The organism is Erysipelothrix sp. strain 2 (EsS2-6-Brazil) (assembly GCF_016617625.1).
GTDB classification, from domain to species: Bacteria; Bacillota_I; Bacilli_A; order Erysipelotrichales; family Erysipelotrichaceae; genus Erysipelothrix; species Erysipelothrix piscisicarius.
In genome coordinates this window covers 1-57,671 of sequence record NZ_SBAR01000001.1, presented here as the reverse complement: position 1 = coordinate 57,671, position 57,671 = coordinate 1, and the positions used below count along the sequence as shown (strand labels likewise).

44 protein-coding genes and 1 other annotated feature (1 of these 45 running past the window's edge) are annotated in these 57,671 nt (G+C 38.3%); of the genes, 34 read left to right on the top strand and 10 right to left on the bottom strand.

Annotation, left to right across the window (positions count from 1 at the left end; all coding sequences use genetic code 11):
* Together EPJ89_RS00220 and EPJ89_RS00215 are read left to right on the top strand one after the other, a co-directional pair.
* Positions 1 to 985, top strand: partial view of a Y-family DNA polymerase gene (locus tag EPJ89_RS00220; RefSeq protein WP_200548698.1) — the 3' portion only. Its footprint begins 404 nt before the window's first position; only the last 985 of its 1,389 coding nucleotides appear in the window; the start codon falls outside the window, past its left edge; the stop codon is at positions 983 to 985.
* On the top strand, positions 942 to 1,331 hold the full coding sequence (locus tag EPJ89_RS00215; protein ID WP_237558260.1) for a hypothetical protein: 390 nt from the start codon (positions 942 to 944) through the stop codon (positions 1,329 to 1,331). Before EPJ89_RS00220 ends, EPJ89_RS00215 begins: the two co-directional genes overlap by 44 nt.
* A 190-nt stretch (positions 1,332 to 1,521) precedes the next feature.
* Here EPJ89_RS00215 and EPJ89_RS00210 read toward each other — a convergent pair whose 3' ends face one another.
* Positions 1,522 to 3,279, bottom strand: a complete 1,758-nt coding sequence (locus tag EPJ89_RS00210; protein WP_200548695.1) for a family 20 glycosylhydrolase — start codon at positions 3,277 to 3,279, stop codon at positions 1,522 to 1,524.
* Positions 3,280 to 3,677: 398 nt separating this feature from the next.
* Between EPJ89_RS00210 and EPJ89_RS08815 the strand changes: the two genes are divergently transcribed.
* The 8 genes from EPJ89_RS08815 to EPJ89_RS00170 all read left to right on the top strand — a co-directional run bounded on the left by EPJ89_RS08815 (position 3,678) and on the right by EPJ89_RS00170 (position 17,573).
* Positions 3,678 to 5,510, top strand: coding sequence for an N-acetylmuramoyl-L-alanine amidase family protein (locus tag EPJ89_RS08815; RefSeq protein WP_200548693.1), 1,833 nt, complete (start codon positions 3,678 to 3,680; stop codon positions 5,508 to 5,510).
* A gap of 221 nt (positions 5,511 to 5,731) precedes the next feature.
* Entirely contained in the window at positions 5,732 to 10,423 is a 4,692-nt protein-coding gene (locus EPJ89_RS00200) for a DUF11 domain-containing protein (RefSeq protein ID WP_200548691.1), read from the top strand.
* Positions 10,424 to 10,556: 133 nt separating this feature from the next.
* On the top strand, positions 10,557 to 11,558 hold the full coding sequence (locus EPJ89_RS00195) for a tRNA dihydrouridine synthase (protein ID WP_237558259.1): 1,002 nt from the start codon (positions 10,557 to 10,559) through the stop codon (positions 11,556 to 11,558).
* A 17-nt stretch (positions 11,559 to 11,575) separates the two neighbouring features.
* Positions 11,576 to 13,378 (top strand): DNA helicase RecQ, encoded by a 1,803-nt coding sequence (gene recQ / locus EPJ89_RS00190; protein WP_200548689.1) that lies wholly within the window; start codon positions 11,576 to 11,578, stop codon positions 13,376 to 13,378.
* Between the two features lie 331 nt (positions 13,379 to 13,709).
* A complete protein-coding gene (locus EPJ89_RS00185; protein ID WP_161636540.1) occupies positions 13,710 to 14,756 on the top strand; it encodes a PTS transporter subunit IIC in 1,047 nt (348 codons plus the stop codon).
* A gap of 21 nt (positions 14,757 to 14,777) precedes the next feature.
* The gene (locus EPJ89_RS00180) at positions 14,778 to 15,773 is read left to right on the top strand and encodes a D-2-hydroxyacid dehydrogenase (protein ID WP_161636539.1); all 996 of its coding nucleotides are present in this window, start codon (positions 14,778 to 14,780) and stop codon (positions 15,771 to 15,773) included.
* 296 nt (positions 15,774 to 16,069) lie between these two features.
* Positions 16,070 to 16,774: a GntR family transcriptional regulator gene (locus tag EPJ89_RS00175; RefSeq protein WP_161636538.1), complete on the top strand. Its 705-nt coding sequence runs from the start codon at positions 16,070 to 16,072 to the stop codon at positions 16,772 to 16,774.
* Entirely contained in the window at positions 16,761 to 17,573 is an 813-nt protein-coding gene (locus tag EPJ89_RS00170; protein ID WP_161636537.1) for a triphosphoribosyl-dephospho-CoA synthase, read from the top strand. Before EPJ89_RS00175 ends, EPJ89_RS00170 begins: the two co-directional genes overlap by 14 nt.
* Here EPJ89_RS00170 and EPJ89_RS00165 read toward each other — a convergent pair.
* The 4 genes from EPJ89_RS00165 to citC all read right to left on the bottom strand — a co-directional run bounded on the left by EPJ89_RS00165 (position 17,570) and on the right by citC (position 20,693).
* The gene (locus EPJ89_RS00165) at positions 17,570 to 18,112 is read right to left on the bottom strand and encodes a biotin transporter BioY (RefSeq protein WP_161636536.1); all 543 of its coding nucleotides are present in this window, start codon (positions 18,110 to 18,112) and stop codon (positions 17,570 to 17,572) included. The genes EPJ89_RS00170 and EPJ89_RS00165 overlap by 4 nt on opposite strands.
* A complete protein-coding gene (locus tag EPJ89_RS00160; RefSeq protein WP_161636535.1) occupies positions 18,102 to 19,088 on the bottom strand; it encodes a biotin--[acetyl-CoA-carboxylase] ligase in 987 nt (328 codons plus the stop codon). The genes EPJ89_RS00165 and EPJ89_RS00160 overlap by 11 nt, the downstream gene beginning before the upstream one ends.
* Before the next feature lie 93 nt (positions 19,089 to 19,181).
* On the bottom strand, positions 19,182 to 19,670 hold the full coding sequence (gene citX, locus EPJ89_RS00155) for a citrate lyase holo-[acyl-carrier protein] synthase (RefSeq protein WP_161636534.1): 489 nt from the start codon (positions 19,668 to 19,670) through the stop codon (positions 19,182 to 19,184).
* Entirely contained in the window at positions 19,671 to 20,693 is a 1,023-nt protein-coding gene (citC, locus tag EPJ89_RS00150) for a [citrate (pro-3S)-lyase] ligase (protein WP_161636533.1), read from the bottom strand.
* Positions 20,694 to 20,873: 180 nt separating this feature from the next.
* Here citC and citD point away from each other — a divergent pair, with 180 nt between their 5' ends.
* The 8 genes from citD to EPJ89_RS00110 all read left to right on the top strand — a co-directional run bounded on the left by citD (position 20,874) and on the right by EPJ89_RS00110 (position 28,101).
* A complete protein-coding gene (citD, locus tag EPJ89_RS00145) occupies positions 20,874 to 21,170 on the top strand; it encodes a citrate lyase acyl carrier protein (protein ID WP_125164586.1) in 297 nt (98 codons plus the stop codon).
* The gene (locus tag EPJ89_RS00140) at positions 21,167 to 22,060 is read left to right on the top strand and encodes an aldolase/citrate lyase family protein (protein WP_161636532.1); all 894 of its coding nucleotides are present in this window, start codon (positions 21,167 to 21,169) and stop codon (positions 22,058 to 22,060) included. Before citD ends, EPJ89_RS00140 begins: the two co-directional genes overlap by 4 nt.
* Positions 22,057 to 23,604, top strand: a complete 1,548-nt coding sequence (citF, locus tag EPJ89_RS00135; protein ID WP_161636531.1) for a citrate lyase subunit alpha — start codon at positions 22,057 to 22,059, stop codon at positions 23,602 to 23,604. The genes EPJ89_RS00140 and citF overlap by 4 nt, the downstream gene beginning before the upstream one ends.
* A 9-nt stretch (positions 23,605 to 23,613) precedes the next feature.
* Positions 23,614 to 24,912, top strand: a complete 1,299-nt coding sequence (locus EPJ89_RS00130; RefSeq protein WP_161636530.1) for a 2-hydroxycarboxylate transporter family protein — start codon at positions 23,614 to 23,616, stop codon at positions 24,910 to 24,912.
* A gap of 72 nt (positions 24,913 to 24,984) precedes the next feature.
* Complete coding sequence (locus EPJ89_RS00125; protein ID WP_200542383.1) at positions 24,985 to 26,382, top strand: pyruvate carboxylase subunit B; 1,398 nt, start codon at positions 24,985 to 24,987, stop codon at positions 26,380 to 26,382.
* Positions 26,379 to 26,648, top strand: coding sequence for an OadG family transporter subunit (locus EPJ89_RS00120; RefSeq protein WP_200548687.1), 270 nt, complete (start codon positions 26,379 to 26,381; stop codon positions 26,646 to 26,648). The genes EPJ89_RS00125 and EPJ89_RS00120 overlap by 4 nt, the downstream gene beginning before the upstream one ends.
* 13 nt (positions 26,649 to 26,661) lie before the next feature.
* Positions 26,662 to 26,985, top strand: coding sequence for a biotin/lipoyl-containing protein (locus EPJ89_RS00115; protein ID WP_125164580.1), 324 nt, complete (start codon positions 26,662 to 26,664; stop codon positions 26,983 to 26,985).
* Positions 26,986 to 26,988: 3 nt separating this feature from the next.
* Positions 26,989 to 28,101, top strand: a complete 1,113-nt coding sequence (locus EPJ89_RS00110; RefSeq protein ID WP_161636529.1) for a sodium ion-translocating decarboxylase subunit beta — start codon at positions 26,989 to 26,991, stop codon at positions 28,099 to 28,101.
* A 43-nt stretch (positions 28,102 to 28,144) separates the two neighbouring features.
* Here EPJ89_RS00110 and EPJ89_RS00105 read toward each other — a convergent pair whose 3' ends face one another.
* A complete protein-coding gene (locus EPJ89_RS00105) occupies positions 28,145 to 29,362 on the bottom strand; it encodes a WD40/YVTN/BNR-like repeat-containing protein (protein WP_200548685.1) in 1,218 nt (405 codons plus the stop codon).
* Positions 29,363 to 29,481: 119 nt separating this feature from the next.
* Between EPJ89_RS00105 and EPJ89_RS00100 the strand changes: the two genes are divergently transcribed.
* The 5 genes from EPJ89_RS00100 to brnQ all read left to right on the top strand — a co-directional run bounded on the left by EPJ89_RS00100 (position 29,482) and on the right by brnQ (position 37,575).
* Entirely contained in the window at positions 29,482 to 30,159 is a 678-nt protein-coding gene (locus tag EPJ89_RS00100) for a DNA alkylation repair protein (RefSeq protein WP_200548682.1), read from the top strand.
* Positions 30,160 to 30,224: 65 nt separating this feature from the next.
* On the top strand, positions 30,225 to 30,680 hold the full coding sequence (locus EPJ89_RS00095) for a CBS domain-containing protein (RefSeq protein ID WP_161636526.1): 456 nt from the start codon (positions 30,225 to 30,227) through the stop codon (positions 30,678 to 30,680).
* 12 nt (positions 30,681 to 30,692) lie between these two features.
* The gene (locus EPJ89_RS00090) at positions 30,693 to 31,226 is read left to right on the top strand and encodes a DUF4256 domain-containing protein (RefSeq protein WP_161636525.1); all 534 of its coding nucleotides are present in this window, start codon (positions 30,693 to 30,695) and stop codon (positions 31,224 to 31,226) included.
* Between the two features lie 107 nt (positions 31,227 to 31,333).
* Positions 31,334 to 35,917, top strand: coding sequence for a polysaccharide lyase family 8 super-sandwich domain-containing protein (locus tag EPJ89_RS00085; protein WP_244660770.1), 4,584 nt, complete (start codon positions 31,334 to 31,336; stop codon positions 35,915 to 35,917).
* A 56-nt stretch (positions 35,918 to 35,973) separates the two neighbouring features.
* Positions 35,974 to 36,203: a binding site (T-box leader), on the top strand.
* Positions 36,204 to 36,249: 46 nt separating this feature from the next.
* On the top strand, positions 36,250 to 37,575 hold the full coding sequence (gene brnQ, locus EPJ89_RS00080) for a branched-chain amino acid transport system II carrier protein (protein WP_200548678.1): 1,326 nt from the start codon (positions 36,250 to 36,252) through the stop codon (positions 37,573 to 37,575).
* Here brnQ and EPJ89_RS00075 read toward each other — a convergent pair.
* Entirely contained in the window at positions 37,572 to 37,928 is a 357-nt protein-coding gene (locus tag EPJ89_RS00075) for a DUF2513 domain-containing protein (RefSeq protein WP_161636522.1), read from the bottom strand. The genes brnQ and EPJ89_RS00075 overlap by 4 nt on opposite strands.
* 303 nt (positions 37,929 to 38,231) lie before the next feature.
* Between EPJ89_RS00075 and EPJ89_RS00070 the strand changes: the two genes are divergently transcribed.
* Complete coding sequence (locus EPJ89_RS00070) at positions 38,232 to 40,133, top strand: choline-binding protein (RefSeq protein WP_200548676.1); 1,902 nt, start codon at positions 38,232 to 38,234, stop codon at positions 40,131 to 40,133.
* A 19-nt stretch (positions 40,134 to 40,152) separates the two neighbouring features.
* Here the strand turns inward: EPJ89_RS00070 and EPJ89_RS00065 are convergent, their stop codons facing one another.
* Positions 40,153 to 40,734, bottom strand: coding sequence for a nuclease-related domain-containing protein (locus EPJ89_RS00065; RefSeq protein ID WP_200548674.1), 582 nt, complete (start codon positions 40,732 to 40,734; stop codon positions 40,153 to 40,155).
* 166 nt (positions 40,735 to 40,900) lie between these two features.
* Here EPJ89_RS00065 and EPJ89_RS00060 point away from each other — a divergent pair, with 166 nt between their 5' ends.
* The gene (locus EPJ89_RS00060; protein WP_125164572.1) at positions 40,901 to 42,091 is read left to right on the top strand and encodes a coenzyme F420-0:L-glutamate ligase; all 1,191 of its coding nucleotides are present in this window, start codon (positions 40,901 to 40,903) and stop codon (positions 42,089 to 42,091) included.
* Between the two features lie 43 nt (positions 42,092 to 42,134).
* Here the strand turns inward: EPJ89_RS00060 and EPJ89_RS00055 are convergent, their stop codons facing one another.
* Positions 42,135 to 42,968 (bottom strand): LicD family protein, encoded by an 834-nt coding sequence (locus EPJ89_RS00055; protein WP_200548672.1) that lies wholly within the window; start codon positions 42,966 to 42,968, stop codon positions 42,135 to 42,137.
* Positions 42,969 to 43,087: 119 nt separating this feature from the next.
* On the opposite strand from EPJ89_RS00055, the gene pip reads away from it, so the two are divergent.
* The 7 genes from pip to EPJ89_RS00020 all read left to right on the top strand — a co-directional run bounded on the left by pip (position 43,088) and on the right by EPJ89_RS00020 (position 49,932).
* Complete coding sequence (gene pip, locus EPJ89_RS00050; protein WP_200548670.1) at positions 43,088 to 43,999, top strand: prolyl aminopeptidase; 912 nt, start codon at positions 43,088 to 43,090, stop codon at positions 43,997 to 43,999.
* A 15-nt stretch (positions 44,000 to 44,014) separates the two neighbouring features.
* On the top strand, positions 44,015 to 44,875 hold the full coding sequence (locus EPJ89_RS00045) for a Cof-type HAD-IIB family hydrolase (RefSeq protein WP_200548668.1): 861 nt from the start codon (positions 44,015 to 44,017) through the stop codon (positions 44,873 to 44,875).
* 58 nt (positions 44,876 to 44,933) lie between these two features.
* Positions 44,934 to 45,182: a hypothetical protein gene (locus tag EPJ89_RS00040; protein ID WP_161636515.1), complete on the top strand. Its 249-nt coding sequence runs from the start codon at positions 44,934 to 44,936 to the stop codon at positions 45,180 to 45,182.
* Between the two features lie 37 nt (positions 45,183 to 45,219).
* Positions 45,220 to 45,702, top strand: a complete 483-nt coding sequence (locus EPJ89_RS00035; RefSeq protein WP_161636514.1) for a MepB family protein — start codon at positions 45,220 to 45,222, stop codon at positions 45,700 to 45,702.
* A gap of 178 nt (positions 45,703 to 45,880) precedes the next feature.
* A complete protein-coding gene (locus tag EPJ89_RS00030; protein WP_200548666.1) occupies positions 45,881 to 47,260 on the top strand; it encodes a dicarboxylate/amino acid:cation symporter in 1,380 nt (459 codons plus the stop codon).
* Positions 47,261 to 47,480: 220 nt separating this feature from the next.
* Positions 47,481 to 49,196 carry a C69 family dipeptidase gene (locus EPJ89_RS00025; protein ID WP_200548664.1) on the top strand — a complete coding sequence of 572 codons (1,716 nt, stop codon included), beginning with the start codon at positions 47,481 to 47,483 and terminating at the stop codon, positions 49,194 to 49,196.
* A gap of 58 nt (positions 49,197 to 49,254) precedes the next feature.
* The gene (locus EPJ89_RS00020; protein WP_200548662.1) at positions 49,255 to 49,932 is read left to right on the top strand and encodes a TIGR00266 family protein; all 678 of its coding nucleotides are present in this window, start codon (positions 49,255 to 49,257) and stop codon (positions 49,930 to 49,932) included.
* 117 nt (positions 49,933 to 50,049) lie between these two features.
* Here EPJ89_RS00020 and EPJ89_RS00015 read toward each other — a convergent pair whose 3' ends face one another.
* Positions 50,050 to 50,697 (bottom strand): peptidylprolyl isomerase, encoded by a 648-nt coding sequence (locus EPJ89_RS00015; protein WP_125164563.1) that lies wholly within the window; start codon positions 50,695 to 50,697, stop codon positions 50,050 to 50,052.
* 322 nt (positions 50,698 to 51,019) lie between these two features.
* Here EPJ89_RS00015 and EPJ89_RS00010 point away from each other — a divergent pair, with 322 nt between their 5' ends.
* Positions 51,020 to 57,286, top strand: coding sequence for an Ig-like domain-containing protein (locus EPJ89_RS00010; RefSeq protein ID WP_200548660.1), 6,267 nt, complete (start codon positions 51,020 to 51,022; stop codon positions 57,284 to 57,286).
* Positions 57,287 to 57,400: 114 nt separating this feature from the next.
* The coding region (locus tag EPJ89_RS00005) for a helix-turn-helix domain-containing protein (protein WP_200548658.1) at positions 57,401 to 57,671 on the top strand (271 nt) is incomplete at its 3' end.

Sequence of the window (57,671 nt, the reverse complement as noted above, 5' to 3'; positions counted from 1 at the left end):
AACATACTTTAATTGTAAGAGTGCCTACGAACTGGCGAAGATGATTCAAACGCATGTTTACAATGATACGGGAATTTATACGACGGTTGGTATTGGTGATAATCCATTGCTTGCGAAATTTGCACTTGATAATGAAGCGAAGCACACCCGCGATATGAAAGCGGAATGGCGCTATGAAGATGTCGCAACAAAACTTTGGAAGATTGAAAGCATTACCGATTTTTGGGGGATTGGAAATCGTACTGCTTTGCGTCTTAAACGTATGGGGATTGAGACCATTGAGCAACTCGCACACGCCAACTACAATCATCTAAAAAAAGAGATGGGCGTAATTGGTTTGCAACTTTATGCCCATGCATGGGGTATCGACCGTACGTTTTTAGGTGAAGTGTATACGCCAAAATCAAAATCAATTGGAAACTCCCAGGTTTTAAATCGCGATTATACTAACAAACAGGAAATTATCGTGGTCATTCGTGAAATGGCCGACCAAGTCGCAACACGGCTTCGTAAGGAAAATAAATACACCAAATGCGTTGGGTTATGGATTGGCTATTCACTGAGCTATATTGACGATACTGGAAAAACGGGATTTAGTAAGCAAGTGAAAATTGAGGCAACCAATAACAGTGCACGGATTGCGGAAGCGTTACTCAAAATTTTTGATCAGTATTACGATGTTCAAGTTGTACGAAATCTCGGTATTAATTGCACTCAACTGGAAAGTCCAACCCAAGATCAACTTAATCTTTTTGAGCCGATTGAAATTGTGGATCGCGATCGCAAATTGGATCAAGTGGTTGATGATGTACGCACGAAGTTTGGCTTTACAAAACTTGTTTACGCGAGCAGTTTGACACAAGGTGGGCGTGCCATTGCTCGAAGTTCCTTAGTAGGAGGGCATGCAGGGGGCATGGAAGGGATTGAAAGTCGAGGTTGTGATGATGACACGGAGAAGAACAAAAAAAACATTTACAAATTATAACGACTATCATGATCGTCCTTTTGGTTTGAAATGGGGAACTGCCTTTGCTTTATCAGAACTTACAAAAACAATTAATGAAGGACAAACTCATGCGACAAAGGAAGTCATTGAACTTCCACAAATGACTCGAGAAGAAATGGACTCAGTGCTCCAACATGCTTTTACCAAGTCCTGTCGCATCAGCATTCAAGTCAACATACGGGATGGAAACAATCGTCTCATCGATACGATTACGGGTTCCTTTACGGGTTACTCAGATTACATGTATCTTTATGTTGGAAACAACATTGTCAGTTGGGATGTTATTCGACATATTACGATTCTAAGTGATCCCGTGAAGGATTAAAAAAACATCTGAAGATTTACCATATACCACCACGTCGAGTAACTACGGTGTAGATATAGCCATAAGAGTAGAAACAAATGTTTTATGGAAAAAATCAAAAATGACATTTTGACGTATAAACCTTAGAAAAAACATAAAGTAAAAAAGACACACGATTCTTGTGTGTCTTTTGCTTATATAAATTCAATGGTTAAGATTTTCGTTTTAAGAACCAAGCACCAGCGACCAATACTAGACTTCCCACAACTTTGGCTGAAACATTGCTTTGCACGCCTGTTTGAGGTAGTGTTTCTGCTGTTGTTTGAACTGTTGTTTGAGTTGTGGTTGAAGGTGTGGGCTTCTTATCTGTTATCGTGTCAATGATTTTGGTGTCATCATCTTTAGGTGATGGCATGCTGGGTTCACTGTTACGGAATTTTAAGGAACTCATAGCATTCTCTAAAGCTGTAACCCACGCATCGACATCATGTTGTTGTGTGATGTTACGATGTTCTTCAATGGAAGCTAATGCATCTGTAATCACTTCAAAGTTTTCGTAGTCATCTGCGTTTAATTGTGCGACACGATCTTTTAATGCATTAAGTCTCGAGTAATCAGCCTTTTTTAATTGAAGATTTTTGATAGCTGCTTCAAGGTGTTTGTTTGTTTCATCTACTTTAGTTTGTTCGGGAATGCGGTAGGAGCGAACAATAGAATCCACAAGTTTTTGAAGTTTCGCAACAGATTCATCAGTATAAAGATCAAGATCTTGAGGAATTGCACCGAGTGTATGATCAAGCTCTGAATAGTCTGCAGGTTTCACCATGTGATCTGCGTGTCGTGTCGCAAAAGCATCCATGAGTTCCATAATATGATTCATACCATGATCTTGTGAAGGATCATCAGCCCAAATGGCTTGCATGCTTCCAATTGATGGAATCGTACTGCCGCCAGCTAATACATTGAAATCGTTCGCTTGTGTTCGTTTAAGCGCGTCATTGAGGTTATAACCATCTTTATCGATGCGACCTAAAACCCAGTACCAACCATCATTTGTATTAAGAATTGGGTGTCCTTTTGATGCAAAGTATTGCGGTTTTGCGACATTAAATCCCCACCATCCTGAGGTCCAATAAGAAATAATGATGTCTTGATCAAAGGTTCCATATTGGTCGTTGCTGTTGTAGTAGATTCCGTCATTAAAACTCATGGGTTTCATCCCGGCATCTTTGATAATCTTAGCTAAAGTATTAGCATACTCTATAAAGTCATCATAGAGGCCTTTTTTCTGAAGTTCACCCCATCCTGGCGATGTGAAGACGTCGTTTGCATATTCATCAGCACCAAAGTTGAAGATGGATGATGCACCTGAATCGCCGAAGAAATCGACATACTTTTTAGTTAAGGCCTGAACAAAGGCAATCGCTTCTTTGTTCTCAATATTTACAGTTCGCTTCGAAGTCTTACCGTTGTTTTGGTAACGAACGTCTGTTAATCCAAGTTCTTCCATAGCTACAAGAATAGCATCCATATGTCCTGGGCTATTGATAACAGGAATTATATCGATTCCAATTGATTTAGCGTGTTTTAAAATGCGCGTCATTTCCACTTCAGTTAAAACATCACCGTGAGGATCATCATAATAGCTTTTGTTTCCGGCTGTGATTGCGTTCTTAACTGCATCGCTTTCAAATATTTTCCCCTGTACATTCATGGACATATCATCCAAAACAAAGCGTAGACCATCATTTCCAAGAAGTATCTGTACTCCAGTATAACCATTTTGATGCGCGTGATTGATGATGTCCATTAATTGATCTTCAGAAAAGTATTTTCGACCGGCATCAATCGAAAGAATGCTTAAAGGGACGTTGGCGGGTTCGTCCGCATAGACCTTATTTCCAAAACCAGCGAGTGCTAATCCAAAACTTAATGCTAAGATTACGAATTGCTTCTTCAAGTATTTCATTGTTTCCTCCTTATAGTTTCGGTTCACGTTACCTTAACCTCCTTCCAAAGAAAAAGACAGGACAATTACAAAAACGACGTTTTGTAATCACCCTGCCTAATTAAATAGTAACATGTGAACATTCATTTACATTACCAAAATACATGAGAACAACTGTGTTGTCAAGAGGTTATCGATAAAAATGATACCGGTATCATTAATTTCACAATGGATTGCGTTAAAGGTCTTTTTTTTTAGGTTATTAGGCGCCTAAATCTTAAGAAATCTTAATAGAGACCTTAAATAGCCGCTAAACGAAAAAAAATCTTTACATGACGTTCGAAATATTTTATTTTTATTTCAGAAACATATCAAAATGCAACAGATTGTTTCAAAAAAGAACAGAGGGGATAAACGTTATGACATACAGAACAAAACACAAAACACGTTTTTTAAAATGTGTCTTATGTGCTTGTATTGGTTTTACGGTTTTGATGCATAAAACAACACTGATTAATGCGCAAGAACTAACACAAGCCGAACAGGACTTAAAATATTATTCAGAGTTGACACCTGACCGAGCATTGATAATGTTTAAAGCATATTTATACTCATTTGAAGGCATGACTGAAGAACGGGTCAATCATTATATTAATCAGGTAAAAAAACTACCGGTAGATCAACAAGCAGCAAAAATTGTGGCGCTCAAGAAACCGTTTGAAGAACGTAAAATTCGAGAAACGCGACTTAAGGCAATTGAAGCACTAACCGAAGAGATTCGCGGACAATTCTTTTATATTCCATCTGGGGTGAAAGAAAATTATATCGAGCTTATACAAAGTGCCCCCCTTGAGGCACTGGCTACGTATCGCGAAGAACTTCTTGCCTTGGATAAAAAGAATTCCTTGATGGCAGATATTTATTTAAAACTTCGAGACGATCTTTTTAAGATGAAGTTTCTAACTCAAAGTGAAAAGAATCATTATGATAATGAGATGGAGTCTGCGTACAATGATAAAAATGAATATATGATGCAAAGTGTCTTTAAGCGAGCACAAGAGGCAAACGAAAAAGCACGTTTAAAAGCACCCGAAACACTTCTTGAAAACGCTAAAGTAAAAGCAAGAAGTCAAATAAATCGTTTGTACACCATGGAAGCATCAATCGATCATGAATTTAAGGCATTACCGGATATAGCATTTTACCAAGGATATAAACCTTTTTGGAAACAATATCAAGCGATGCGGATTCCAAAAGCAGCGATGTTAGCGGAATTGGAAAATAAAAATCGCGTGGAAGATGTTGAAGCGTATGTTTCTCAAAAGGTAATGCACCACATGGATTTTGTCTCATTGGAGTATTCCGCACGAAAAGCGTTAAGTTTAGCTCAACGCTATCCAAATCTGTCATCCGTTCAAGCTTATCTTGCGGAAGATATATTTAAAACATGGCCTCAAGGCGATTTATCAGGATTATCGTTTGTAGCAGATAAACGACTTCAACGGATTGAAGATGCCATCCAAGAATATAAGAAACAGCCAATCAAGCCGATTGCGCCAGAAAAACCAAAAGAGGTTATCCATAAGAATCGCTGGGAAAAAACAGCGGGAAAATCAGCATACTTTGATGAACATGGGAATCGTGTTAAAAATACATGGAAAAAAATCGGTCAAAACAACTACTACTTTAGTAAAGATGGACTGCCTTTAACTGGGTTTTTTAATGTAAATCAAAAACGTTATTATGCAACGGCTGAAAAAGGAACGACATCAGGGTGGCATAAAGTTCATAAAAAGTGGTACTTAACAGAACACGATGGTTCCGTAGCCACGGGATGGAAAAAGGTTAAGAATCAGTGGTATTATCTTGAGAACTCAGGTGAAATGGCTTCGGGTTGGAAAAAAGTTTCGAACAAGTGGTATTATCTTGAGGAATCTGGTGCGATGGCAACTGGTTGGAAAAAAATAAACAACAAATGGTATTACCTCGAAAATTCGGGCGCGATGGCAACCGGATGGAAGAAGGTAAACAACAAATGGTACTACCTTGAAAACGCTGGAGCGATGGCAACTGGATGGAAGAAGGTAAACAACAAATGGTATTACCTCGAAAATTCGGGTGCGATGGCAATCGGATGGAAGAAAATAAATCAAAAATGGTACTATCTCAATGATTCAGGAGCCATGATAACCGGACGACACAATATCCAAGGGAAATGGTATCGATTTAACCAAAATGGTGCGATGCTCTAAATAATAAGGAAACACTTCGTTTAGAAGTGTTTTTTTTATACTTTCGTAGCGGTAGATGAAAAGGAGATGAAAAGAGGTGTAAGCGCTTCTTAAACAATGGCGGTATGCTATACTTTGTATAAGTATTTCATGTATTTTATCGGACATCTTTGTGAAGATCCGCTTTCAACGAATTCTATAAAAATTTGTGTCTAAAACCGATCATGGGGTAGGAGGATGTCATGAATAAAATTAAAAATGGAAAACGTCGTTTGATGTTATTCACACTTGTTGGAATGATGGTATTATCCAGCATAGGTGTGAACGCAGTGACAGAAGGTATTAAGGAAGATGATCAACTTATAAATGAAATTCAAGAAGAGGTCGTCGTTCCAACTGAAACACAAAGCGATGAAGATTCAGATGATGAACTTTTGGACGATGATGTGATTGAAACGGAACACATCGACGATGGAGTTTCTCATGAAAATGATGAGGATGCGCATTCACCGGAAGTTAAACCGGAACGCGAAACAAAGTCTAAAGAAGATGCAGTCCAAAAAGATACGCCTTCGGATTCGATTACGCGCATGAATCCAGGCGATGTGAGTATTTTTGATACTTTTTCAAATGCATTCAATACAAAATTTGATGTCTATTTAAATGCGGGTGAAAGCCTTGCAATCGAATGGACCTTTATTCGTAAGTCAGGGATTAATAATAAACATAACTTGGACTATACCCTTGAGGGACCGGGCGTTTCAAAATCGTTGAAATTTGTAGCGATTAATAATACACCGGCAAATGCAGGGTCAAATCAAACGATGTTTGATGTTGGTGATGCTCGTGAAGTGACTGAGGATGCCTTAGCTGGAAATCCTGAGGTCAATAAATTTGATGCAACCAATGAAAATCACTGGCTGAAAGCTCCCGCTTCGGGGATTTATCGTTTTACTATACCGAAGACAAAAAACATAACAGCACGCTATCGTTTCCATATTCTAAAAGCAGATGGAACGCGTGCTTTAGGGCGAACATGGTCTGAACAGATTGAATTGACTCAAAATGCAAATATTTTTGAAGATTTTGTGTTTTATCATATGATGATTGACGGCTATATTTACAAACAATCGCTGTATGGATTTAACGGTCAAGATTCTCTCATTACAAGTGATGCTGCAGGTTTGGTTGAGGAGTCCGATAGTGCTTGTGCTCCAATCTATGAAAGTGCCTTAAAAAAAGGTGGTATTGCTTTTAAGGATGAGGCATTTGGGATTCCCAATTATATCTTAGCAGCCGATGATTCGGATTGTTCAAGTCGAGTAACAAATTATAAACTCTTTGCAAGTGTTCCGGATGACGATATGCCCGAAACCGCAACCTATGCAGATGGTGAATCGACATGGCTAACTCAAGAAATCAAGCTTCCTGAATTTGTAAGTATGACCTACAGTCGTACATCTCATGATACACAAGCTGTTGATGTGCGTGTTGATATTAATAACTATGAAGGACTTGTGGAAGTAAAGGTAGATACCAACAATAATGGATCCTACGATGATGATGTCGATGTGACTTTAAGTACGATTTACCGAAGTGGTCAACCTGTTACACTGAGTTGGGATGGTTTGAATGGACTGGGTGTTCCTGTTCCAATTACTCAAACGGTCCATATTTTCTCAGATATAGATCGAAGTGGTGAGATCCATTTTGTAGGGTATGATATTGAAGACTTGCGTTCGGGTATTACAATTGAACGTATTAATGGTTTAATGCGTCCGATAACGAATGCAGATGTAGTTTATTGGGATCATCGTCCTGTAAAAGATCGTATCGTTAGTGGTTGTGGTCCATTTGAAGGTCAAATGGACGCGACTGCAGGGACAGAGTCTAATGGTAGTTTTAAATGGCGCTATGGTAATGACTGTATTTATCGTAGTGTTGATGGTCAACTTGAAGGAAATGGACCTTTCTTTGGCGCAAACAGTGGACAAGGAAAATCCTTTGGGGATATCGCATACATTCATGAGTGGACGTACGAAAAATTACTTTCACCGGTAGAAATTGATCGTGAAATTCCAGGTCTCAATCCATACTTTCAAATCACTAAAGAGGTCGTTGATGATACCGGTGATTTAATTTTGACACCGGGAGAAGTGTTTACCTATACCATTAAAGCTCATAATGAAGGCAGTGTTATGAGTGATATGAAAATAAAGGATCTTCTAACTGAAGTTCAAAACTACGTAACAGTTGGTGATGGTACCATTGAGGTTAAGCGAAACAATGTGGCGGTTCCAGGTCATACGATTGCATCGTTAATGGGAGGCGGTCTAGAATTTACAGGCATGCTGCCTCTAAATAGTTCGGGCGCAATCCAAGATGAGGTTGAGATTACCTTAACCTTTACCGCAAATGCGAACATCAATTCCATTCCAGCACCCCATCATCTTGACAATACCGCTCATGTTTATTGGGATGTTGATGAGTTAAATGAACAAGGGCAAATCGTTACCACGGAATATGAAAATGACGACAGTGCATTTATTCTCACGGGTGAGTCGGGATTTGAAATTGTGAAGCGAGTAAAAGACTTAGGATTACCGATTGATCGTGGTCATGAAGTGAATGGGATTGTAAGTCCTGGTGAAGCAATTGAGTATGAAATTGAAGTTGAGAATACGAAACAAACTGTGCTTGATTCTGTCGTTATTTATGATGAACTCAAAGAAATTCTAAATAGTATTAAAGAAAAAGAGAGCTTAGGAAGTGTAACAGTTGAAGCTGCTTTTGATCGAGCCGATGGGAATACAGCGACATCAAGTCTCATTACGACAGAACCATTAACCCTTGAAACATTAACAGATAAAAATAAAGGCGTTGAGGTTAAACTCAGTGCGGGGGATCGGGTTACCCTTCGCTTTAAAGTAACAACGATCGATGAATTGGAAGGCGAACTGCTCAGAAACAAAGCCTTCGCAAAACATGAGGAAGAACTTAAAGATTCATCCACATCCATTCCAATTGGATCCAGTGTCTTAATCATCCATAAAAAAGTTACAGATGATGATCTAAGCGGTGCTGTAAGTCAAGGTGAAGCCTTTACTTATGAGATTGTAGTAAAAAATGACGGAAATGCACCCGCTTATAATGTTGAAATCATGGACGATTTTGATGGGGTAGCACCCTTCATTGCGGAACGTCCGGAAGATGTGGTTGTCACGATGATCCACGATGGCGTAACATCGTCCCATTCTTTAGCGGAACTGATGAGCGGGATTTATCTTGTGCGCCTTGATCCCGGTAAAACCGCGGAACTCAATTTTACGGTATCTTTAAAAGCGACCTTAGATCTTTCAACGATCACCCATCATAATGAAGCGGGAAATCCTGTACTTTATAATGTTGCCTATGCAGATTTTGATCCATCTCCTGAAGTGGAAATTCCAGTTGAATTACCAAAACTTAAAATAGAAAAAAGTGTACTGGATGCAGATGAAAACGGTTGGGTGACTCAAAATGAAACCTTCACGTATACGATTGAAGTTACCAATATAGGACTCGGTTATGCCCATGGTGTAACCATTCAAGATCCTTTTACAGATGTACTGGATTCGATTAAAGAAAAAACTGCGCTTTCTAATGTTGCGGTAAGTTATGTATTTAATCATTTAGAAGGAAAACCCATTGTTTCAACGCTTGATGACGGAACAGACTTAACGCTCCAAAATCTCGTAGATGGATTTAAAGCCCATCTTGGCTCACAAGAATCCATAACACTAACCTTTAGTGTAACAGCATTGGATGATCTCAGCGCATTAGCTTCAGGATCACTTGTGAATAAAGTGACTGCTAAAAATATCTATGAAACAGTTGATGCGACGGCCATTATCTTTGCGGGGAATACAGGATTAAGCATTTATAAAAAAGCAGAAATTGAAGATGACAAACATCTTGCTGAACCTGGCGATACGGTAACGTATACAATAGGAATTTTAAATAAAGGTCCGATGGCTGCTAAGAATGTTTATGTTATTGATCCGATGACTGCGCTTCTTGATGTCATTGAAGAAAAACCTGAAGCGGTAAGTGTCGTATCGACACAAGGCAATACCTATACACTTGCGGATTTAATTCAAGGAATTGTTCTTGCGAATCTTGATGATCAAGAACTTGTGGAATTGGTGTTTACCGTGACATTAAAACCAACACTAGATGTCAGCACCATACCTAATGTGAATGAATCCTGGTTCCCGATGATTCCGAATATTGCGACTGTAAATGATGTTCCTACTACTGAAATTGAGGTTCCTGTAGATCTTCCAAAACTTGATCTTGAAAAGCTCGTTACGGAAACTAACGGGGATGATTTTGTGGAAGAGAATGAGGGCTTGACGTATACAATTCACGTTCGAAATCAGTCGAATGTCATGTCATATAAAACAATTATTCGTGATAATTTAAAAGATATCATAAATATCATTCAAGAAAAGGATCATCTAGATCAAGTTGTCTTGAATTATTCGTTTAAAAATCTAAATGATGAACCGGTCACCTCAGCGCTTGTAGGGGATACCTCCCTATGCGTTTCGGACTTAGTCGAGGGTATAATTGTAAATCTTGGTGGTTTTGATGAATTAACGTTATCCTTTGAGGTTACTGCAATGTCCAATCTCGAAGGTGTCGAGGAATTTGTGAATACTGCAACGGTTTCAAATCCGTTTGAGGAAATTGAAACGTCCGTGAAAGTTCCCGTTAAAACACCTGATGAACCAACCATTCCTATTACACCGATAAATCCGCCAGAACCGGGTAAACCACATAAACCATTACTCCCTAGTACTGGAGTATCTGCGTTACCATTACGGGGAATCAGTTTGGGACTCATGGTTGCAGGAACGGTATTAGTGGTTCTAAAACGCAAACGAAAATAAATCAATTGAAATATTTTAAGACCTAAGCGACGCTTAGGTCTTTTTTTATGGGAAGCGACGATTTATATGTGTTGAAAAAATGATAAAAAAATGGGACAATAAGTCACAAAGGCTTTAAAAAAATGAGTAAGATATGAAGCGAGGAAAAATCATGACACATAATTTTTGGAAGACATTACCAAAACCTTTTTTTATACTAGCACCGATGGAAGATGTTACGGATGTGGTATTTCGTCATGTTGTAGCAAAAGCAGCACAACCCGATGTTTATTTCACGGAATTTACGAATAGTGAGAGTTATTTCCATGCGAAAGGCCGTGAAAGTCTACGCGGTCGTTTGCTTTTCACTGAGGATGAACAGCCAATTGTTGCACATATTTGGGGTGATAACCCTGATTATTTTCGTGATATGAGTTTTGGATTGGCAGAAATGGGATTTCAAGGGATCGACATCAATATGGGCTGTCCTGCACCCAATGTTTTTAAACATGGTCGAGGTTCGGGTTTGATTTTACGACCGGATGTAGCCTCTGAAATTATCCAAGCCGCAAAGGCAGGCGGTCTTCCAGTAAGTGTGAAAACACGATTAGGACATCGCGATGTTCAAGAGTATAAAACATGGATTGCACATGTCTTACGTCAAGATATTGCGAATTTGTCGATTCATCTTCGAACAAAGACGGAAATGAGCAAGGTTGATGCTCACTGGGAGCTGATTCCTGAAATTTTAAAACTACGTGATGCGATTGCTCCGGACACCTTAATTACAATTAATGGTGATATTATGGATTATCAAATGGGTAAAGACCTTGCAGATCAGTACGGTGTCGATGGCGTGATGATTGGACGGGGTATTTTTCATAATCCATTTGCTTTTGAAAAAGAACCACAAGATCATAGTGCGAAAGAACTTCTTGATCTTTTCCGTTATCATCTTGATCAATACGATCTTTATTCAGCACAAGAACCTGGTTTATCAAAACCCTTACACCGCTTCTTTAAGATCTATATTCGAGAATTTAAGGGTGCAAATGATTTAAGAACTGCATTAATGGATACCAAAACGACAGATGAGGCACGTGTAATCTTAGATGCATTTGAAAAAGAACATCGTGAGGTACTGCTTTCAGTTTAAGGTAAAGAGGAGGCATCATGAACACATACCATGTTTTAAAAGATTATTTTGGGTTTGATGCTTTCCGAAGTGGCCAAGAAGCCATTATTGAGGCTATTTTAAGTGGTCAAGATGTATTAGCATTAATGCCTACTGGTGGCGGCAAGTCTTTGTGTTATCAAGTGCCGGCAGTAATGTTGGAAGGAATTACTATTGTTGTATCACCATTAATTTCACTGATGAAAGATCAAGTGAATGCTCTAAATCTGATGGGGATTCCATCTGCCTACATTAACAGTTCTTTAAATGACCATCAAAAACAATTGGTTTATGAACGTGCGTGGGCACATCATTACAAACTCATTTACGTCGCACCGGAACAATTATTAACACAACGATTTCGTGCATTAGCTCAAATGATTACAATTTCTCAAGTTTCGATTGATGAGGCACACTGTGTTTCACAATGGGGCAATGATTTTAGACCGCAATATCTCGACATTCCAAAATTTATCGAAATGATCCATCCACGGCCTGTTGTCACGGCTTTTACCGCAACTGCAACCGAACGCGTACGCGAAGAAATTAAGATTAACCTCAAACTCTCAAAACCCCTTGAAACCATTCAGTCTTTTGATCGCCCAAATTTATTCTTTCAAACACGAGAATTAAGCGATGCGGATAAAAAGAAGTTTATTCTCGATATATGTAAAAAAACCACGGATTCTGGGATTGTTTACTGTCAAACGCGCAATGAAGTTGAAACTGTTACGCAACTTTTAAGAAGTCATGATATTTCGGCACTCGGATATCATGGAGGGATGGACAGTGCAATCCGTATTCAAAACCAAGATGCGTTTATTCAAGAAAATATTCAAGTGATGGTCGCAACTAATGCTTTTGGTATGGGTATTGATAAGTCTAATGTTCGTTTTGTGATTCATCATAATATGCCGAAAGAATTGGAAGGCTATTACCAGGAAGCCGGCCGTGCAGGACGAGATGGGCAACCTGCCACATGTATTTTGCTTTATAATGGTAAAGATATTCGTACAAATCAATTTTTTATCGAACAACTCGATGAAAGTCACGAAGATCTCGAATATCTTACAGTAATCAAAAAACGTGCCAATGAACGCTTGTCACAAATGGTCGACTACAGTAAAACAACCCAATGTCTTCGTTATAAACTCATGACCTATTTTGATGAACCAGCACCCATGGAATGTAACCAATGCTTTAACTGCTTAAACCATTATAAGCAAGTTGATGTGACCATTGAGGCGCAGAAAATTATGTCGTGTATTCTACGGATGGATGAACGTTATGGCTCAAGCTTAGTCATTGATGTCTTAAGAGGATCAAAAATAAAACGGATCATGGATTTAGAATTGGACAAACTCAGCACTTATGGAATTATGCGGGCGCATTCAAAAGCACAGCTTGAAATGATCATTCAAGGATTAATTGATGTCGGTTATGTCCAACGACTTACGGATCAATATAACATCCTAAAAATTACGGCCAAAGGAAAGTTGTTTTTAATGGAACGAAACGTCTTAAGCATTCGTCTACCGAAAGATAATCAACACATTGAGGCGCGGTCAACAATTCATGAAGTGGATACCGAATTGCTTCAAGCACTTAAATCAATTCGTAAAAAATTGGCAGATCAACGCGGCGTACCACCGTTTGTTATTTTTTCAGATGTTTCGTTAATTGATATGTGCAGTTTAATGCCGCGAAATCCAGAACAATTTCTATCTGTAAAAGGTGTTGGGAAGAAAAAATTGGAACTTTATGGAACGCAATTCTTAGAATGCATTCATGAATATATTTAAAACTCGTCGTCTTACGATGAGTTTTTTTTATATCCTCTGCAAATCTAAAGTTAACGATTTAACGATAAAAGTTGTACATTAAACGAATTAATTCACAAACGACGTCGGTTCAAAGCAAAGAAAAACGGGGAAATATAACCGCAGAATCGAAAAAGTAATCGTTTGATTAACTAAAGAGTGGCTTTTTGGTCCTTTTGTTTAAAAATGACGAAATTTGATTAGAATATATAAAATTAAGAATGTGTAGAGAGCCGATTGACAGTCATTTTACTGCATGATAATATCACTTTACACTAGTTGTTAGTTGATTCACAACTTAGAAGGGGAAATTATGGAGAAAATGAATTCCAAAGATTTTATGAATAAGATTTTACAAGGAGCAGCGATGGGGATCGTTGTTGGATTGATTCCAAATGCAATTTTTGGAGAAATCTTTAAGGCTCTCGGAAGCCACTTTGCAGTATTTGCAACACTTGCGGGGATTGTATTTGCAATCCAATTTACAGTTCCTGTTTTAGTAGGGATGTTCTCATCTCTTGAATTTAAACTAAATGGTCTACAAATGGCTTCAGTTATTGGAGCTGCCTTTATTGGTAGTGGTGCTGCACGTCTTGTTGAAGGTGCATGGGTATTAAAAGGTACGGGTGATTTAATCAATACGATGATTACAGTTGCAGTTGCAATCATGATCATTCGTTGGTATAACAACCGTATTCCAAATCTTGCAATCGTTATTACACCAATTCTTGGTGGGGTGATTCCTGGATTTATTGGTTTATTAACATTACCTTACGTGGGTAAGATCACAGGTTTATTAGGATCATTAATTGCAAACTTTACAACGTTACAACCACTCTTAATGATGATCTTAATTGCAGTATGTTTCGCGTTAATTATTGTGACACCACTTTCAACAGTTGCAATTGCATATGCAATTTCACTAGCTGGTCTTGGTTCCGGTGCAGCAAACGTAGGAATCGCAGCAACAGTATTTACACTTGCTTATGGTTCATCAAAAGTAAATAACAAAGGGACAACATTTGCACTCTTCTTTGCAGGTCCAAAGATGCTTATGCCTAACTATTTAAAAAATCCGATTATGTCTTTACCAATTGCTATTAATGCGGCAGTAACCGGTGTTGTTGCTTATATTTTCCAAATTCAAGGTACAACAGCATCCGCTGGCTTTGGTATTACAGGACTTGCGGGTCCAATTAATGCTTATAGCTTTATGACAGCAACACCTGTTGTACGTATTGTTATCTTACTTGTGCAATATCTTGTTGTTCCATTAGGGATTGCTATGGTTACCCATACGATCTTTACAAAAATGGATCTTTACAAAAATGAAATCTTTACATTTAATTCAAGCAAATAGTTAAGAGAAGGAGTAAACATAATGTATAAATTTATCGTCTTTAATGTTCGTGAAGAAGAACGCGAACTCACACTTGATTGGGCTAAACGTAACAACGTTGAAGTAACCATGGCAGAAGGTCAATTATCAATGGATAACATCCATATGGTTGAAGGGTTTGATGGTCTCTCAACAAGCCAAAATACTGCATTAGAGCCAGAAATGTATTCAATTCTTAAAGGATACGGAATTAAACAAATTGCACAACGTAGTGCAGGTTTTGATTACTATGATCTTGATTTAGCGACAGAGAATGGCTTAATCATTACAAACGTTCCGAGTTATTCACCAGAGTCCATTGCGGAATTTAGTGTGACTTCAGCATTAAGCTTAATTCGTAAACTTCGCGTGATTGAGGAAAAAACACGTCAACACGATTTCCGTTGGCAACCACAAATCCGTGCTGGTCTTCTAAAAGAAATGACGGTAGGGGTTGTTGGTACAGGTCATATTGGCCGTAAATCAGCAGAATTATTCAGCGCTTTTGGTGCACGTGTTGTTGCTTTTGATGTATATCAAAATGATGAAGCAAAACAATTTGTTACTTATGTTGATTCAGTAGAAGAACTTGTTTCAATGTCAGATGTTGTGAGCCTTCATGTTCCTGCAACAAAAGACAACCATCATCAATTTAATGCGGAAATGTTCCGTAAATTTAAACCAAATGCATACTTCATTAATGCTGCTCGCGGATCAGTTGTAGATACCAAAGCACTTATTGAAGCGCTTGACCAAGGACACCTTGCAGGTGCTGCATTGGACACTTACGAAAATGAAAGTCCATTTATTCCGAAAGATTTCTCAAATCAAACAATCGAAGATGAACTATTCTTAGAAGTCTTGAATCACGAAAAAATCTTATTCACACCACATATTGCTCACTATACAGATGTTTCTGTGCGTAATATTATGGAATTTGCTTTAACATCTGTGCTTGAAATTCTCGAAACAGGCACAACTGCAAACCGTGTTAACTAAAAATTTTATCTATTATCACTTAGATAAACAAATAAACACCTGAATCTTAGGTGTTTTTTTTGTTTGTTAGAGATCAATATACATCTAAATCCTAAAGATATCATGAATATATACGAATTTTTCACTTTTTGGTCTAAAATCTTAGGGTATAATAAAAATGAATTGAATCTTCGGTCATAAGACACACGAATTGCACACGGATTTCATAGTGTTTTTTAAGTGTTTATAATGTATACATTTGAGTTCTTTCTTCATATAATGGACTTAAATAGCGATTTGAATAGAAGGAGGTAATGATGAGAGATTATATGAGTGATGTCATTGGTATGATTGATTTAAATCAGAATCTTCCCTTAAATCAGATCATTTATGAAGGATTGCGATCTGCAATCATTCATGGAGTGATTCCAATGGGGGAACGGATTAATGAGAAGCATTACGCACAAGCGTTGAATGTAAGTCGTACACCAATTCGGGAAGCGCTGCACCGCATTCAAAATGAAGAAATTGTTCAATATGTGCCAAATTACGGTATTGTGGTTACAACCTTTACCCATGAGGATGTTTACGAGATTTACCAGATACGTACTGCTTTAGATATCTTAGCAACCACAAATGCGATGCGTCTTATGACACCAGAACGTGAAGCGGTTATGGAAGCATTGCTGACTGAAACAGAAGCTGCACAAGCGGTTGGTGACGTGGAAAAGGTTATTGAGATGTCGAAAGAGTTTAACACGATGATTTACCGATTTGCGGAAATGCCTCGATTGGAGACGATTCAAAATCGTCTTCGAGATTATATCATTCGTTTCCGAGATATTTCATTAAAAGCAGATAGTCGCCGTGCTAAAGCGCTGCATGAGCACCGCCTTATTTTTAGATGTTTAAAAAACAATGATGTTGAACAAGTTCAAATGGTGATTACGGAACATCTCTTAGAATCTCGAGATTTTATTCTCTTAGAAATGGACCGTCAATTACAATATGAAAAAAAATAAAATTGTCTTACTTGCGTTAAAGTCATTAATTTTAGAAGTCAGTTTGTATCCGAAACCAGGGTTGGTGGATCCTCTAGATTCAGGATCACATGACGATATGGATTATAATATGTTTATAGAGAGTTGTTTTGCACTCGTTCCTGGCTTTGAAGCGTATTTTGATGCAGGATTGCAGCATCAAGGTTCGCTTCCAGAACTGTTCAATGTGATTCGAAAGGTTGGTATTGAAAATGAGAGAGCAATGTTTGATGCAACCTCAAATGTCAATACGCACAAAGGCGCTAATTTTCTCTATGGCGTGGTCATTGCTGCCATTGCTTATCTCAAAACACCTGATTTAAAGACACTTCGTGAAGGAATTCAAGCCATGACGGCAGGTCTTGTGGAAGCTGAATTATCCTCGCTTACATCATTTAGGACGCATGGAGAACGGATGTTTCGAGATTATGGCTTTACCGGCATTCGTGGTGAGGTAGAGATGGGCATTCCGCATGTGTTTGAAGTTGCACTACCAATTTTAGATTCTGAAGATGATCAAGGGGTTGCTCGAAAGAAAGCCCTCCTGGCCTTAATGCGATCCAATAATGATACGAATATGGTAAAGCGTGGGGGGATTGAAGGGTTGGAGTACGGTAAATTCTTGGCACATTGCGATTATATCGATTTAGATGCGCACCTAATACAGATGAATCATGCATTTATCGAACGGAATTTAAGCCCTGGTGGAACGGCTGATTTGCTTGCACTAAGTATTTTTATTCAAATGTATCGAGACCAAAGATTAAAGGATGCTGATTAGGCATCCTTTTTGTTTTTTATGTGTTCAGGCATACGGGATGTAATGAATACACTGAGTGTCATGGATAAAACATCGGTAGGAACAAACATTAAACAATATGAAATAAATAATTTTGATATGGGTAATGTAATACCGTGATACGTTTTAAGATTAAAATAAAGAATTGGAAGAGCCAAAGTATAAAGAATGATTTCTCCAGATACGAAGGCGATAAAACGACGATTCTTAGGCAATTTATGGTAGAGGGTGTTAATCACATAGACCATTGGAATAAATCCTAGAATAAATCCAAATGTTGGTGACATCACGATATTTGGGCCAGACATTCCCCCTGCAAATACGGGTAATCCAATGAGCCCCATCATAATATAAATTAAAACCGCCATGACGGCTTGTTTACGTGTTAATAACAAGGCGCTTAGGCAAATCGCAAGGACTTGCAATGTAAAGGGTACATATGGAATTGGAACTTTAATCATCGATCCAATGATAATAAATACAGAAAATAGGGATGAGAGTGCAAGATCTTTAACGTTCATAATATGTTTCTCCTTGAATACTTACTTCTCCTGAGTTTAAGGTGCGGATATTTTGGGATTCGTCACAAACAATAAGTTGTCCTTTTTCATCAATATCCTTGACCCAAAAACGCTCAGAGAGGTCTTGATTGATATAAATATAATGATTGATGATAAAACATGATGCACGATAGTCGTCGATGATGGTTTGACGATTTTGAGGGAAATCAGCGTAGAGGCTAAAAAAACAGTCCGTGATGGTTGCAATGAGTTTATTGCGATCAATGTCTGTGTTGACGTATTGATCGAGTGATGTATAAATCTCATTAAGGTCCGCAGGAAGGTTTGGGTCATGGAATACATTTAGGCCAATGCCAAGAATTAAATAACGGTATTGATTGCTTTCGAGGATGATTTCACCCTCGGTGAGTATTCCTGCAAGTTTTTTTCCATGCACGTAGATATCGTTAAGCCATTTAATATCAACGTGAAGATGGTAAAGCGTACTTAATGCTTCTTTAACCGCAAGTGCTGCAATTATCGTGATTAGTTGAGTATCTTCAAGGGTCAATGTCGGTACAAAAGCCAGACTCATGTAGATACCGTTTTTGGATGGAGAATAAAAAGAGCGTCCCCGACGTCCCCGTCCTTCGCTTTGATGGTCGGTTGCGATTAGAAACGGTTCTTTAAAACCTTCGGGAATCATTTCTTTTGCAAGTGCGTTTGTGGAAGGGGTACTGTCGTAACAGTGAATGTCTCTAATAAAACTGTGATTTAAATGTGTACGGATTGCAGCGCTGGATAAATTGTTGGCATTATGAACATATTGATACCCTTTATTACGAACTGAATGAATGGTATAGCCTTTTTTTCGTAACTTATCTACTTCTTTCCATACGTTAGCACGCGTCATATGCAGCATGTCACCAATCTGTTCACCGCTTATAAATGAATGTTGGTTTTCAATGAGTAAATCAAGGACTGTTTTGGTTTTCATAGAATCCTCCTTTGCGATTGAAGATTAACATAAAAACACCCTATTGTAAACTTTAAAAGACCAAGAGTTTACAATAGGGTGTTTTTTCAGTGTTTATTGGTTCTTCATTGCATGTTTAATGCGCAAGTTTATCGTTTCGACTACCGTTTCTAACGTATGTTTGCGACTGCGACTGCAAGCATGCGCGTCATCATCGCAAATAAGACATTTTCGCGGTTGAAGTCCAAGATCTTTACGACTTTTACCATCAACATCAAGATCAAAAAGACGACCAAGAGGATGTGTATCCTCAATCATAACCATGCTTTTCTTGACTGAATCGGGTCCAAGATGACTCATATAATACGCTTCAGGTCCGGTATGATTATTAAGTTGGCACTCATAACACGTTGCAATCTGGTCGAGTTCAATGAGACCTTGTCTGAATGCCCATTGGTAATCGGGCGTTGATTTTATGGGACCAGGAATATTGAGTTTAAAACTAATTATGGTTTGATTTGGGAATTGTTGTTTCAACGCTTGGATGGTTTGAGCGCGTTTTTCGCGCGCTGTCAGCATTGCTTCTAACGAAACCTCATTCATTCACAGCGCTCCTTTTAAGGAGGCGATTACCTGTTTTCCTTCGTCGCTTTCAAAGAAGGCGTAAGTTGTTTTAGGTACAAATTTTTGAACCGCTTCAAGGTTTCCTTCTGCAAGCAGTGATCGTACTTTGGTTGCGGAAATAATACTCTCATCATTTCCGATGCGATCGATGATCTCTAAATCAAGTTTTCCCTTAAACTCTGCTTGCAACGCTTCATTATAGAGGTTTGTGGCATTTGAGAAGGGCTCGGAGCCAACATAGCGCTTCGTAATGTTTAGGGCTGGAGCAATGTGATGGGCAAATACACGTGCATCAAGGCGTGCTTGCACAAAGGTTACATCATCATCTTCTTTCAAGAAATAAGAGGGGAAGGTTGCACTGGAAACCATATAATTCTCAGTAGGCAGCACTTTTACATTATCAAGGTGAGATGTTCCTTGACGTACAAGTTCAATGCGTTGGGCTGCTTTAAAAGCACTCATTTCTTCACTTAAAACAAATACATAAACAAAGGAACTTTCTGAAGCAGCTTTTTCTACGAGAAATTGATGGCCCAGAGTGAATGGGTTTGCATTCATCACGATCGCAGCCGTGTTGGGTTTGTTTTGGTTTATTGATTCAAGATTTTTAATAAAAGCATCAAATCCGGTGATGGCTTTTTCCATAAAAACTAAGGTATGATCTACCGATTCAATTTCATGGAATCCCAAATACTCAAACCCTTTCTTACACCCAGGTTTTGTGTAAACATAATGTTTAAAATAACCTTCCTGAACATTTTGGTTCATGACATGAGAAATAATTTCATTAAACAAGGAACCCCCTTGATGGGTGGCGTCAACAGCAACACATTTAATGACATTTTGATAACGTGATGCGGTCGCAATCAATTCATCCGCATCATTATAATATCCGTATGTCTCTTCTAATGTAGACTCTTCTCGGATGCCCTCTTGCATTAAAAGGTTTAACCATTCTTCCTTTACCCGTGGATTGGATTTAATATAGAGTTTTTTTATCATAATAATCTCCTTTTCTTCACAATTCAATAATAGCATACCAAAGAATTGTTTCATAAGTGTTTTTTGAATGTTCTTTAAGGACCTGAACCCTTGATGTAAGCGTTTGCCATATGGTATTAATTAAGTACAGGAACCTATGTTACAAGTGTGATGTTTGTGATATAGGAGGAAGGAGAAGAGATGGAAATAAAACACAGCGCAATAGCTGGTACATTGGAATCAAGTGATGTACAAGTTATGGTGGAACCTTCTACAGATGGAGTCTCTGTAGAATTAAACAGTAGTGTCATTAAACAATATGGCGCTCAGATTCTTGAAACGGTTCATGAAGTCTTAGACACATTGGAAGTCAAGGATGCGAAAATTGTCGTTCAAGATCAAGGTGCTTTAGATTGTACAATCAAAGCACGCGTACAAACTGCTGTTCTTCGTGCAAGCGATACAGTAGAGAACCTACCTTGGGGGTCTAAATTATGAAAAATAGAATTAGACGTACGATGATGTTCTTAAATGCACAACGTGCTTCACTTGTGAAGGATGTTTATGTTTACAAGCCAGATTGTGTCATTTTAGACTTAGAAGATGCGGTATCGGAAAGTGAAAAAGATTCAGCACGTGTTCAACTCTACCATACATTAAAATCAGTAGATTATCATGGTGTGGAACGTTGGGTTCGTATTAATCCTGCAACAACGCCGTATTATCATGAAGATATTCGTGCAGCAATTGCTGGAGGATGTGAAGGGATTCGTTTACCGATGACCGAAACGAAAGAAGAAATCTATGATGTGGAACGCTTAATGGCGGAAGCAGAAAAAGAATTTGGTCGTGAAGTGGGATCAACAATGTTAATGGCAGCCATTGAATCACCACTTGGAGTGATCAACGCTTATGAAATTTGTACAGCGAGCCCACGTATGATGGGGGTTGCATTAAGTGCTGGAGACTTTACCCGTACAATGCGCGCTACACGTACAAAAACTGGGGAAGAACTTTTCATGGCTCGATCAATGCTTGTGATTGCGGCACGTGCAGCGGGAATCATGGCATTTGACACGGTTCATACAGATTTAAGTGATTTTGAGAGTCTTGAGAAAGAAACACGATTGGTTAAAGACATGGGATTTGATGGGAAGTCAATTATCTCACCAAGACAAATTGCAACAATCCATAAAGTCTTTACACCAACACAAAAAGAAATTGAACATGCTCTACATATTGTAGAAGGTGTTAAGGAAAGTGCTGCCAAAGGTATTGGAGTTCTTATTGTTGATGGACAAATGGTTGACGTTGCCCATGTTGAAGGGGCGAAACGTACCCTTGAACTCGCACAAGCAGCAGGCGTATATAAGGGGGATTTAATATGAAAAACAAAGTAAATCGTATAATTCCTGATGAATTTCTAGTAGATGGTGTTGAAGCCTTCCAAGGTCAATATTATCGTGATAATTATGAGTATACAAAAGCTGCACCAACCATTAAAGCTCAAGTAAACCCACATGATTCAAAAGTTTTAGCTTCCATTCGTGAAGCCATTGAAAAAGTAGGGCTTAAAGATGGTATGTGCATTTCATTCCATCACCACTTTAGAAATGGTGATTACATTGCGGCAATGGTCTTTGAAGTAATTAAAGATATGGGAATTAAGGATCTCTATCTTTGCGCTTCTTCTTTAGGGAAAGCACATGCTTCAATTGTTCCATTAATTGAAGATGGTACGATTACAACCATTTCATCTTCAGGTGTTCGTGATGAAATTGGGGATGCAATTTCTGCCGGAAAACTTAAAAATCCAGCATTAATTCGTTCACATGGTGGTCGCGTTCGCGCTATTGAAACCGGACAAGTTAAAATTGATGTTGCCTTTATTGGGGCACCAACAAGTGATGTATACGGAAACGCTTCGGGTAAAGGTGGAAAAGCAGATTGTGGTGTTCTTAGCTACTCTGATGTGGATGCACGTTATGCTGATAAAGTTGTCGTGATTACAGATACGCTTGTACCTTACCCAAATAATCCATATTCAATTAAAGGAATTGATGTAGATTATGTTGTTGAGGTTGATAAAGTTGGAGACTCATCAAAAATTGCAGGAAATGCAATTCGTATGACACAAGATCCACGTGAATTAATGATTGCAGAATATGCAACCAAATGTGTTGTAAACACGCCATGGTTTAAAGACGGCTTCTCCTTCCAAACTGGAGCTGGTGGTGCAAGTTTAGCGGTAACACAATTCTTAAAACAACCGATGCAAGAACAAGATATTAAAATGAGTTTTGCTTTAGGTGGTATCGTTAAACCAATGGTTGATATGCTTAAAGAAGGTTATATTCATGCAATTGCAGATACACAAGATTTTGATATCGCAAGTGTTGAATCAGTGCATGAAACACCAAATCATTTTGAAATTTCAACTTCAGAATATGCAAACCCTTTAAATAAAGGTGCATATGTTAATAAATTAGATTATGTAATTCTAGGAGCACTTGAAATTGACGTTGATTTCAATGTTAACGTTGTTGTTGGTTCCGATGGAACCATTCAAGGAGCACCAGGTGGCCATGTTGATACATCAGCAGGTGCGAAGTGCTGTATTATTGTTTCACCATTAGTTCGTGGTCGTTTGGCGACTGTACGTACATCTGTAACATCCGTAACAACACCAGGAGAAAGTGTTGATATTCTTGTTACCGATTATGGGGTTGCGGTTAATCCAGCAAGACCTGATATTCTTGAAGCACTAAAGAAAACAGATTTACCATTAGTTACAATTGAAGCGTTGCGTGATATGGCTTACGACATTGTAGGGGAACCTGCAGACATTGAGTTTGAGGATAAAGTCGTAGCATTAGTAGAATATCGCGATGGAACACTTATTGACGTGATTCGTCAAGTAAAAAACATCTAGGGGGACATTATGTCAGAGAAAAAACAACTTAAGTTTTACGGGATTCAATGGCCAATTATGCTAGCAATCCTTGCAATCGGTGCACTTGGAATTTTTACAGAAACCTTCGGAACCGATATGCCAGCAACACTATTAGTTATGTTTACAATCGGTATTCCACTTTATGAAATTGGAAAACGTATCCCAATTTGGAATAAATATGTTGGGGGAGGAATTGTTCTTGCGTTCTTGGGAACATCCGCAATGGTATACTTCAACATTCTTCCAGAAGTATATGTCGAATCAATTGGAAACTTTACAGAAAAAGTAAACTTCTTAAACTTATTTATTATTGTATTAATTACTGGTAGTGTTTTATCACTTGATCGTAAAGTTTTACTTAAGAGTTTTGTAGGGTACATTCCTGCAATCCTTGGAGGTCTGTTAGGCGCATTCTTACTTGCAGCTGTTGTGGGACTTCTATTTGGTAAAGCACCACAAGATATTATCTTAAACTACGTTCTACCTGTAATGGGTGGTGGTAATGGTGGTGGAGCAGTTCCACTATCACAAATGTATGCGGATGTTACGGGTCTTCCAAGTGAAAACTACTACCAATTCGCAATCATTATTCTTACAGTCGCAAATATCTTTGCAATCATGATGGCATCATTACTTGACCGTCTTGGTGAATTACGTCCTAATTTAACCGGAAACAAGAATACAATCTTACGTAATGAATCTGAAGAACTTGTTAAAGAAGATGAAAAATATGATCCAACACTTCAAGATGTTGCTGCTGGGCTTGTATTAGGTCTTGCTTGCTTTGGTTTTGGATTCTTAATGAGTAAACTAATCTTACCAAGTATCTTTGGGGTTAAGATTCATAACCTTGCTTACATGATTATCTTTGTGGTTATCTTAGCTGCAACAGGTGTTGTTCCTCAAAATATTCGTGAAGGTGCAAAACGTCTTCAATCATTCTTCTCAAAATACCTTGTATTAATTATCATGGTTGGAGTTGGTGTTGATTTAGACCTTGGAGAACTTGCAGCTGCATTATCATTCAGTAATGTCATTCTTGCTCTTGCAATTGTTGTAGGTGCAACACTTGGTTCCGCAATCGTTGGTTGGTTTGTAGGATTCTACCCAATTGATGCAGCGATTACAGCTGGTTTATGTATGGCAAACCGTGGAGGTTCTGGTGACCTTGCTGTTCTTGGAGCTGGAGACCGTATGGGTCTTATGGCTTACGCACAATTATCCTCCCGTCTGGGTGGGGCGATCGTGCTCATCATTGGATCCATATTATTCTCAATCTTTATGTAATGAATGATGGAAAGAGAGAGGCTATAAAGTCTCTCTTTCATTCCGTAATGCAATAGTTCAGAAAGGAGATCTATGCAAACAATTAAAATTAATGATGTAACGGTACGTGATGGAAATCAATCGTTACTTGCAACCCGTATGGAACATGAAGACATCCTTAAAATTTTAGCCGAGATGGACAAAGTTGGTTTGAATGCACTTGAAGTTTGGGGTGGGGCCACATTTGATGGTGCGCTTCGTTTCTTTAAACGCAGTCCATGGCAAAATTTAAGAGATATGAAACGTGTTGCACCCAATACACCGTTTTCAATGTTGTTACGAGGTCAAAACATTGTAGGATATCACCATTATGATAACGATACTTTAGAACGCTTTATTCGTTTAAGTCTTGAAAATGGTATTGATATCATTCGTGTATTTGATGCTTTGAATGATATCGAAAATGTTAAGAATGCAATTTACTTTATTAAAAAACATGGTGGGCACTGTCAAGGTGCAATTTCTTATACGGTAAGTCCCGTTCATAATATTGATTATTATGTTACATATGCAAAACAATTGGTAGATGCTGGAGCTGATTCTATTTGTATCAAAGATATGGCAGGGATTTTATTACCGGACGTTACCTTTGAACTTGTAAAACGTTTAAAAGATGAACTTAATGTTCCAATTAACCTTCATTCACATGCAACCACCGGTCTATCAAGTCTTGTTTTTGAACAAGCGATGAAGGCAGGCGTCGATATTGTGGATGGTTGTATCTCACCGTTTTCAAATGGGACATCCCATATCGCATTGGAAACATTGCTTGAAACAGCACATGTTACAAATCGTGAAACAACAATTACACACACAGCCTTACAAGGCGCATACGAAGAAGCAAATGAACTTGCAACTAAATACATTGCAAGTGGTCAATATCCTGCGAAAGCATTAATGATTAATCCCAATATTTTAACCTATCAAGTACCGGGCGGAATGCTCAGTAATTTGATGAGTCAGTTAAAAGATCAAGGAGCATCCGATCGTTACGAAGAGGTTCTTAAAGAAATTCCAAAGGTTCGTGAAGATTTGGGCTACCCACCGTTAGTAACACCACTTTCACAAATGGTAGGGACACAAGCGGTATTAAATGTATTAACAGGAACACGTTATAAAATGGTACCTAAGGAGATTAAAGACTATGCAATGGGACTTTATGGCACATTCCCAGGACCAGTTAATGAAGATGTAATCAATCTTATTTTGAAGGATGAAAAACGTGTTGAAAAGCAACCTGTGGAATCCATGCCAAGTGTCTTTGAAGCAAATAAAGTCGAACTTGAAGCGAAATTAGGACGGGAAGCATTGGAAGAGGAAGTATTATCCTATATTCTTTTCCCGCAAAATGCTATTTTAGAAGGTGAAGAACCGATAGCACGTCCTGATGTTATCGAGTTTAAGATGTTTGATGGAGGGGAAACAATATGATTCCAACCTTTACATTTTTAGATGGATTAACCGTGAGTTTATTTTCGATGCTTGTCGTATTTGTAATTCTTTTACTCTTAGCGCTTGTACTTCAAGGCTTTACGGCAGTTTTATCAAAATTTGATAAACCGGAAGCGCCAATACAACATGGCGTCGACGAGAACGATGAAGAACACCGTCTGGTTGCGAAACTGGTCGTAAGTTGTTTAGCTCAAAGAAATGAAGCTCAAAATATTCGTATTAAATCAATTAAGAGAGTTAAGTAGAAGGGAGATATGAATGGAAAAATATAAAGTATCTGTAGATGGAAAAGTTTATGAGGTTGAAATTGAAAAAGTTGGAGATTTTGAGCCAACAGCCTCAACACCCATCGCATCAAGCGGTTCTGGTTCTGCATTGAAAGCACCCATTCAAGGTTCAGTCCTGAGTGTTCTTGTGAAACCGGGACAATCCGTTTCAAAAGGACAACCTGTTATGGTTATTGAAGCTATGAAACTTGAAAATGAAATTGTAGCCGATCAGGATGGTGTGATTGATCAAGTGCTTGTTTCTGAGAAACAAGTCGTCGATAATGGTCAAGACTTGTTGACCTACCGAGGTTAAGATATGTTAAACATACTATTTGATTTTCTTAATCAAACGGGTTTTGCGGCCATGACTTTGGGACAATTTATTATGATTCTAATCGCGTGCACACTGTTATTTCTTGCGATTAAAAAAGGCTATGAGCCTTATTTATTGATTCCTATTGCATTTGGTATGTTGCTTGCAAACTTACCGTTATCAGGGGTTATGGAAGAAGGGGGTGTCTTAAACCTTCTTTATCAAGGGGTTCACCTTGGTCTATTTCCACCACTGATTTTTATGGGGGTTGGAGCGGCTACTGATTTTGGTCCACTCCTATCAAACCCTAAAAGTTTAATCCTGGGTGCTGCGGCACAGTTTGGTATTTTCTTTGCGTTTTTAGGTGCGATTGCACTTGGATTTAATGTGATGGAAGCATCCAGTATTGGAATTATTGGGGGCGCTGATGGACCTACAGCGCTCTACTTAACAAGCCAATTGGCACCGCATCTATTAGGTCCAATTGCTGTTGCTGCTTACTCCTATATGGCGCTTGTACCCGTCATACAACCGCCTATTATTCGTGCGCTAACATCAAAAGAAGAGCGCGAAATTAAAATGGTTCAACTTCGTGAAGTGTCTAAAAAAGAAAAAATTCTCTTCCCGATTGTTGTAACGATCTTAGTGTCTTTAATTGTTCCAAGTGCAGCACCTCTTGTAGGGATGTTGATGTTTGGAAACTTAATAAAAGAAGTCGGTGTTGTTCCAAACCTTGTTGAAACGGCTAAGAATCCATTGATGTATACCATCACAATTTTCTTAGGAATGACAGTTGGTGCGACAGCGAATGCTGAAACCTTCCTTAATACACAAACTTTAGGGATCATTGCTTTAGGACTTGTAGCCTTTGCGGTAGGAACCGCTTCAGGGGTTATTGTTGCTAAAATAATGAATCTCTTTATAAAAGATAAGATTAACCCAATGATTGGGGCTGCAGGGGTTTCTGCGGTTCCAATGGCAGCACGTGTTGTTCAAGTTGAAGGGCAAAAAGCAGATCCTTCAAACTTCTTACTCATGCATGCAATGGGTCCGAATGTTGCAGGTGTAATTGGTTCTGCAGTTGCTGCAGGATTACTCCTCACATTCTTTGGATAATGTTTTAAAAAGACACTCGGTATTTGAATACCGGGTGTCTTTTTTATTTGAAAAATACTTTTTGAGGAATGATGTATTCACTAAAGTTCCAGGTATTACCGTTATCATTACTGATAAAGATTGCATCGGCATTCTGACGGTAGTCTCCGTTATTTTGGGTGATGCGGACTTTGAGGTGATGATCCACGCGTTGTGGTGCTGTTGCTTGAATAAAGATATCATTCCAGCGAATTGATGTATCGTTGAGCGTTTGAGCGGGTAAGGCAACCTCAGTAAATGTTTCACCATAATCAAGACTTCGATAAAGGTGTGGTGAATTGGGTTGGGTTACCCATAGTGTTTTAGAGTCACTTAGGGATGCATCCGTAATCTTATGGGTATAGTTTGGTATGGGTTGTGAAGTCCATGTTTGTCCATTGTCCAAGGTATAATGATAACTTACAATTTCTGCGTTTAATGCAACATGACTGGATAATGCGAGTATCCCGGTCTCGCCCACAAAATCAAGATAGCCTGCCGTAATGATGGATAAAGGCGGCTCATCAAAGATTGTTGTTGAGGACCACGTTGTTCCACCATCCACCGTTCCACCCACAATAACATTCCCGTCTTTTTGATATAAAACTTCATGATGGTTTTTAAAACTGAATATTCGTTTGTCATTTTTGAAATGACCTTGAGAGGATGTTGTGAAGTCTGCAGACGCGATGGGTGTTTCGATCCAAGGCTTGTTTTCGTTTTCACGGATACGGAGAAACATATTTTGATCATCATAAAACGATGCTTGCGTATCGGATTCATAACTGGGTGTCGTAGGGAAGTGTTGTTCCCGATACGTTTTTTCTGTCATATCATTTTGGTATTTAAGTACATTGTTTTCAACATTCATATATAGAATTAGGTTGTATGTGTAGTGGTTATTATTTTGAAGGGGTAGTGTTTGAAAGAGTTTGTCCGGACGTCTTCCTGCTTCAACGGTAAACGTTACGTCAAAAATCAACCAACCTTCTTCTTCGCCGATGGGTTCAACAGGTTCCAACGATTCAATCGTAAAATCAATCAACGGATCGTTTTGATTCCATCGTGACTGATGCGCTTGTAGATAGCCTGTGAGCCATGCATTCATGGTTTCATGGGGTGTCATCCCTGGTTGATGTTTCACTGTATAGTTAGTAAGGGAAGGTGCTTGTGCATGAACGTAAAGGTAACCCAAGCATACACAAAGGATACCAACTAGAATGTGTTTCATATTTTTTGACATAAAAACTCCTTTTTTAATAAGCATACGTCTTTGTAAAGATAAATCAAGTGAAAGGTGTGATGGTCGTTTGACGCGTCAAATGTTGAATACATCGTTATAATGAGAAGAGAGGTGATGGCATGAAATCATGGACATATGAATCGGTGGTATTGGATTTGGAGCGTTTTCAAAATGAGAGTCGTCGTAAAACTTTAATCAAACAAGGCGCTGATGATAATACGGTGGGAATTCCTTTAGGCGTTATCCGTAAACTGGCAAAAGAAATCGGGCTTGAACACGAGTTGGCACGATGCCTATGGAAGTCAGGGATTATTGATTATCAATTGCTTGCTGTGCTTCTTTTTGATCCCAACAAACTGGATGAACCGACGGTGTTTCAATTCTTAAATGAGGTGCGCGTCATGACGCTTCAAGAAGATTTAATTTTTCGCTGTCTTGTTTTTTCAAAGGATAAAGATGGATGGATTGAACGCTTAAGGAGTGAGTCGGAAGATCGATTTGGTCGGGCGTATTGGACCTTTGTCGTGGATGCCATTAAACGTAAGCAAAAATCCAAGGATGAGCTCATACATGTTCTTGATGAAATTGAAATGCAATTAGAGCAGTCACAACCTTTAACGCAATGGATGATGAATCGTGCGTTGTGTGAAATCGGCTTTGGCTATCCTGAATTTGTGGATCGCGCGTATGCGATTGGTGAAGCATGTGGTGTCTATAAAGAGATGAAAGTTTCTAAGGGGTGTACGTCAGCGTATGCACCCCTTTGGATGGATGCAATCTTGAAGCGGAATGTGTAATGTTATGTGATTTGACAGACGTCTTTGGAAGTCATGGTAAAATAAGCATGTAAAAGGATGGGACTATGACAACATTAAATAATATTAATTCAAAACATTTAAATGAAGCACCTTATACGAGTATTGCATTTTTATTAAAACCCAAAGGGTTGATTGGCTATATTACCAATACCGCTAGTGTGCGGCAAGCATTGGAAAAGATGAAATTTCATGGTTATACCGCAATGCCAGTCATTACAGAAGATGGTCAATTTTACGGAACCATTAATGAAGGGGATTTTCTTTGGTATTTAATTCATGAAAAAATTACCGATATGAAAGATGTTGAAGAAGTGTATTTAAAAGATATTATGCGTCATTCTTGGAATCCACCCGTGACCATTGATGTCGATCTGAGTTATGTTTTAGATCGGATCTTAGATCAAAACTTTGTTCCTGTTGTGGATGACCGTAATAAGTTTATGGGAATTATTACGCGTAAATCGGTTTTAATGTATTATCAAGATATGAAACAAGGATAGAGGGAGTATGGCATGAACCAACAAGAATTGTTTGTAACGTTACAAGAACGTTTTGAAATGAATGAACACCGTCATCCAACAATTGTTTGGGATGATGTTTTGGATGTGATCTCATCCAATTCGCAATTTGTGGATTCATTAATGTGGATGGAAGAAACGAAGGGAGAACCAGATTTATTCGTTGTAGAAGAGCATTCATGGCTCTATATGGATAGTGCCCCAGAGAGTCCTTCTGGGCGTCGTAGCTTGTGTTATGATGCTTTAGCATTAGAACAACGTAAAAAGAACAAACCAAGCGGTAGTGCAGTTCAAATTGCGCATGAAGCAGGGGTTGCATTGTTGGATGAGAACTTGTACCAATTTCTACAAACCTATGATGTGGTCGATAAGAAAACATCATCATGGCTTAAGACCCCAAAAAACATTCGTGATCGTGGAGGCGCAATATTTGGAGATTATCGTTATGGGACAGTCTTCATTTATCATAATGGTGCAGATTCCTATTATGCAGCACGTGGATTTCGAACATACCTAAAAATAAAATAAACGAACAGATTCGATAAGAATCTGTTTTTTAATGATTAATGTTAAAAGTAATTGACAACCTAACCGGTTTACCTTATAATCACCTTGAAAAGAAAGAGGTTACATTTATGAGAAAAACCGTTATGTTTTTACTCACGCTGCTTCTTACGATTACGTTGTTCCCAACTCAACAACGTATCGAAGCGTTGGATGTTGGGCAACCCGCTTCAGCAGATGAGTATTTTGTCAATTCTGATTTTTCATTGACCGAAAATGTTGTGCCCATGGATGAAAGTAATAAAACAAACAATAAAGACATTGGCTTTTGGACCAATGATCTAAAGCCACTTGGGTGGATGTTTGAACGTTATAGTGGTTCATCCCTTGATCGTTCTCAATATAAGGCAGATTTAAATCAAGGTGTGGTGACTGTTTCTTCAAACAGTCAATACCAAACCCCAATGTCTTTTTTCAAACCCGAGAAAAAAATCAAGGCAAAACCGAATACAACCTATATTGTGAAAGGATCGTATAAAACTGATTTTAGTATCGTTGCAAACGGAAAACCCACTTCCGTCAATTTAACCATTGATCAATACAATCAAAATACGATCATCAAACCTTCAATAGAATTTGAACTTCCTGAAGCGTCCACGTGGACTGACTTCGAGCATGAATTTAAAATTGAATCCGCAACAGACTTTTTACCCGTATTTAAATTTTCATTTATAAAAGGATCGTATTCAATTAAAAATATTTCATTGCAAGAAAAAGAAATTGCTTCGGATATTAAGCTTACAAGTCTTGATGTGGTGCAAGATGCAATGACTTTAGCACCTCAAGATCAAGCCAGCATTAAACCGATTGTGGAACCCAGTGATTATCCTGTAGATCGTTTGGAGTGGTCATCCAGTGATCTCGGTATCGCAACCGTTGATGCTCAAGGGATTGTGACTGCAGTTTCAGAGGGAAACAGTGTGATTACAGTATTCGACTCTAAAAGTGGTTTGAGTAAAACGATTCATGTAAGTGTACGTGCACCGAAAGATACAAACTTATTTGCCGTAAATATTTTAGAAAATGGTAGTTTTGAAAAACTCGTTAAGGCTCCAAATAAAGGCAACACAAGTCAAATCAATTGGCATCAGGATGTTGGTTTCTGGGATCAAGATTTAAAACCTGAATCATGGGTTTTTGAACGCTATAAATCTTCAAACCTCGATGCATCGTACTACAGTGCGGAAATGGTTAAATCGGATGTTAAAGATGGATCGTATGCTGTGAAGATAAATCTTGAGCGTAATGATCAAAGTGCTTTAAGTTTCTTTAAACCTCAAAAACGTTATGATGTTAAACCTGAGACAACGTATGTGTATGAGGGATGGTTTAAGTCTGAAAACCTTGAAACGTTGAATGCAGCTCAAGCTCGTATTAATTTACAAGTTGATGGTTATGCTGCCAACAAATTATCAGGTGTAGTCCATGCGGATACCATTAATGCTTCCGATCAATGGGTTCGTTTTAAAGTGGAATTCACAACTGATGATAAAACGACACAGATTTTACCGGTGTTCCGGATGCATAATACGAAAGGATCTTACCTCCTTGATGACTTAATGCTTTATGAAAAGCCAATTGGAGCGACATCCATTCAATTGGATACGAATGCTCTTGAAATGGCATTAAATCAAAAAATATTCTTACCGGTTTCCACAGAGCCTAAGACAATCAATCAAAAAACTTTAGAGTGGTCATCCAGTGATCCATCCGTTGTATCTGTTGATCAAGGATCGATTGTTGGTTTAAAACCGGGAATCGCAAAAGTTCAAGTTCGATCTGCATTTGATCCAAGTGTTTATGATGAAGTAACCGTGACGGTTTTGAATTCGACCTCATTACCGATTCAGTCTCTTTCAGTTGCATCAGACAATCTTAAAATTGATGAAAATCAACGGTATTTCATTGAGTTTGAATTAACACCCCGTCATGCTAACTATCGTGATTTGACATTTATTTCTAAAGATCAAAAAATCGTGAATGTAACAGAAGAAGGATTACTGTTACCGCAAAAACAAGGGGTAACCGAGATTCAAATTTTCTCAGGAACAAGACTTTTAAAAACGATTCATGTAGAAGTTATAGCGACTGAAAAAAATGAAGCGATGCAATCGATGATTCATCAGTGGCAAGCGCGCTATATTGGTGATAGCAGTATCTCAAGTCCTCTTAAAGATTCATTTAAAGATAAAGTTATTCGTGAAGGCGAATCACTCTATCGTAGTATGAAAAAAACAAATGATTATCGTGAAGATCTTTGGGAGAATACCAGTGCTACAAAATCTTCGAATATGACAAAACAATTTCGTAATCTTAAAGCAGTCGTACTTGCATATCAAATGCCAGAATCGGCTCTTTATCAACAACGAGATGTTTATGAAGAAATTGTTTCGGGTATGGAACACCTTTATAAAGTCTTTAATTATAACGGAAATCAATCGGTCTTTGAAGGAAATTGGTGGGATTATCAAATTGGTAGTGCCAAAGCAATTACCGATAGTTTAATCTTACTTGCAGACTATCTTCCTCATCAACGCCTTGAGGCGTTAGAAGCGGTTGTGGCAAGCTATGTACCGAATGCAGTTGACCAGATGAGTAAAAAAGGCGATATTGCGACTGGAGCAAACCGTACGGATTTAGCAATGAGTTTGTTAGGAACCGCTTTATTAAGTGAAGATGTTTCCAAGCTAGAGCGACTTCAAAACGATTTAGTTCCTTTATTTGAACTTGCGACATCGGAAGATGGTATCTATGAAGATGGATCAATGGTTCAACATAAAACAATTCCCTATACAGGCGGATACGGTTCCGTTTATTTAGAAGGGGTATCAAGCCTTTTAACGCTATTACAACCAAGTCCATGGCATTTGGAGGAATCAACATACCAAACGTTATTCCCTGTATTAGAACGTGGATTTATCAGTATGCTCCATGAAGGACAACTTATGGCAATGGTTCAAGGACGCGGAATGTCGCGTGCTCCTGAGCTTATGAAGTCCTCCAGTGCATATGGTGGTGGCTTCAGCATGCTCGGTAACCTTCTGTTTGTCAGTGAGATTGCCCCTGACTTATTTAGAGATAAGGTGGAAAGTGTCACAGCGCTTTGGTATCCGAAAATCGAAAAAGCCATTAATCCACTCGATCATGTGCGTGATATGAAACATGCAGAACAGATCACAAAAGCATTAAGTGCAGATCGTGATCCTGTTGAACTTGAAAAGAAAGTGTCAATTTTCTCTGCGATGGATCGTGTTGCCGTACATCATGATCGTTATACACTCGGATTGAGTATGTACTCCAATCGTATTGCTAATTTTGAGTCCTTCAGTGGTGAAAATGGGCAAGGGTGGTATACCGGAGATGGAATGTATTACCTCTATACCCATGATGATCGCCAGTTCGGAGTCAGTTATTGGCCAACTGTGAATCCATATCGTTTACCAGGTGTAACATTGGATACGCGTGAACTCGCCTTAAGCAGTGGAGAACGATTGCTATCACCCCAAAGTTTTGTTGGTGGGGTTGAACAAGGTGCTAATGGTGCTGCAGTAATGAAGCTCGATAAATCTAACTTCAATCAACAAGATCTTACTGCACAGAAATCCTATCTTTTCTTAGACGATAAAGTAATTTTAATGGGAAGTAACATTCATGGAACTTCACCAGACACGATTGAAACGATTTTTGAAAATCGCATCATCGATACACGTCTTGGAGATCAATTCTCAATTAATGGTAAAGTCTTGACCGATTCACAACATGAAATGACCGTCACACCAAATATGTGGGCTCATTATGAATCCAGTCATTATCATGATGCTGTTGGCTATGTATTCTTAGAAGAAGCACCTATTACATTTGAATATGAAACGCGTAAAGGAACCTACCAATCGATTAATACCTTGTTTGGTAATGATAAAGAGTATGAAAATGATTTCGTATCCATTCGACAAAATCATTCAGCTCATGCAGATAATGCATCCTACGCTGTCATGATCTTACCGCAGTACAACCAAGCTGAAACAGCATCATTGAGTCAAGCAAATCCAATTCATATTTTAAGAAATGATGCGTCAATGCACGCAGCATATGATGAACAACAACAGATTATTGCGGTGAATGTCTTTAAGGAAGATCACCTAAATCTTGATATTGAAGACTTACCAATTCGTTCATTAAACCTTCAACCTGGTTCTTATCTTTTCCGTTATGAAAATGGAAAGCTAACTGTAAGTGTTAGTGATCCATCGCAATCTGTTGATACGATTGACGTTGAAATTTCATTAAATGATCAAAACATGTTGATGCGCTCAGCATCAAATATAAAAACACTGTCATTTGATCTAAATCCCCAAAATGGTCAAACACGTACTCAAACCATAGAATTGATAAAAGAAGATCAAAATGGTAATGGTGGTATCACACCTGAAAAACCGGAAGAAAAACCGGAAGAAAAACCTGGAGAAACGCCGAATGAAAAGCCTGGCACAAATGAAAGTGCAGGCGATGAAACATCAAATTCAGATGACAATGGTGTAAACGATGAAAGTTATTTACCTTCAACAGGTCGTGCGTCTGATCTTCCAGGGTTTGTATTTGTGATGATTGTAATGGGATTCTTGATGTTCTCGGATTCTCGTCGTAAACATCAATAAATATTTTTGAGAGATTATGTATTGACAAGCCACCGTAGATTGATTATTATTATGAAAATAAATCTACGATAGTGAAGGAGTACGATACTTGTTGCGTGCACAGAGAGTTGACATTAGCTGAGAGTCAATGATTCAAGAGTATCTGAAAATCATCACTTAGATGTATTGCTGAAATAAGTAAGTGATACCGGCTGTTCCCCGTTACCCGAAACGCGTATTATTATGTACGTTGAGAGCCATACTTTGTATGGAATTTGGGTGGTAACGCGATAACCTCGTCCCTTGTGGATGAGGTTTTTTTGTCGATTATTTTATGAATTAAGGAGAAGTATATGCAGAAATTATCTCGAAAAAATACATTATTTGTTTCATTAACACTGTTTTCATTGTTTTTTGGTGCGGGAAACTTAATCTTTCCACCGTTTCTCGGAGAATCTTCCGGATCCCACACAATGTTGTCTTTAGCAGGATTTTATATTACTGCGGTTTGTTTTCCCATCTTTGCGGTGATTGCCATATCAAAGCATCGAGGCCTCTTTCCTCTTGCATCAAAAGTTCACCCTAAATTTGCATTGGTTTTTACGTTTTTAATTTATCTTTCTATTGGACCGCTTTTAGGAATTCCAAGAGCGGGAAGTCTGCCTTTTGAAATGGCGGTAGCACCCTTCTTGGGTTCTTTGGCAAGATATCAGCAAATTGGTTTATTTTTATTTACATTTGTTTTTTTTACGATTGCGTATTTTATTTCTAAAAATCCGACGAAATTGGTAGATCGAATGGGGAAAGTCCTAACACCCCTTTTACTTGTGCTTATGATTATTGTGTTTGTAGGAAGTTTTATAAAACCGTTTGATGGTTTTACGACACCAATTGGAAACTATCAAACCACACCTTTTGTTCAAGGCTTTCTTGATGGTTATCTTACGATGGACACCATTGCTGCTTTAAACTTTGGACTTGTCATTGCGCAAATCATTCAAAGTCTTGGAATAACGGAAGAATCAGATGTCGTAAAAAATACCGTTCGATCCGGTTTATTTGCAGGGGTCTTGTTGATGATTGTTTACGGATCTCTTGCCTATTTAGGTGCGCTTAGTGGTCATGCATACGGTTATTCAGAACACGGCGCACAAACCCTTGCGCATATCATCACGCATATTTTTGGACCAGTTGGGGTTCTTTTATTAGCAATCATTTTTACCTTAGCATGTCTTACAACTTCGGTGGGGTTAATTACGTCGTGCAGCCAGTATTTTTCATCGAAAACAAGGTATTCATATAAAAATTGGGTTATTGTGATTTCAATATGGAGTTTTATTACCTCAAATTTAGGGTTAAGTAAGATTTTAAAGATATCAGTTCCTTTATTGGAAGCAATCTATCCAATTGCCATGGTTCTTATTGTATTGAGCTTTCTTGAATTGTTTGCGGATCTCAAGCATTCAGTATATAAAGCAACAATTGGTGTCACGACCTTAATGTCGATGGTTTCAATCATTGATGTGTATGTGTTTACGAATGGATCGCTTTTGAAAGGAGTCCCGCTAAATGGACAGGGTTTGGCTTGGGTAGTTCCGGCAGTAATTTCTTTCGTCCTAATTCAAATGTATCATTCCTTTAAAGACAAAAAAAAGAATGCAACGACAGTGCATTCTTAGAGTCCATATCGTGTAGAACGGTATGCAAACAGTCCATAAGCAAAAATTTCGACTGTATAGATTGGATACTTTTCATTGATTTCTTTTTTAAATTCCTGATAAAGGCGATCATCTTTAACAGCATCGATAAGATTCCGTCCGTTTGGAGTTAATTGAATTGAAGGATTCTCCGAATCCGATTGTGACAAGGTTACAATATGTGCATGATGCATTTTACGGAGATGATCAAGACACTCATGCTGTTGATAAACATTTTGCAAATCACCCAGTGACAGTGCTTCAAAGGTGATGGTTGGTTCGGGATGATCGAGATGGAGTAGAATATCTCTTACACAATCAATATTTAGTTTCATATTATGCCTCCTTCTTACCTTTTTATTATACCAAATCGGCTTGCGTTCCTACATGATGTATCATGCTCTTATGACATGATCTTCGAAATCGTTATGGATTGCGGATAGGGGACCGTAAAGCCTTCATTGATGATTTTTAGATGTCGTATAAATTTTACGTGTTGTGACTATCTTGCTTTTGATTTCTTTGTCTCATTTTAAATTCACTTTAACTACCCTTTGGCGTATTTAATTTTTAGTCTTTACATTTGAAACGTTCTCAATTATCCTAAGGGCATTCTACAGTTTAAGGAGATTTTGTACATGAAAATAAGACTGTTATCATTGGCATGTACTGTATTGTGTACTGCAAGTGTTATAGGATTTGATGCGTCGATTTACGCTGATGAAAGCGTGCCGCGTGCCCGTGATTTGGTTGCTTTAAAAGCTTATTTGGTTTCACTTGAAGATATGGATGATGATCAAGTAGATATTGGACGTCATGTTGATCATATCGAAAAGTATATTCGTATGATTGAACGAACACCAATTCATCAACGACAAGAAAAAATAAATCAAATTAAATCAATCGTTGAAAAAAGTGTTGCACAGAAAAAACGATTACGCAATCTTGAACGTTTTGAACGTGAATTGAGCCAAAATAGATTTTTATCCGGTTATCAAATAAGACACTTTATTGATCGCTCAAAAGAAACCATCGATGACATGCAGCTCAATCAGTTAAGAGCGGAAATTCAAGCTTTAGAAGAAAAAATAGAGCGAAATGGCAATCTCATAGCGTCGTATCTTAAAGCGATTCAGTCCTTTGATCGTCTCGATCAAAATAGTCGCAGTTACTATGCGGAGCAGCTCGCGAGCATTTGGATGAATTCAAAAGACTTGGAGGGACAAGTGATTCCCTTTTTTGAGAAGATTGAATTAGAACATATAAAAAAAGGTGGCAAGCCATGGAAACGCATGGATCAAGAAGATAAGGATGAGCAAAAAAATCCTGTGTTGGATGAATCAAGTAATCCGGATGACATCGAATTTCAAAGATATCTTGAAGGTAAGGCGATGCTTACAAATTCAAGACGCAACGATTACCTCAATCAAATAAAAGCACTTGAAGGAGAAACGAAACGTCGCAAAATTGAAGCAATTAAAAAGATGATCACAGACGAGGAAAAGCGTGTTAATCTTCAAAATAAAAAAAATGAGTTAAAACAAACGTTGCACGAAACATTTCAATTTCTGACCGTTGAAGATTTTGAAAAGCTGGTGGGGGAAATTGAGTCGAGTAAAGATGAGCATCAACTTGATAAGGTTCGTAAACAAGCAAGTCAATTAAATGAGGAGCATCGTTTATTTATCACAAGCGTGGAACATGTTAGTTTCAAAATAACTCAAAGTCATAAAATCTCGGAAAAAGATAAAGCGATTTTAAGGCAAAAACTTCAAAATGCACAAGAACGCAGTGACTCTATTGAGTTGGCTCAGATTCTTAAGGAAATTGAAACGCTCGAATTAAAGGGTCAAAAGAAAAATCCTGCTATAAATCAGGGAGATAAGAAAAAAATAAAGACCAAGGTTAAACTAAAGGAACCGTTACTCTACTCGGGTTGGCAAGGCTTAGAAGGTCGATCGTCCTATCGCGACGAGAATCTTAAGTTAGTAAAAGGACAATGGAAAACAATTTCGGGTTCTAAATACTATTTTGATGAGAAGGGTAATCCAAAAACCGGGATGATTACGCTTATGAATAAAAGATTTGTGATTGATCCTCATAAAGGCATGATTACAGGTTGGAAAAAGATTTCGAATAAGTGGTATTACCTAACACCACACGGTGCTTTGAGTCAACAGTGGTCAAAGATTCAGGGAAAATGGTATTATTTTGATGAGAATGCTACCATGATTCGTGGTTGGCGTAAAATTGAAAATAAGTGGTATTTTTTTGAAAAATCAGGCGCTATGGCGACTGGTTGGAAAAAAGATAAGAATAGATGGTATTATCTTGAACAATCCGGAATGATGGCTACGGGTTGGAAGCGAATTAATCAGAAATGGTACTATTTGGAATCATCAGGATCCATGAAAATCGGTTGGAAACACTATAAGAATCAATGGTATTATCTTAAAAAAAGTGGTCGAATGGCTGTAGGTACCCTAACCATTAATACAACGCAATATCATTTTGATTTGAGTGGTGCCTTAAAAAAATAGAACGGCTTAATTGAGCGTTCTATTTTTTTTTGGACATTTTTTTACGATAACGACGATGTTTCCATTTTTTAAAGAGCATCCACCGCTGTCGTTTGAGTAATAATCGATTAATGCTTCGGATCTCGGATTGAGACAGACGATTTGAGGTCGAACGTGTTTGAGTCATCGCAGATTTAAGGGTGAATAGATCGGGTAAAGGCTGATCGATTTGATTAACAAGAACACAATTTTTAATCAAGGCAGCATCCATACCTAAATAGGTGGCCAGTGCTTCGACGTGATAGCGATTTTGGATAAAAGGATTACGTATACGTTGATGAGTACCTTTTTTATACCAAAACTGAGCATCTTGTGATCCTATGAACGGGTGCTTTGTGTATTTAACCTCAAAACAAAAGATACCGTGACAATTTACGACAATGAGATCAATTTCTGTAATGCCATTATTTCGATGGATCGGAATATATGTGCCATGATACGTATACGACTTTGGAATTTGTGATAATTGTTTAAAGGCATCGAGCTCAAATTGCATCCCTCGATCTTTTGCTTTCTTATTTTTGACTTTCATATAATAAATATAATAACGAATTGACTTCATTGGTTAACCTCTAAAATTGTTTTAGTGATATCATAGCATAAACGTATCCTAAAGTGATACTGTTTTATATTTTTTATTTAAATTTATGCTTAAATGTGTTAGAATCATTAATGGATTGCCTCTATACGAGGCTTTCAGTGTTTTATAAAGAAAAAGGATGTTATATATGGAAAGAAAAATTGGTACTGTTTCAAGAGGTGTTCGTTGTCCGATCATTCGTGAAGGTGATGATTTAGCTCAAATCGTTACAGAAAGCATTTTGGAAGCTGGAAAGAGTGAAAATTTTGATGTACGTGATCGTGATATTATCGCATTAACGGAGTCCATTGTTGCTCGTGCTCAAGGAAATTATGTTTCTGTTGATGCCATTGCAAAAGATGTAAATAAGAAAATGGAAGGTGGAACTGTGGGTGTGATTTTCCCAATCCTTTCACGGAACCGTTTTTCAATTTGTTTACGTGGAATCGCTAAAGGTGTTGATAAGGTAGTGCTCATGTTAAGTTACCCTTCAGATGAAGTAGGTAATGAACTTGTGAGTCTTGATCAGCTTGATGCATCAGGTATTAACCCATATAGTGATGTTCTAAATCTTGAGCAATATCGTGGTTTGTTTGGTGAGAACAAACACCCTTTCACTGGAATTGATTACGTTGCTTATTACGCAAGTATTATTGAAGAAGCAGGTGCGGAAGTTGAAATTATTTTCTCAAACAACCCACGCACAATCTTAGATTATACAGATAAAGTTTTAGCGTGTGATATTCATACCAATCCACGTACGAAACGAATTTTACGCGATAATGGCGCGAAAATTGTTTGTGGTCTCGACGATATTTTAAATGAAAGTGTTGATGGTAGTGGTTATAATGAACGCTATGGTCTCCTTGGCTCAAATAAATCTACTGAAGATTCTGTAAAACTTTTCCCAAGAGAATGCACAGATTTAGTTGAAGATATTCAAAAACGTATGCTTGAAGCAACTTCAAAGCATGTGGAAGTTATGGTTTATGGAGATGGTGCGTTTAAGGATCCAATTGGAAAGATTTGGGAACTTGCAGATCCTACAGTTTCTCCAGCTTACACAAAAGGGCTTGAAGGTACACCGAATGAATTGAAACTTAAGTATCTTGCCGATAATGATTTTAAAGATTTAGAAGGTGAAGCGCTTAAGAAAGCAATTGAAGCTCATATTAAAGATAAAGATGATAATCTAGTTGGCAATATGGCTGCACAAGGAACGACACCGCGTCGTTTGGTTGACCTTATTGGTTCACTTTGTGACTTAACAAGTGGTTCTGGCGATAAAGGAACGCCTATTGTGTTTGTTCAAGGGTATTTTGATAACTTTGCAGATTAAATAAAAAAGTGTATGTTCCAGATATGGGAACATACACTTTTTTTTATGATTCTAAGGTTTCAATACGGTGTATCTTTCGATCTTCTTCTTTGGGGAGTGTCATATAGTCGCCAAATGCACGTGTTAACACTGCATCGGAATCGGTTGGCACCTTAAACATCTCATCTTCGAAGAGAACCTCGACTGGGTTTTCAATATATTTACGATCAATTAACGTTGCATTAAATTGGTCGTAATTTTCAAAGTATAAATAACTTAAGTCTCCAATATATGTCGTATCGACGTCCTTGTATTTGGTCATGGCTTTATAGCGTTTTTTCATCAAAATTGGAATAAAAACATTAATCTTGTATAATTTTTCATTAAGGAATTGCATTGTTTTCTTTACGATAAGTTTAACGCCTTTATCATTCTCCGTTTCTTGAACTAATAAGAAAATGCGTAGAAGACGCGTATACTTATTGACCTGCTCATATTGTTCACGACGTAACGTCTCGTCGTCTGGAACGCGATCCATTGGGAAAATATCAACCCATGCACCTTCATATCCTTTTTGAGTTTTTGAAACAGTTTCTTTGATTTTTAAAACATCGGAGCGTACTTTGGAATACTCAATCGCAAGGTATTTATCCCTAATACGTGATTGGTATCGGTAAGGTGAATTATGGTCAAGTTCTTTGGCCATGAGTGTATCAAACCGTTCGAAATCTTCGCGCTCCATTGCGATATCAACATCATCATCCCAGGGAATAAAACCTTGATGACGAATCGCACCCAGTAATGTCCCTGCATAAAGGAAATAATTAATCTTCTCTCGTTCACAAAATGCTTTAACCCAAACTAAAATATTATAATCTTCGCGTTGTAATTCGTTCATAGTTTGACCTCTTTTCAATTACATAACATACTTATAATAGCGATTACGATATATTATTTCAAGTTTTCTAGACAAATTTAAATTCATGATATAATAATAAAAAGAAAAAGAGGTTAAAGATGGAAATAACAGAACAATTAAGAACGCATGATGGTCAAACATTAGCGGTTTATACGCGTGGAAATCGCGAGAATCCTGCGGTTGTTTTTTTACACGGTGGACCGGGTGGGTCGATCTCTGAGAAATCATTTAGTTTTTTTGATTTAACGAAATGGTTTGTGATTGCTTTTGATCAACGCGGTTGCGGTCAGTCAAAACCCTTTGCGACCTTGGTAGATAATACGCCCTTTACAGGTGTTGAAGATCTTGAAATGATTCGTCGACATTATGGTCTTGAGTCTTGGATTGTATTTGGTGGGAGTTATGGATCAACATTAGCACTGTTATATGCGATTAAACATCCAAATCGTGTTTCGCAATTGGTATTGCGAGGTATCTTTTTGGGAAGAAAATCGGATATTGATTGGCTCTATCAAGAAGGCGCATCGTATTTTTACCCAGAAGAACATGAAGCATTTAAAGCTGTCATTGCTCCTGATAAGCGTCATGATTTAATCAGTGCTTACTATCATATTTTCACCAAAGGCGATGATGAGCAAAAACGACTGTGTGCAAAAGCGTGGTCAACATGGGAAAGCTCGTTAGTACATTTGGTACCTAAGGCACAGGATTTAGAAATCTCTGATGGTGACATCAGTCTTGCGACGCTTGAGTGTCATTTCTTTGCGAATAACATGTTTTGGGATGATGATCAATACATTCTCAATCATATTGAATGTATTCAATCGATTCCAACTGAAATAGTGCATGGACGGTATGATGTGGATTGTCGCCCCAGTGGTGCTTATGCGTTAGCACAAAAACTGGATCAGGTGCAATTTCATTTGGTGGAGGCAAGTGGACACAGCCCTTATGAGGACGCGATGTTTAACAAATTAGTGGAAGTAATGAAAAATCTTGAAAATAAATAGATAAAGGAGCTTTTTATGATTAAGTTAATAGCAAGTGATATTGATGGTACTTTATTGAATTCTGAACATGTCATTACGGACCGTACACGGGAGGTGATTCATGCAGCGCGCAATCAAGGATATGAGTTCATGCTTGCGACGGGCCGAAATTATGAAAGTGCTGCAGCGATTGCGGAAGCCTTGGGTCTTGATCCAAATGAAATTCCCATTGTGTCACTCAATGGGATGCGTGTAGAGCATCCTATTCGAAATTATAAGGCAATTGAACCTCCAATGAGTTATGAAGCATGTGAGCGCATGGAGGCACTGGGTACGAAGTATTTTATGGGCATTCTCTATTGCTTTGATGACATTATATATTTTCAAATGGATTCCAAATCGGAAGAAGATTTTGTTTTTGGTGAAGATGAAGATCGCTTGAGATTTTTTAGTGATGGCACAAGAGTGTCTAAAATAAATCATTTAGACGATATTCACGACCGTTTTGAAAAGGGAGATTCAATTCTGAAAATCGTCTATATTCAAAATGCAGACTATACGGAATTGGTAAAGGAACGTATTGCTTTTGAAATGGAGTCGGATTTTGATCTGTTAATGGTTGCGCCTGGGTGGGCGGAAATAATGCCTAAGCGCATTAATAAAGGCGATGCAATAATGGCATATGCCGCAAGTCGTGGGATACAACCCAATGAGATAATTTGTTTTGGTGACAGTGATAATGACCTAACCATGATAAAACAATCGGGGATTGGTGTTGCAATGGAAAATGCTCGACATACTTTAAAAATCGTTGCGGATACGATTACGAGAAGTAATGATGAGAATGGCGTGGCGGAATATATTGCGGAACATTTAATTGATGTGAACGTCTTATGATAATTAATGATAATCGTGAGAGGGCGTGTTATAATATTACTAACAAGGAGGTACTATTATGAATAAATTATTTAAAGTAGCATTCGGTGCAGCAGCCGTACTCGGTGTTGGTGTAATCGTTAAAAAAATAATCGAAAAAGACATTATTCAAGATAAAGTTAAAGAACGTGAAGCCCTGAATTACCTTAAAGAAAAATATGGTGAAGATGCTTTAGATGGTAAGAAAATCATGATTGTGAACGACGACCATACGGTAACACAAGCGGACATTGCGAAGGATGTTCTTGAATACGAAATAAACAAATAAGAAGTCTTAGGACTTCTTTTTAATGAGAGGAGTTTATATGTCAGAAGGCATTGAAGCACTGCTTAAAGCAGGTATTCCGGTAAATATCATGTCACGAGATCCCTATAATGAAGCCTATTCAGGGATGAATGTTATGATTAACCATCAATTTGAAATTGTTTTTCGAGAGGGGCGGAGCACGCCTCAAAAGAAGGGTCATTTTGTAACACTTTGGAAAAAAGATATTCAAGATTTACAAAACATTCCATACTGCCTATCAGATTTAAAAGATGGTCTGCTCATCTATGTATCAGATGAATCGAATCCGGGTTTTTTTGCGATTTGTGGCGATGATTTTGATAAGCTTAAAATTTTAAAATCGGCACATACACCGGGAAAGATGGGGTTTAGGGTTTATCATCCAACCATTGTACTTGCCTCATCCCAAGCACAGAAAACACAAGCAATCATGAAACCTTATTTTATTTCCGTTTCGGACCCTTGTTTTAAAAATCATATTTTGTCGTATTATGGGTCTTGAATTCTTAGAGTAACTTTGATACACTACATACGAATCCTTTAAGTAAGCACGAGATGTTTATAAGGAGTAAAAATATATTTTTTTAGTATATATTTATATTCTTTTCGGACTTATTTGATTCAAAATAAGTTTTTTTTTTGGAAAACTTATTATTTGGAACCAAATACAGGAGGGAAATATGAAGAAAAACAACTTCACACGTAGAATTATTTGGACATTGGTTTTAGGTTTAGGGGTCGGTCTTGGTTTTATCTTTTTAAGAGAAACCTTGATTGGAAATGGTAATGCTTCACTATGGAAGCAAATTAATGATTTATTGTTTGCGGATATCTTACAGCCGGCAAATACAACAGCAATTGGTATTTTCTATATTATTGGTCAGATCTTTATGCGCTTATTACAACTTGTATTAGTGCCACTCATTTTCACATCAATTGTGCGTTCAATTCAACAAATTCAAGAAACACGCGTTTTAAATAAACTCGCCAAAAAAGGGTTCGGTAATTTTATGCAACTCTTGGCCATCGCAATCGTCTTAGCAAGTGTTACTGGATTTACCGCTTATAAATTAGGGATCTTCCAAATTGCGAATCTCGGTGCAATTGAGATTACCGAAGGGGTTGTGAATCAGACCAACCCATTATCGATGTTGCTTAATGCGTTTAATAATAACGCCTTAGGAACACTCAGCAGTAATTCAAATATTATCGCGGTTGTAGTGCTGGCGCTTATTGTAGGTGTTATGGCTCAACAACTCGGTGAGAAAATGGAAGTTTTACCGAAACTTATTGATGAAATTTATCTTCTTTCCATGAAATTATTGGATGTCGTTATTATGAAGTTTGGTCCGATTGCAATTTTCTGTTTGCTTGTTCGTACGCTCGCATCATATGGAACGGATTACTTACAACCCGCTCTCATTTACATGATCTTAACATCGTTAACACTTCTTGTTTTAGGGTTTGTGTTGTTTCCGCTCTTTATTGCAATCAAGACGGGGTTATCACCCATTCCATTTATTAAGAAGATGTATAAAGTTGCTGTATTTGGCTTCTCTACCTCATCATCAGCAGCGACGCTGCCATTGACACAAGAGACCGTAATGAATGAGCTTGGTGTTGATGAAGCGGTCGCCTCCTTTATTGTGCCTCTCGCTTCCACCATTAACATGACAGGAACTGCAGTCATGCAAATTATTGCGACGCTCTTTGTTGCATCGGTAGCAGGGTATCATGTTGGAATCGTTGAGTTAGTTTCAATTATTCTTCTAACCATCATTGGTTCCATCAGTACGCCAGCTGCACCGGGATCGGGAGCCATTCTACTCTTTACAATCCTTACAGGAATGGGATATACAAACCAATATGCTCTTGCTGCATACAGTTTTATTCTCGCAATTAACCGTCCTGTCGAAATGCTTGTCACGGCAATTAATGTTGTGGATGATGGGGTCAGTGCGGTCTGTGTTGCACACGACTTAGAAGAATTAAATCTTAAAACGTATCATGAATCCCCTCAATCCTTACAAAATGAGGAACCCGTACTTGTGAAGTCATAAGAACGAAAACGATATACATCATGTATATCGTTTTTTTTATTTTAGATGTGTCATGCCCAGACCTTAATGGATGAAAAATATTACATGATTGCCCAGTTTCCAATCGTATCTTTTCAAAAATAAACATTATGATACTATGAATTTAGACATAGAAAGGGAGGTATAAAAGAACAAACTACGTTATGTTTTCGTGTGCATTTTTTTATAAATGGAGGAAACTATGAATAAAATAAAAAAAATTTCATTAACAGGTCTATTAAGTCTTGTGGGTATGAGCTTATCCATTACAAGTGCCTTTGCTTGTACCGGTATCATTGTTGGGAAAAATTTAACCGAGGATGGTTCTGTAATTATTGGTCGTACTGAAGACCTTGAATTAAATCATAATAAAACATTTGTTGTTAAAAATGTGGGGGAACGGATGATTGATAATTCGGTTCCATTTGTAGACCCATCGAATGGATTTAGCTATCCACAAAGTGAACATAATTTTAAATACACGGCGATTCCTGATGTAACCCCGCAAGAAGGTATGTATGATGCTGCTGGAATTAATGAAAAAGGGGTTGTGATGACGGCTACGGTATCTGCAAAATATGATCCAGCTTATAAAACTGTGGATCCCTATTTATCGGATGGATTAACAGAGGCGGCCATCACAACGTTAATTTTACCGCGCATTCAATCTGCTCGTGAAGGGATCGAACTTATTGCAAACGTAATTGATGAAAAGGGTGCTGGCGAAGGAAATATTGTTGTTTTAGCGGACAAGGATGAAGTGTGGTATATGGAAATTCTTTCCGGTCACCAATATGCGGCCATTAAATTCCCTGATGATAAGTTTGGGGTCTTTCCAAATGCTTTTTACCTTGGAACGCTTGATGGTTTTGATGAGGGAGCGGTAATCCAGTCCGAAAAGCTTAAAGAGACTGCGATAGCAGCCGGTCGCTATGTTGAACAAAATGGATCATTCCATATCGCAAATTCATACAATCCAATAAAAATGAGTGAGGGGAACCGTTCTCGCGTTTGGTCTGGGATCAAAGCAATCAACCCAAACAGCACCATTAATTATAATGATGATACCTTTGAATTACTACAATCGATGGATGGTAAGGTTGGGTTGAAGGATGTGATGAAATTCCAACGGAACCGACTCGAAGGTACAGACTTTATTCCTTCCGATGAAATTAAATTGGATAACAAAGGGAATATTATCGGAGAATACGATAAAGGAAGACTTAAATATCCAATTGGTAATATTAATACAATGGAAGCACATATCTTTCAAATTAAAGAATCGCTGCCAACAGATGCGGGTGCGGTAATGTGGCTTGCTGTGGGTTCACCCTTGGTTTCGCCTTATATTCCTTATATGGGAACCATAACGGATACGCATAAATCTTACCAAGTTACGAGTACATCATTTGATGAAAATTCATGGTATTGGAATGCGAATTCAATTGCGCATCAAGTGTTTGGAGATGATGCGAAACGTAAAGAAATTCAGAATCAATGGCAGGAACTTGAAGATGCTTTAATTGAAGATCAACTGAATGTTGAGAAGCGTTTTATGATGCGTTCCGCTGATTTTGATTACCAAGCACACACGCTGCAAATTGCGGATGATGCGTTTAATAAATTGAAGGCATTGGATCAAAAACTTAAGGGAATCGAACCAAAGACAGAAGAACCCAAAACAGAGGAACCCAAAACAGAGGAACCGAAGGTGGAGGAGCCGAAAACGGAAAAACCTAGTGGTTCTGAAACAACAAAAGAAGATACTCCAAGTCCCTCGGATCAAGGTGCAACACCTACTTCAAAAACCTTGCCAAAGACTGGGGTTTCCGCATCAAAAACACTGCTATACGGCGCAATGGGCGTAGCGTTAGTGGGAATGGTTTTCGTTTATAAGTCTTATCGTAAAGAACACTAAAGAGGTATAATGCCTCTTTTTGTTGTTTATGATATAATTCAAGAAAAGGAGAACGTTTATGGAATTTAAAATTGAAGGGACTTATCCAGTCCTACGCTGTTTTCTTAATGAGGGGGAGTCCTTAGTTACAAGTGCTGGAAATATGTCTTGGATGACCTCCAATATGACTTATAAGGTACATTCGGGAGGCGGCTTTAAGAAAGCGTTTGGCCGTGCTTTTTCGGGAGAAGGATTTTTCCAAAATACGTATACTGCTGAGGCTTCCAATCAAGAAATTGCGTTCGCAATGTCGATGCCAGGTGTAATTAAACATATCGTTATGGACGGTTCTAAAACCTTTATCGCTCAAAAAAATGCCTTTCTCGCTTCGGAACCAGGCGTTGAATTTTCCAATGAATTCACCAAAAAATTATCGGCTGGATTCTTTGGTGGTGAGGGTTTTATTCTTCAAAAATTTTCAGGCATTGGGAACCTCTTTCTTGAAGCGGATGGGTCACTCATTACGTATGATCTTCAAGAAGGTGAGTCCTTATTAGTCGATCAAGGGAATTTATTTATGTTTGAATCCGGTGTATCTTATGCAATTGAAACCGTAAAAGGTTTAAGTAATAAATTTTTCGGTGGTGAAGGGTTCTTCTTGGTTAAGTTGACTGGACCCGGTCAAGTAGTGCTTCAGACACTTCCAATTTCGAATTTAGCGGGAGAAGTCAATCGAGTCCTCCCAACCTCAAACTAGACTAAAGAATCAACGGATTATAAGGAGTTCCATTTCATGGAAACTCCTTTTTTTATAACATAAAAAACCGTACATCTTCTGTACGGTTATCGCATCCTCTGTCTCTACATAATACACCTAACTTTGAGTCGGAGTGGTATAGGTTTTCCCTTTGGTATCCACTGTTACATGCTTCATAACTTGTTCGCTTCCATCGACAGGACGATTTTCCTGATTTGTTTTCACATTCACGATGCGATCAACGGTCTCCATGCCTTCAATAACGTTTCCAAAAGCGGCATAACTTCCGTCAAGATGAGGGGAATCGCTGGTTACGATAAAAAATTGTGAACCTGCTGTATCATTGCCTTTGCTGCGTGCCATCGATATCACACCACGTTGGTGTTTGATAGGATTATCAAAATTGTTTTGAGCGAATTCGCCTTTTATCGTATAGCCAGGACCACCAGTTCCGGTTCCTTTAGGATCACCACCTTGAATCATAAATCCCGGAATGACGCGATGAAATAATAAGCCATCGTAAAACGAATTTTGAGCCAAGCTAATAAAATTGTTTACGGTGTTTGGAGCGATATCTGGATAAAGTTCTACTTTAATAATACCGCCATCTTCCATTTCGATTGTGACGACAGGATTGGTGTCTTTTGAGAAGTCTTGAACCTCTGATGACGCATCCGGTTTCGGTTGGTTAGGGGTCTGTGAACACCCGGTCAGTGAAATTAAAACAAAAAAACTCATAACAAGTAAGGTTGTGATTTTTTTCATAGTGCCTCCATTTTTCTATTATTATATCATATTTCTATTTTTACGCTTTACCAAAGGATTTTTAAGGTTAATTGACGAACAACGATAATCAAGTAACGTTTAGGGTTAAAAGCACTCATACAAGGGTATTCGGGAATTAAGTAAAGTTTACCAATATTTTACTTGTGAAATGTTACCGTTTACACTTGACAAGTATGCTTGCAGACGCAATAATGGACACGTAAGCGCTAACAATATGAAATACATGAGAAATATCTTTGGTAAAGATATCGATTAAAGATATTTAAATGTTTACTGGTTTTTACTAAATAGGAGGAAGAGTATGAATTCGTCATTTAGAAAAGCAGTTAAAATTATGGGGGTGGTGGTAGCTGTGACGTGCTCAAGTGTTTTCATAGAAAAAACCCCAATCCATGCTGCTGTCGTGGAACCTGTTGTAATCAAAACAGATTCACGAAATGTTGATTTTAATGATGATTGGAAATTTAAGCTGAATGTTTCAGGCGCATCAAGTCCAAGCGAAGTTGATTATGATGAAACAGATTGGCAATCGTTATCATTACCTCATGACTGGTCAATCTTTTTTGATTTTGACCATAACTCACCGGCACAAAATGAGGGTGGTTTGTTAAATGGTGGTACGGGTTGGTATCGCAAAACATTTATTTTTGATAAAAAGATGGACAAACATGTTCGTTTAAATTTTGGTGGCGTCTATATGGATTCCACGGTATTTGTGAATGGTAAAGAAGTTGGAAACTATCCGAACGGCTACACGCCTTTTTCTTATGATATAACGAATTATATCAATCAAGAAGGCCCGAATACGATTGCGGTCAAAGTTGTGAATAAACAGCCAAGTAGTCGATGGTATTCAGGAAGTGGAATCTATCGTGATGTTTCCTTAACGTATACTGACGATGTTTCCGTAAAAGAGTATGGAACAACCGTCTTAACACCAAACTTAGAAAAAGAAGTTGGTCATGAGGTTACGACTGATGTTAAGACGACCATCGTAAATAAATCAAAAAAAGCTGAAAAAGTTAAAGTTAAAACTGAAGTTGTAACGGTTGATGGAACTTCAATGGGATCATCCGAAACGAAAGAAGTTGAAATTCAAGCTGGGAAAGAACACACCTTGGATTCAACCATAAAGGTTACAAATCCAACGTTATGGGATATCGACACACCGGTAACGTACCGCGTTAAAACACAAGTTTTTAAAAATAATCGTGTCGTCGATGAGACAATCGAACGATTTGGTTATCGTTTTATGAATTGGACTCCTGATGGCGGTTTTTCATTAAATGGTAACGATGTTAAGTTCTATGGAGTTTCAATGCACCATGATCAAGGTGCACTGGGTTCAGTTGCGAATTATGATGCAATGCGACGTCAAATGGAAATTCTAAAAGATATGGGCGTTAACGCTGTTCGAATTACGCACAACCCTGCAGATGATAAGCTCCTTGCGATTGCTGAAGATTTGGGACTTATGATTATCGATGAAGCCTTTGACACATGGTATGGTGGTAAAAAGCCTTATGATTATGGTCGTTTCTTCGATGCAAAAGCAACCCATCCCGAAGCACTTGAAGGCCAAACATGGGCAGAATATGACCTTAAACGTATGGTTGCACGTGGTAAAAACTCACCTGCAGTCATTATGTGGTCTTTAGGTAATGAAATTGGAGAGTCCAACGGAGGTAGTGAAAAAGCGGTTCAAACGATCCGTAATTTACACCGATGGACGAAAGAAGTTGATGAAACGCGCTATACAACCATGGGACAAGATGTTTACCGTTGGGCTGCAACAGGTGCACATGAGCGTATCAGTGCTGAAGTTGATGCAGTTGGAATCAACTATGCTGAAGATTCTTATAAAACGATTCGTGCAAAACATCCAGATTGGTTAATTTATGGATCTGAAACCTCCTCAGCAACACGAAGTCGTGGTGTTTATGCATTCCCGGATGAATTACGTTCGCATGACAACAGTGCAGCGCGTAAGTATCAACAATCGGATTATGGTAATGATCATGTTGGTTGGGGTAAAACAGCAACCAATTCATGGATTCCAGATCGTGATGAAAAAGGGTATGCGGGTCAGTTTATTTGGACCGGATTTGATTATATTGGTGAGCCAACACCATGGCACAACCAAAATCAAACGCCACCAAAATCATCTTACTTTGGTATCATTGATACCGCTGGATTCCCTAAAAATGATTTCTACCTCTATCAAAGTCAATGGAAAGATGTAAAGACTGATCCAATGGTGCACATCTTACCACACTGGAACTGGGAGAAAGAATCGCTTTTAGACTACAATATGAGAACACGCGATGGGAAAATTCCCGTACGTATCTTCTCCAATGCGGCGAAGGTTGAGTTGTTCTTAGATGACGTCTCACTGGGCGAAAAAGCATTTGTTCAAAAAACAACAGTGTATGGTCGTCCTTATCAGGAAGGTGCCAATGCTAAAGAATTATACTTAGAGTGGCGTTTGGATTTTAAACCTGGTACTTTAAAAGCCGTTGCGAAAGACGCAGAGGGCAACGTTATCGCTGAAGATGTGATTCAGACTTCAAAAGGATCTGCAGCTGTAGCATTAGCTCCTGAAAAACGTGTAATTCAAAATGGTCGTGATCATTTATCCTACATTCATGTGAATGTTGTAGATGAAAACGGTGTGATGAATCCGAATGCTCAAAATAATATCATCTTTACCCTAGAAGGAAATGGTGAGATTGTTGGGGTCGATAATGGGGATCCTGCAAGTAATGAACGTTATAAAGCACAACATGATGGTACATGGCAACGAAAAGCGTTCAATGGTAAAGCACTCGTCATTGTGAAATCGGATGGCCAACCAGGTTCCTTTAAGTTGACTGCGAAAGCTGAAAACTTATCTGAAGCAAAGACTGAAGTCTTTGCGATTGAGAAACAACCTGAGACCCCTGAAATTTTAGGATTTGATGATGTTTCTGTATTTACCGAAACACATGTCCAACCTGAACTCCCAACGACTGTAAATGCTATTTACTCTGACGGAACGGAAAAGAAAGTGGATGTAAGTTGGGAAACCATCGATGCATCGAACCTTGAACAACCTGGATCTTTTAAAGTGAATGGAACCGTCGAAGGGGTAACACGCCCTGTAACGGCAACCGTATGGGTGCGCATGATTACTGATCTTATTGATCCAATCCTTGCGACGCCAAAGGGCACCGTACCAACCTTACCTTCAACCGTTACCGCTTATTATTCAAATGGTGCGGAAGTAAACTTACCGGTAACATGGGACTCTATTTCTGAAGCTATGGTTGCGAAAGCAGGCATTATCAAGGTTTCCGGTCAAGCACATTCGGGTGGTCAGGATTATCCGGTCACTGCCCATATTACAGTGTTAGAACCGAAAGCGGTAAGAGAAAATATTGCCGTGCGTCGTCCACAAGATACGTATCCAATCGCTACAAGCTCCTACATGAGTGGTGGTGATCGAATCGAACGGATTAATGATGGTACCATTGCTTTTGAAAACCGATGGACCAACTGGGTTAATAATTATGGTGACAAAAAAGAAGAATGGGTCATGTTAGAGTTTGAAAAGATTGAAACAATCCATCAAGTTGGAATTCATTTCTTTACAGACAATACAACGAAAGTACCTGCTTCCTTAATCATTGAAACAAGTGTTGATGGTGTATCCTTTACACCTGTTGTAAATCAAAGCAAAAATGATAATTTTGTGGTGACAGCAGGGGATGTGACCAAGGAAATTCCAATCACCTTTGATACAGTTGATGCGAAGTTTATTCGCCTCAATATGACTTCACAAATGAATGGCGATAAGCCAAGACCTATGGGTCTTTCTGAATTAAAAGTAATCGGTGATACCCTTAAGATTGAAGCCAATTCTAAAGCTGAATTGGAAATGATTCATCTTGATGACAAACCGTTAGAAAACTTTAAATCCGATCAAAATGTTTATGTTGTAAGCGTACCATTTGGAAAAGCATTACCAATTCTTAAGGGTACAGCAAAACCAGGTTCTTTTGTAAATGTCGTCCAACCTACCCGCGATAATAATTATCAAGGGAAAGTTCGTGTTACATCTGAAGATGGGTTAAACTCGAAAGATTATGATTTGACTTATGTTGTTTCCGATCCAGTTTATGATCATTCAACCCTTACACTCGATCGTTTACAAGGTAAAACTCAGGAAACCATTGCCTTTAAATTGGAAAGTTTCCTTGAAGATGGAACAGTGATTGCACCTTCACTACTTGATATCACATATGAAGTGGTCCAAGGTGAAAAATCAGGAGTTCGTATGGAATCGGGCTTAATCTACTTACATCAAGAGGGAACGTATACTGTTAAAGCGCATATTGCTTACGGTGGTAAATCATATGAAAGCAACGATGTTACCTTTACGGTAACGAAAAATGATGTTCAAGAACCGATTAAAGCATTTAAACCAATCGTGATAAGAACAGATCGCAGTAAGAAGATTGAACTGCCTCAAACCGTTACAGCCCAATATGAAACACTCTTTGATAAAGACGTTTCAGTAACTTGGGATGCATTTGATGAACAACGTCTTGAAGAATACGGAACCTTTGAAATTAAGGGTCATGTTGAGGGTACAAAACTTCAACCTGTCGCTAAGGTTATTGTCGAGGGTTATGTCGGTGTTGAAAGCTTTAGTCTTGTGACACCTCAAGATAAATCCTTTAAACTACCACTTAAAGCAAAGGCATACCACAATACGGGTCGTGTTGATGAATTTAATGTCACTTGGGAAACCTTTGATAAAGAAAACTTAAAAACCCCAGGGACCTATATACTCAAAGGTATGGTCGAAACAGCAAATGCCGAAACAACGCTTTCGATCCGCGTTACTGCCGATTACGAAAAAGGCGATAACATCGCTAAGATGTGGACCGGTTCGGAATTGCCAGCTGCAATCGCATCCTTTACAAACGATGGTCCAGGTTCTAACGATCGTGTCAGTGCAATGAACGATGCGGTTATCTCGTATACTAACAGTCCTGCAAACCGTTGGACCAACTGGCAAGCACAAAGTCGCGAAAAAGACTGGGTGGGAATTGTCTTTGCGGATGCAGGGACTATGGCACCACGCTTCGTTGATAACTTTAGTATTGGTTTCTTCGAAGATAATGGAACAGGATTCCCTGGTTCGTATGTAGTTGAAGTCTTGAAAGAAGGAATTAAACCAGAATTGCCAACAAAATTTGGTCATATAAGCAGTGAGGATTCAGTCCTGAATGATCCAAATAATTGGGTTGAAGTACAAAACCTTAAGGCAAAACCGTTTGCGTATGAAACCATGAATACGTTAACATTTGATGGCGTGGAAACATATGCGGTACGCATTAACATGACCAAACAAGCCAACAAAAAAGGAATTGCGATTACAGAAGTGGAAGTTTATGATCGTATCGCTAAAGCACATCAAGACTTTAACGTGACATTACTTGTTGATGGAAAAGAAGTTGATGCTTTCGCGCAAAATAACAATTTTGTTTATGAACAAAAAACAAATAATCTACCTGAACTCGAACTTAAGACATCGCAGAATGCGAGCATTACTGCTATTGAAACCGATAATGGGATGAAATATGTTGTAAGAGCAGAGGATGGTATTAATACAGAAACATACACAGTTACTTATGACTCAACGATACGCGATGCACGCAATGCTTTAGTAGCGATGATTACAAAGGCTAAAAACATTGATATCGAAGGGTATGAAAGTACTGGTGTACAAGCGATGCAAGCATCAATTCTTAAAGCGCAAGATGCTGTGGATGATCTGAATTCAGATGTGAAAACACTGGAGAGTCTCGCACAGTTATTGCAAGAGCATATTGATAACTTAGAAGAAGTTGGCAATCAAATTGAGAAGGCACGTGCATCGCTTAAAGCGATGATTGAAATTGCTGAGAGCATTGATCGATCACTTTATACTGAGGAAAGTCTTGCAGCTTTAGATAAACAACTATCATTTGCAAATGTAAGTTTTAATGATGCATCCGCAACAACTTCAATCCTTGAGGTTGTTACGAATAATCTTCGTGAAGCGATTTTTGGTTTAGAATATCGTGATCAAACCATTAAGGGACCTTTAGATTCAATTACCTTGAATCCAAATGTAACGTTAGATGGTTCAAAACCAATCACAGAAGCGGCATTTATTGAAGCCCTTAATATTCAAAACCCAGACGGCATTGCGTTTGATATTGAAACGAATTTTATGGAACTTGTCGACCAAAATACGGAAGGAACTTATGCGGTAACGGTACGTCTTACACGCTTACAGCGTTCATTCTTCCGCATGAAATCCAATCCATATGTAAAAGAATTTAAAGTTGATGTAACGATTCAAAAGGAAGAAGACAAACCTATTGTCATCGACCCAAATGAGAAAACAGAAACATCAACCACACCACCAACCACATTACCAACAACCGGTGTTGGATCACGAAATGTGACGACACTGATTACACTTGGTGGGTTGATGTATGTTGTAAGTCTTAAAAAGAAACGTAAAAAACAATAATGGTTTAAAAAGAACTCATGATTATTGGAGTAGTAAACTAAAAGTAGACAAGTAAAAAAGACTTGTCTACTTTTTTTGTGTAATAATTAAATCAAAGATAAAACGGAGGTATTAATGATGGGAAGACCCAAAGGTGGATTAAATAATAAATGGACTTATGAGGATCGCATTAAAGTCGTTACACGTCATGTTGATGAACATATAAGTGCTGCGAAACTATCACAAGAAACAGGAATACCTAAAGGAACGATTAATGGGTGGATTGATCGATTCATGCGCGATGGTAAAGAGGGTTTAAAAAACAAGAAAAAGACAGGAAATCATTTTTCTGCGCTTCATACGAGTAAATCATTAACTGAGATCGAACGACTTCAACTCGAAATTC

Bases quoted from the DNA above. Each gene is read 5' to 3' on its own strand.
- citC (WP_161636533.1), bottom strand. From the start codon at position 20,693: ATGATAAAAAAACTCTATATTAAATCCAATCCACGGGTAAAGGAAGAA.
- EPJ89_RS00115 (WP_125164580.1), top strand. From the start codon at position 26,662: ATGGAAAAATATAAAGTATCTGTAGATGGAAAAGTTTATGAGGTTGAA.
- recQ (WP_200548689.1), top strand. From the start codon at position 11,576: ATGAACACATACCATGTTTTAAAAGATTATTTTGGGTTTGATGCTTTC.
- EPJ89_RS00035 (WP_161636514.1), top strand. From the start codon at position 45,220: ATGTCAGAAGGCATTGAAGCACTGCTTAAAGCAGGTATTCCGGTAAAT.
- EPJ89_RS00010 (WP_200548660.1), top strand. From the start codon at position 51,020: ATGAATTCGTCATTTAGAAAAGCAGTTAAAATTATGGGGGTGGTGGTA.
- EPJ89_RS00015 (WP_125164563.1), bottom strand. From the start codon at position 50,697: ATGAAAAAAATCACAACCTTACTTGTTATGAGTTTTTTTGTTTTAATT.
- EPJ89_RS00180 (WP_161636539.1), top strand. From the start codon at position 14,778: ATGTATAAATTTATCGTCTTTAATGTTCGTGAAGAAGAACGCGAACTC.
- EPJ89_RS00070 (WP_200548676.1), top strand. From the start codon at position 38,232: ATGAAAATAAGACTGTTATCATTGGCATGTACTGTATTGTGTACTGCA.
- EPJ89_RS00090 (WP_161636525.1), top strand. From the start codon at position 30,693: ATGAACCAACAAGAATTGTTTGTAACGTTACAAGAACGTTTTGAAATG.
- EPJ89_RS00055 (WP_200548672.1), bottom strand. From the start codon at position 42,968: ATGAACGAATTACAACGCGAAGATTATAATATTTTAGTTTGGGTTAAA.
- citF (WP_161636531.1), top strand. From the start codon at position 22,057: ATGAAAAACAAAGTAAATCGTATAATTCCTGATGAATTTCTAGTAGAT.
- EPJ89_RS00065 (WP_200548674.1), bottom strand. From the start codon at position 40,734: ATGAAGTCAATTCGTTATTATATTTATTATATGAAAGTCAAAAATAAG.
- EPJ89_RS08815 (WP_200548693.1), top strand. From the start codon at position 3,678: ATGACATACAGAACAAAACACAAAACACGTTTTTTAAAATGTGTCTTA.
- EPJ89_RS00095 (WP_161636526.1), top strand. From the start codon at position 30,225: ATGACAACATTAAATAATATTAATTCAAAACATTTAAATGAAGCACCT.
- EPJ89_RS00130 (WP_161636530.1), top strand. From the start codon at position 23,614: ATGTCAGAGAAAAAACAACTTAAGTTTTACGGGATTCAATGGCCAATT.
- EPJ89_RS00165 (WP_161636536.1), bottom strand. From the start codon at position 18,112: ATGAACGTTAAAGATCTTGCACTCTCATCCCTATTTTCTGTATTTATT.
- EPJ89_RS00085 (WP_244660770.1), top strand. From the start codon at position 31,334: ATGAGAAAAACCGTTATGTTTTTACTCACGCTGCTTCTTACGATTACG.
- EPJ89_RS00025 (WP_200548664.1), top strand. From the start codon at position 47,481: ATGAATAAAATAAAAAAAATTTCATTAACAGGTCTATTAAGTCTTGTG.
- EPJ89_RS00215 (WP_237558260.1), top strand. From the start codon at position 942: ATGATGACACGGAGAAGAACAAAAAAAACATTTACAAATTATAACGAC.
- EPJ89_RS00075 (WP_161636522.1), bottom strand. From the start codon at position 37,928: ATGAAACTAAATATTGATTGTGTAAGAGATATTCTACTCCATCTCGAT.
- EPJ89_RS00210 (WP_200548695.1), bottom strand. From the start codon at position 3,279: ATGAAATACTTGAAGAAGCAATTCGTAATCTTAGCATTAAGTTTTGGA.
- EPJ89_RS00170 (WP_161636537.1), top strand. From the start codon at position 16,761: ATGAAAAAAAATAAAATTGTCTTACTTGCGTTAAAGTCATTAATTTTA.
- citD (WP_125164586.1), top strand. From the start codon at position 20,874: ATGGAAATAAAACACAGCGCAATAGCTGGTACATTGGAATCAAGTGAT.
- EPJ89_RS00175 (WP_161636538.1), top strand. From the start codon at position 16,070: ATGAGAGATTATATGAGTGATGTCATTGGTATGATTGATTTAAATCAG.
- EPJ89_RS00125 (WP_200542383.1), top strand. From the start codon at position 24,985: ATGCAAACAATTAAAATTAATGATGTAACGGTACGTGATGGAAATCAA.
- EPJ89_RS00185 (WP_161636540.1), top strand. From the start codon at position 13,710: ATGGAGAAAATGAATTCCAAAGATTTTATGAATAAGATTTTACAAGGA.
- EPJ89_RS00060 (WP_125164572.1), top strand. From the start codon at position 40,901: ATGGAAAGAAAAATTGGTACTGTTTCAAGAGGTGTTCGTTGTCCGATC.
- EPJ89_RS00020 (WP_200548662.1), top strand. From the start codon at position 49,255: ATGGAATTTAAAATTGAAGGGACTTATCCAGTCCTACGCTGTTTTCTT.
- EPJ89_RS00195 (WP_237558259.1), top strand. From the start codon at position 10,557: ATGAAGCGAGGAAAAATCATGACACATAATTTTTGGAAGACATTACCA.
- EPJ89_RS00100 (WP_200548682.1), top strand. From the start codon at position 29,482: ATGAAATCATGGACATATGAATCGGTGGTATTGGATTTGGAGCGTTTT.
- EPJ89_RS00110 (WP_161636529.1), top strand. From the start codon at position 26,989: ATGTTAAACATACTATTTGATTTTCTTAATCAAACGGGTTTTGCGGCC.
- brnQ (WP_200548678.1), top strand. From the start codon at position 36,250: ATGCAGAAATTATCTCGAAAAAATACATTATTTGTTTCATTAACACTG.
- EPJ89_RS00045 (WP_200548668.1), top strand. From the start codon at position 44,015: ATGATTAAGTTAATAGCAAGTGATATTGATGGTACTTTATTGAATTCT.
- EPJ89_RS00140 (WP_161636532.1), top strand. From the start codon at position 21,167: ATGAAAAATAGAATTAGACGTACGATGATGTTCTTAAATGCACAACGT.
- citX (WP_161636534.1), bottom strand. From the start codon at position 19,670: ATGAATGAGGTTTCGTTAGAAGCAATGCTGACAGCGCGCGAAAAACGC.
- EPJ89_RS00105 (WP_200548685.1), bottom strand. From the start codon at position 29,362: ATGTCAAAAAATATGAAACACATTCTAGTTGGTATCCTTTGTGTATGC.
- EPJ89_RS00120 (WP_200548687.1), top strand. From the start codon at position 26,379: ATGATTCCAACCTTTACATTTTTAGATGGATTAACCGTGAGTTTATTT.
- EPJ89_RS00040 (WP_161636515.1), top strand. From the start codon at position 44,934: ATGAATAAATTATTTAAAGTAGCATTCGGTGCAGCAGCCGTACTCGGT.
- EPJ89_RS00030 (WP_200548666.1), top strand. From the start codon at position 45,881: ATGAAGAAAAACAACTTCACACGTAGAATTATTTGGACATTGGTTTTA.
- pip (WP_200548670.1), top strand. From the start codon at position 43,088: ATGGAAATAACAGAACAATTAAGAACGCATGATGGTCAAACATTAGCG.
- EPJ89_RS00160 (WP_161636535.1), bottom strand. From the start codon at position 19,088: ATGAAAACCAAAACAGTCCTTGATTTACTCATTGAAAACCAACATTCA.
- EPJ89_RS00200 (WP_200548691.1), top strand. From the start codon at position 5,732: ATGAATAAAATTAAAAATGGAAAACGTCGTTTGATGTTATTCACACTT.